This window comes from Caballeronia sp. LZ028, from assembly GCF_031451415.1.
In the GTDB taxonomy this organism is placed as follows: domain Bacteria; phylum Pseudomonadota; class Gammaproteobacteria; order Burkholderiales; family Burkholderiaceae; genus Caballeronia; species Caballeronia zhejiangensis.
On sequence record NZ_JARUXN010000001.1, the window covers coordinates 1,713,414 to 1,771,084 of the forward strand.

The 57,671-nt window shown below is 64.2% G+C and carries 51 protein-coding genes (1 of these 51 only partly in view); 35 read left to right on the forward strand and 16 right to left on the reverse strand.

Annotation, left to right across the window (positions count from 1 at the left end; genetic code table 11):
• Positions 1–191: 191 nt before the first annotated feature.
• Positions 192–533 (reverse strand): hypothetical protein, encoded by a 342-nt coding sequence (locus QCE58_RS08215; RefSeq protein ID WP_008349728.1) that lies wholly within the window; start codon positions 531–533, stop codon positions 192–194.
• 125 nt (positions 534–658) lie between these two features.
• Positions 659–1,330: an arylesterase gene (locus QCE58_RS08220; RefSeq protein WP_280519316.1), complete on the reverse strand. Its 672-nt coding sequence runs from the start codon at positions 1,328–1,330 to the stop codon at positions 659–661.
• Here QCE58_RS08220 and QCE58_RS08225 point away from each other — a divergent pair.
• Positions 1,329–2,030 carry an ABC transporter ATP-binding protein gene (locus QCE58_RS08225; protein WP_244808072.1) on the forward strand — a complete coding sequence of 234 codons (702 nt, stop codon included), beginning with the start codon at positions 1,329–1,331 and terminating at the stop codon, positions 2,028–2,030. The two genes, QCE58_RS08220 and QCE58_RS08225, sit on opposite strands and share 2 nt — an antisense overlap.
• Positions 2,031–2,080: 50 nt before the next feature.
• On the opposite strand, the gene pgi is transcribed toward QCE58_RS08225, so the two are convergent.
• From pgi to QCE58_RS08240, 3 genes are all read right to left on the reverse strand, one after another.
• Positions 2,081–3,715 carry a glucose-6-phosphate isomerase gene (pgi, locus tag QCE58_RS08230; protein ID WP_175982912.1) on the reverse strand — a complete coding sequence of 545 codons (1,635 nt, stop codon included), beginning with the start codon at positions 3,713–3,715 and terminating at the stop codon, positions 2,081–2,083.
• A gap of 203 nt (positions 3,716–3,918) precedes the next feature.
• Positions 3,919–5,481: an NAD(P)H-hydrate dehydratase gene (locus tag QCE58_RS08235; protein ID WP_250521105.1), complete on the reverse strand. Its 1,563-nt coding sequence runs from the start codon at positions 5,479–5,481 to the stop codon at positions 3,919–3,921.
• A 67-nt stretch (positions 5,482–5,548) separates the two neighbouring features.
• The gene (locus QCE58_RS08240) at positions 5,549–6,841 is read right to left on the reverse strand and encodes an FAD-dependent oxidoreductase (protein WP_250502023.1); all 1,293 of its coding nucleotides are present in this window, start codon (positions 6,839–6,841) and stop codon (positions 5,549–5,551) included.
• A gap of 456 nt (positions 6,842–7,297) precedes the next feature.
• On the opposite strand from QCE58_RS08240, the gene purL reads away from it, so the two are divergent.
• Positions 7,298–11,335 (forward strand): phosphoribosylformylglycinamidine synthase, encoded by a 4,038-nt coding sequence (gene purL / locus QCE58_RS08245; RefSeq protein WP_250521106.1) that lies wholly within the window; start codon positions 7,298–7,300, stop codon positions 11,333–11,335.
• Between the two features lie 224 nt (positions 11,336–11,559).
• Entirely contained in the window at positions 11,560–14,016 is a 2,457-nt protein-coding gene (locus QCE58_RS08250; protein ID WP_250521107.1) for a family 20 glycosylhydrolase, read from the forward strand.
• Between the two features lie 64 nt (positions 14,017–14,080).
• Here the strand turns inward: QCE58_RS08250 and QCE58_RS08255 are convergent, their stop codons facing one another.
• From QCE58_RS08255 to QCE58_RS08275, 5 genes are all read right to left on the reverse strand, one after another.
• Positions 14,081–14,863, reverse strand: coding sequence for a peptidylprolyl isomerase (locus QCE58_RS08255; protein ID WP_250434687.1), 783 nt, complete (start codon positions 14,861–14,863; stop codon positions 14,081–14,083).
• A gap of 81 nt (positions 14,864–14,944) precedes the next feature.
• Positions 14,945–15,259 carry a BolA family transcriptional regulator gene (locus tag QCE58_RS08260; RefSeq protein ID WP_008349710.1) on the reverse strand — a complete coding sequence of 105 codons (315 nt, stop codon included), beginning with the start codon at positions 15,257–15,259 and terminating at the stop codon, positions 14,945–14,947.
• Complete coding sequence (locus QCE58_RS08265; protein WP_008349709.1) at positions 15,256–15,792, reverse strand: septation protein A; 537 nt, start codon at positions 15,790–15,792, stop codon at positions 15,256–15,258. Before QCE58_RS08265 ends, QCE58_RS08260 begins: the two co-directional genes overlap by 4 nt.
• A gap of 104 nt (positions 15,793–15,896) precedes the next feature.
• A complete protein-coding gene (gene msrB / locus QCE58_RS08270; RefSeq protein ID WP_008349708.1) occupies positions 15,897–16,313 on the reverse strand; it encodes a peptide-methionine (R)-S-oxide reductase MsrB in 417 nt (138 codons plus the stop codon).
• A 49-nt stretch (positions 16,314–16,362) separates the two neighbouring features.
• Positions 16,363–18,036: a YdiU family protein gene (locus tag QCE58_RS08275; protein WP_372492619.1), complete on the reverse strand. Its 1,674-nt coding sequence runs from the start codon at positions 18,034–18,036 to the stop codon at positions 16,363–16,365.
• Between the two features lie 24 nt (positions 18,037–18,060).
• Here QCE58_RS08275 and QCE58_RS08280 point away from each other — a divergent pair, with 24 nt between their 5' ends.
• From QCE58_RS08280 to QCE58_RS08325, 10 genes are all read left to right on the forward strand, one after another.
• Positions 18,061–19,719, forward strand: coding sequence for a 3-(methylthio)propionyl-CoA ligase (locus QCE58_RS08280; protein ID WP_008349706.1), 1,659 nt, complete (start codon positions 18,061–18,063; stop codon positions 19,717–19,719).
• Positions 19,720–19,890: 171 nt separating this feature from the next.
• Entirely contained in the window at positions 19,891–21,975 is a 2,085-nt protein-coding gene (locus tag QCE58_RS08285) for a 3-hydroxyacyl-CoA dehydrogenase NAD-binding domain-containing protein (protein WP_008349705.1), read from the forward strand.
• Positions 21,968–22,618 (forward strand): bifunctional nicotinamidase/pyrazinamidase, encoded by a 651-nt coding sequence (pncA, locus tag QCE58_RS08290; protein WP_008349704.1) that lies wholly within the window; start codon positions 21,968–21,970, stop codon positions 22,616–22,618. Before QCE58_RS08285 ends, pncA begins: the two co-directional genes overlap by 8 nt.
• Positions 22,615–23,793: an acetyl-CoA C-acyltransferase gene (locus QCE58_RS08295; RefSeq protein ID WP_034473389.1), complete on the forward strand. Its 1,179-nt coding sequence runs from the start codon at positions 22,615–22,617 to the stop codon at positions 23,791–23,793. Before pncA ends, QCE58_RS08295 begins: the two co-directional genes overlap by 4 nt.
• 60 nt (positions 23,794–23,853) lie before the next feature.
• Positions 23,854–24,156, forward strand: coding sequence for a Dabb family protein (locus tag QCE58_RS08300; protein ID WP_061161325.1), 303 nt, complete (start codon positions 23,854–23,856; stop codon positions 24,154–24,156).
• Positions 24,157–24,161: 5 nt separating this feature from the next.
• On the forward strand, positions 24,162–24,644 hold the full coding sequence (locus QCE58_RS08305; RefSeq protein ID WP_008349701.1) for a PaaI family thioesterase: 483 nt from the start codon (positions 24,162–24,164) through the stop codon (positions 24,642–24,644).
• Between the two features lie 27 nt (positions 24,645–24,671).
• Positions 24,672–25,676, forward strand: a complete 1,005-nt coding sequence (locus tag QCE58_RS08310) for an NADP-dependent oxidoreductase (RefSeq protein ID WP_175982904.1) — start codon at positions 24,672–24,674, stop codon at positions 25,674–25,676.
• A complete protein-coding gene (locus QCE58_RS08315; RefSeq protein ID WP_250434691.1) occupies positions 25,676–26,536 on the forward strand; it encodes an SDR family oxidoreductase in 861 nt (286 codons plus the stop codon). Before QCE58_RS08310 ends, QCE58_RS08315 begins: the two co-directional genes overlap by 1 nt.
• A gap of 49 nt (positions 26,537–26,585) precedes the next feature.
• Positions 26,586–27,545: an alpha/beta hydrolase gene (locus QCE58_RS08320; RefSeq protein WP_250521108.1), complete on the forward strand. Its 960-nt coding sequence runs from the start codon at positions 26,586–26,588 to the stop codon at positions 27,543–27,545.
• 40 nt (positions 27,546–27,585) lie between these two features.
• Positions 27,586–27,822, forward strand: coding sequence for a hypothetical protein (locus QCE58_RS08325; protein ID WP_250439723.1), 237 nt, complete (start codon positions 27,586–27,588; stop codon positions 27,820–27,822).
• Here the strand turns inward: QCE58_RS08325 and QCE58_RS08330 are convergent, their stop codons facing one another.
• Both QCE58_RS08330 and QCE58_RS08335 read right to left on the reverse strand, forming a co-directional pair.
• A complete protein-coding gene (locus QCE58_RS08330; protein ID WP_244808081.1) occupies positions 27,823–28,641 on the reverse strand; it encodes an NRDE family protein in 819 nt (272 codons plus the stop codon).
• Between the two features lie 12 nt (positions 28,642–28,653).
• Positions 28,654–29,640 carry a folate-binding protein YgfZ gene (locus tag QCE58_RS08335; protein ID WP_008349691.1) on the reverse strand — a complete coding sequence of 329 codons (987 nt, stop codon included), beginning with the start codon at positions 29,638–29,640 and terminating at the stop codon, positions 28,654–28,656.
• 104 nt (positions 29,641–29,744) lie between these two features.
• On the opposite strand from QCE58_RS08335, the gene mltG reads away from it, so the two are divergent.
• The 9 genes from mltG to QCE58_RS08380 all read left to right on the forward strand — a co-directional run bounded on the left by mltG (position 29,745) and on the right by QCE58_RS08380 (position 38,762).
• Positions 29,745–30,755: an endolytic transglycosylase MltG gene (gene mltG / locus QCE58_RS08340; protein WP_008349688.1), complete on the forward strand. Its 1,011-nt coding sequence runs from the start codon at positions 29,745–29,747 to the stop codon at positions 30,753–30,755.
• Positions 30,756–31,376 (forward strand): dTMP kinase, encoded by a 621-nt coding sequence (gene tmk, locus QCE58_RS08345; protein ID WP_008349687.1) that lies wholly within the window; start codon positions 30,756–30,758, stop codon positions 31,374–31,376.
• Positions 31,377–31,394: 18 nt separating this feature from the next.
• Complete coding sequence (locus tag QCE58_RS08350) at positions 31,395–32,432, forward strand: DNA polymerase III subunit delta' (protein WP_250521109.1); 1,038 nt, start codon at positions 31,395–31,397, stop codon at positions 32,430–32,432.
• A 69-nt stretch (positions 32,433–32,501) separates the two neighbouring features.
• Positions 32,502–33,287, forward strand: coding sequence for a TatD family hydrolase (locus tag QCE58_RS08355; protein ID WP_008349683.1), 786 nt, complete (start codon positions 32,502–32,504; stop codon positions 33,285–33,287).
• A gap of 54 nt (positions 33,288–33,341) precedes the next feature.
• Entirely contained in the window at positions 33,342–34,088 is a 747-nt protein-coding gene (locus tag QCE58_RS08360; RefSeq protein WP_033535925.1) for an ankyrin repeat domain-containing protein, read from the forward strand.
• Between the two features lie 103 nt (positions 34,089–34,191).
• A complete protein-coding gene (locus QCE58_RS08365) occupies positions 34,192–34,548 on the forward strand; it encodes a Rap1a/Tai family immunity protein (protein ID WP_008349679.1) in 357 nt (118 codons plus the stop codon).
• A 188-nt stretch (positions 34,549–34,736) separates the two neighbouring features.
• Complete coding sequence (locus tag QCE58_RS08370) at positions 34,737–35,975, forward strand: mechanosensitive ion channel family protein (protein ID WP_250521110.1); 1,239 nt, start codon at positions 34,737–34,739, stop codon at positions 35,973–35,975.
• Between the two features lie 101 nt (positions 35,976–36,076).
• Entirely contained in the window at positions 36,077–37,462 is a 1,386-nt protein-coding gene (gene otsA / locus QCE58_RS08375; RefSeq protein WP_250521111.1) for an alpha,alpha-trehalose-phosphate synthase (UDP-forming), read from the forward strand.
• A gap of 229 nt (positions 37,463–37,691) precedes the next feature.
• Positions 37,692–38,762 (forward strand): glycosyltransferase family 4 protein, encoded by a 1,071-nt coding sequence (locus QCE58_RS08380; RefSeq protein ID WP_008349671.1) that lies wholly within the window; start codon positions 37,692–37,694, stop codon positions 38,760–38,762.
• A 111-nt stretch (positions 38,763–38,873) separates the two neighbouring features.
• Here the strand turns inward: QCE58_RS08380 and QCE58_RS08385 are convergent, their stop codons facing one another.
• The 3 genes from QCE58_RS08385 to QCE58_RS08395 all read right to left on the reverse strand — a co-directional run bounded on the left by QCE58_RS08385 (position 38,874) and on the right by QCE58_RS08395 (position 40,856).
• Positions 38,874–39,464, reverse strand: a complete 591-nt coding sequence (locus QCE58_RS08385; RefSeq protein ID WP_008349670.1) for a YSC84-related protein — start codon at positions 39,462–39,464, stop codon at positions 38,874–38,876.
• 399 nt (positions 39,465–39,863) lie between these two features.
• Positions 39,864–40,334, reverse strand: a complete 471-nt coding sequence (locus tag QCE58_RS08390; RefSeq protein ID WP_244808084.1) for a hypothetical protein — start codon at positions 40,332–40,334, stop codon at positions 39,864–39,866.
• Between the two features lie 225 nt (positions 40,335–40,559).
• Positions 40,560–40,856, reverse strand: coding sequence for a PsiF family protein (locus tag QCE58_RS08395; protein ID WP_008349666.1), 297 nt, complete (start codon positions 40,854–40,856; stop codon positions 40,560–40,562).
• A gap of 227 nt (positions 40,857–41,083) precedes the next feature.
• Here QCE58_RS08395 and QCE58_RS08400 point away from each other — a divergent pair, with 227 nt between their 5' ends.
• From QCE58_RS08400 to QCE58_RS08460, 13 genes are all read left to right on the forward strand, one after another.
• Positions 41,084–41,365, forward strand: coding sequence for a hypothetical protein (locus tag QCE58_RS08400; protein ID WP_008349664.1), 282 nt, complete (start codon positions 41,084–41,086; stop codon positions 41,363–41,365).
• 254 nt (positions 41,366–41,619) lie between these two features.
• Positions 41,620–42,582: a sugar ABC transporter substrate-binding protein gene (locus QCE58_RS08405; protein WP_250502032.1), complete on the forward strand. Its 963-nt coding sequence runs from the start codon at positions 41,620–41,622 to the stop codon at positions 42,580–42,582.
• Positions 42,583–42,740: 158 nt separating this feature from the next.
• Positions 42,741–44,330: a sugar ABC transporter ATP-binding protein gene (locus tag QCE58_RS08410; protein ID WP_250521112.1), complete on the forward strand. Its 1,590-nt coding sequence runs from the start codon at positions 42,741–42,743 to the stop codon at positions 44,328–44,330.
• Complete coding sequence (locus QCE58_RS08415) at positions 44,331–45,320, forward strand: ABC transporter permease (protein WP_008349658.1); 990 nt, start codon at positions 44,331–44,333, stop codon at positions 45,318–45,320.
• Positions 45,321–45,539: 219 nt separating this feature from the next.
• A complete protein-coding gene (locus QCE58_RS08420; protein WP_008349655.1) occupies positions 45,540–46,562 on the forward strand; it encodes a LacI family DNA-binding transcriptional regulator in 1,023 nt (340 codons plus the stop codon).
• 36 nt (positions 46,563–46,598) lie between these two features.
• Positions 46,599–47,531, forward strand: a complete 933-nt coding sequence (rbsK, locus tag QCE58_RS08425; RefSeq protein WP_250518191.1) for a ribokinase — start codon at positions 46,599–46,601, stop codon at positions 47,529–47,531.
• Between the two features lie 182 nt (positions 47,532–47,713).
• Positions 47,714–49,429, forward strand: a complete 1,716-nt coding sequence (locus QCE58_RS08430; protein WP_008349650.1) for a methyl-accepting chemotaxis protein — start codon at positions 47,714–47,716, stop codon at positions 49,427–49,429.
• A gap of 116 nt (positions 49,430–49,545) precedes the next feature.
• Positions 49,546–50,307 (forward strand): hydratase, encoded by a 762-nt coding sequence (locus tag QCE58_RS08435; protein ID WP_250521113.1) that lies wholly within the window; start codon positions 49,546–49,548, stop codon positions 50,305–50,307.
• Between the two features lie 386 nt (positions 50,308–50,693).
• Positions 50,694–52,616, forward strand: a complete 1,923-nt coding sequence (locus QCE58_RS08440) for a PrkA family serine protein kinase (protein WP_008349646.1) — start codon at positions 50,694–50,696, stop codon at positions 52,614–52,616.
• Positions 52,617–52,820: 204 nt separating this feature from the next.
• Entirely contained in the window at positions 52,821–54,086 is a 1,266-nt protein-coding gene (locus tag QCE58_RS08445; RefSeq protein WP_309779438.1) for a YeaH/YhbH family protein, read from the forward strand.
• Positions 54,083–55,747 (forward strand): SpoVR family protein, encoded by a 1,665-nt coding sequence (locus tag QCE58_RS08450; protein ID WP_008349642.1) that lies wholly within the window; start codon positions 54,083–54,085, stop codon positions 55,745–55,747. The genes QCE58_RS08445 and QCE58_RS08450 overlap by 4 nt, the downstream gene beginning before the upstream one ends.
• A 167-nt stretch (positions 55,748–55,914) precedes the next feature.
• A complete protein-coding gene (locus QCE58_RS08455; RefSeq protein ID WP_250521114.1) occupies positions 55,915–56,625 on the forward strand; it encodes a LysM domain-containing protein in 711 nt (236 codons plus the stop codon).
• 14 nt (positions 56,626–56,639) lie between these two features.
• Complete coding sequence (locus QCE58_RS08460) at positions 56,640–57,080, forward strand: lysozyme inhibitor LprI family protein (RefSeq protein ID WP_175982893.1); 441 nt, start codon at positions 56,640–56,642, stop codon at positions 57,078–57,080.
• 59 nt (positions 57,081–57,139) lie between these two features.
• Here the strand turns inward: QCE58_RS08460 and QCE58_RS08465 are convergent, their stop codons facing one another.
• Positions 57,140–57,671, reverse strand: the 3' end of a protein-coding gene (locus tag QCE58_RS08465) for a hypothetical protein (protein WP_250521115.1). Its footprint extends 698 nt past the window's final position; 532 of the gene's 1,230 nt are visible here — the last part of the coding sequence; its start codon lies off the right edge, out of view; it ends in the stop codon at positions 57,140–57,142.

A 57,671-nucleotide genomic window follows, 5' to 3' on the forward strand; every position in this document is an offset into this window, starting at 1 on the left:
AGCCTGCTTGAGCGCGGCCACGATCTGCTCCACCGAATATTGCTTGCGCTTCATCGCCAACCTCCCGTTCCTATTGGGAAAATTGCCTCCGAAACACTAGCACTCATTTGTGTCCAGGATTTCTAGAGCAGATCAAAGAAAGCGGGGCTTTTTTGCTTTGCTACGCCGCTACGAGACGGCAAGCACGATGCTTACAGGCAAGCCTGAATATCGCCGGTTGCCTGACTGCCGGCAGCGCCCGAGGCGCGGAAACCGACCCACGTACCGGAGCCCGAGCGCGCTGGCTGCACCACCGCGGCGGCGCCATTCGGCGGCTGCTGGCCGGGCACATAGACGTCGACGCCCTGATTGTTGGCGAGCGTGTTCTGCGACACGACCTGCTGCTGTGACTTTTCGGCCCACTTTTGCGCGATGCACTGCGCGACGACATTGGGCGCCTGCTTGCTCATGCCGACTTGTTGCACGTTGGCGGGCGGCTGTGCGGCACAAGCCGAGAGCGCGACGGCCAGGCCGAGGAGAGGGATAAGTTTCACGTGACCTCCTTGTAGAGTCGCTCACGAGACGAGCGGGTTATAAGAGTTACGCGAAAGTCTCAGATATCTGAATCGTGGCCGTGTTCCGCGTTGGTTCTGCAAGAGCTGTCGCGGCCAGCGTCGTCCTAATGCGACGCACTGGCGCCCAGCAAGGGTTTCAAGGTTGGCCAGACGTTTTCCAACAGCAAAGGCTGGGCCTGCACCGTCGGATGAATCTGGTCCGCCTGGAACATGGCGGGCTTGTCAGCGATGCCGGCAAGCAGGAACGGCACGAGCGGCACGTTCTTCTCCTTCGCGATGCGCTCATAGACGGCGTGGAACTTTTGCGTATAGTCCGGGCCGTAATTGGGCGGGACGTACATGCCGATGAGTAAAACCTTCGCATGCGCGGCCTGCGAGGCATCGACGATGCTGCGCAGATTCGTCTCCGTCGTCGCGAGCGGCACGCCGCGCAGCGCATCGTTCGCGCCGAGTTCGACGATCACGACCGCGGGCTTCAGGCGAGAAAGCACCGCGGTCAATCGTGCGCGCCCGCCGCTCGTGGTGTCCCCGCTGATGCTCGAATTGGCGACGCTATAATCGAAACGCTCCTTCGCAAGCTTGTCGCGCAAGAGGTTGACCCAGCCGGTGTCGCGCGGCAGGCCGTATTCGGCCGACAGGCTGTCGCCCAGCACGACGATCGCGGGCTTCGGTTGCGCTGCGGCTTGCGCATCGGCGGCATGCGCTGTCGCCGAACATGCCGCCATCAACAGGATCGCCGGCACGAGGCCGCGCAAGTTAATTTTCAGAGTGTCCATGCAAAACAATATCGAGCCGGTCATCGAAGTTCGGGGGTTAAGCAAGCGAGTGAAGGACGCAACGGGCGAGCTCACGATTCTCGATCAGATCGATCTGTCGATCGCGAAGGGCAGCAGCGTCGCGATCGTCGGTGCATCGGGCTCGGGCAAGTCGACATTGCTCGGCCTGCTCGCCGGATTGGACAGCGCGAGCGAGGGCTCGGTTCGTCTGCTCGGCAAGGAGCTGTCGACCCTGAACGAAGACGAACGGGCCGCGCTCAGAAGCGGCGCGGTCGGCTTCGTGTTTCAGTCGTTCCAGTTGATGCCGCATCTGACCGCGCTCGAAAACGTGATGCTGCCGCTCGAACTGCGCGCCGAGATGCCGCACGGCGAGATCGCGGCGCGCGCCCGCTCGCTTCTCGATCAGGTCGGTCTCGCGCAGCGCACGGGCCACTATCCGAAGCTGCTTTCCGGCGGCGAACAGCAGCGCGTCGCGCTCGCGCGTGCCTTCGTCACGCATCCGGCCGTGCTCTTCGCCGACGAACCCACGGGCAGCCTCGATGCCGCCACGGGCTACGCGATCATCGACCTGATGTTCGAGATGAACCGCCGCAACGGCGCGACGCTCGTGCTCGTCACGCACGACGCCGAACTCGCCGAGCGCTGCGACGCGACAGTGACGATCGAAGCGGGGCGGCTCGTCAACGGCATCGGCGTATAAAAAAACCCGCGACGCCGAAGCGCCGCGGGCCACCTTCTTCAACGCGCGCTTCAGCGCTTCAAAGCCTCGCGCGCACGCGCGATCAACGCGGATGTCGACGAATCGTGCTTGGCCGGATCGGCGCTCGCGGCGGTGATATCGGCCTCGACGACCTTGCCGAGAATCTTGCCGAGCTCCACGCCCCACTGATCGAACGAGTTGATGTCCCACACCGTGCCCTGCACCAGCACCTTGTGCTCGTAGAGCGCGATGAGCGCGCCGAGCGACTGGGGCGTGAGCGCGTCGAGCATGATGGTCGTCGTCGGACGGTTGCCGGGGAAGCTCAGATGCGTCGCCAGTTCCTCCTTGCCCGGACCCGCGACCTTCTTCGCTTCTTCGAGCGTGCGGCCGAGCATGAGCGCCTCGCTCTGCGCGAAGCAGTTGGCGAGCAGCTTCGCGTGATGATCGACGAGCGGATGCTCCGGCGTCAGCACGGCGATGAAGTCGATCGGAATGATCGTCGGCCCTTGATGCAGCATCTGGAAGAACGCGTGCTGGCCGTTCGTGCCAGGCTCGCCCCAGATCACGGCGGCGGTCGGGTAATCGACCATCTTGCCGTCGAGACGCGCCGACTTGCCGTTGCTCTCCATTTCGAGCTGCTGAAGATACGAAGGCAGATAGTGCAGCGCCTGCGAATACGGCGCGACGAGATCGCTCTGCGAACCGAAGAAATTGCGATACCAGATGCCGATCATGCCCATCAGCACCGGCAGGTTCTTGTCGAGCGGCGCGGTGCGGAAGTGCTCGTCCATCGCGGCCGCGCCTTGCAGCAGCGCGTCGAAATTCTGCGGACCCACCGACAGCATGATCGACAGCCCCACCGCCGACCACAGCGAGTAGCGTCCGCCTACCCAGTCCCACATCTCGAAGACGTTTTCCTTCGCGATGCCGAACTTGACCACTTCAGCCGGATTCGCCGACACGCCGACGAAATGCTTCGCGAGCTGATCTTCGGGGCAGCCGGACTTCAGGAACCAGTCGCGCATCGAATGCGCGTTCGTCATCGTTTCGAGCGTCGTGAAGGTCTTTGAGACGACGATCGCGAGCGTTTCTTCGGCGTCGACTTGCTGAAGGACGTTCCAGAGATCCGCGCCGTCGACATTCGATACGAAATGCGTGTCCAGATCCTTCGACGCCAGATGATGCAGCGCGTGGACGACCATCTTCGGCCCGAGATCCGATCCGCCGATGCCGATATTCACAACATGGCGAATGCGCTTGCCGGTATAGCCCGTCCACGAGCCGTCGCGAACCTTGTCGGCGAAGGCGGCCATCTTGGCCTTTTCCTTCTGCACCTGTTCGTGGAAGGGCGCATCCGGCGACTGCGCGCGCAGCGCGGTATGCAGCACGGCGCGATGTTCGGTGATGTTGACGATATCGCCACGGAACATCGCGTCGCGGCGTTCGGTGACTTTGGCCTGCTGCGCGACTTCGACGAGCAGCTTGAGCGTTTCGTCCTTCACGCGGTTCTTCGAAAAGTCGATGGCGAGGCCGCCGCCCGCGAAAGTGAGACGCTCGGCGCGCGTCGGCGCGGTGTCGTTCTGCGGCGCGAACCAGTCGCGCAGGCGCTCGCCGGAGATGGCATCGTAATGCGTCTGGAGCGCCGACCAGGCAGGAAGCGAGTTGAGCATCGAGTTTTGGGTCATGAGCGGTCCGTTAGTCTGAAGGTGACAGAGGAATACGTTCGTGCGATTGCGGCTCGCCTGCCTGTGTGTCGTGTCTGGTGAACGCGACTGAAGCAGATGTGAGCGGCCGCGGTTGCCCGAATCAAAAAAGAGTATAGCGACGATGCATGAACGGATGCTTGCAAAGCGTCACGGCGGCCTTGCAATGGGACGCGCGAAAACCGTCAGTTGCGCGCGTGCTCCGCGTAAAAGCGGCGGTTGATGAGACTTCGCACGACGGGCGCGAGTTCTCCGGCAGTCAATCCGGCCGGGCCGATGCCGCCGTCGCTGAGCGTCTGCGCGGCGAGGCCGTGCAGCCAGACGCCCGCGAGCGCCGCTTCGTATGCAGGGAGCTTCTGCGCGAGCAATGCTCCGATCAATCCGCCGAGCACGTCGCCGGTGCCGCCCGTGGCGAGTCCCGCGTTGCCGGTCGGATTGACGGCGACGCGGCCATCGGGCGACGCGATCACGGTGCCGGAGCCCTTGAGCACCGCAATGGCCGCATAGCGCGCGGCGAGCTGGCGCGCGGCCGCGATGCGATCGGCCTGAACGGCTTTCGCGTCGGTTTGCAATAGACGCGCGGCTTCCAGCGGATGCGGCGTGAGGATGCACGGATCGCCCTGCGCGCCGCGCGCCGCGACGGCGGAGGCGAGCGCGTCGTCTTTCGCGATGAGATTGAGCGCGTCGGCATCGAGCAATTTCGGGACATCGAGCTTCAGCGCGTCGGTCAGCACCGTCTTGGCGCGCTCGCTCGGGCCCATGCCGCAGCCGATGGCGAGCGCGTCCATCCTGTCGAGCGCGAGGTCATCGACGTGATGCAGCATCAGCTCGGGATGCGGCGGATCGTAAGGCGGAAAGCCTTCGCCCAGAAACGCGACGTGCACCTTGCCCGCGCCGCCGTAGAGCGCCATGCGCGCGGCGAGAACCGGCGCGCCGCACATGCCGGTATCGCCGCCGACCACCGCGAGCGAGCCGAACGTGCCTTTGTTGGTCGCGTTGTCGCGTGGCGGCATGCATGCGCCGAATAGTGCGGGCGCGTTGAGCACGATCGACGGCGCCGCGCTCGCATCGACTTCCAGCGTCGAAACGAAAAGGCGTCCCGTCAGATCGCGGCCCAGCGACGTGAAATGCCCCGGCTTCGCGCCGATGAAGGTGATCGTGTCCGTTGCGCGCACGGCTTCGCCGCCGTTCACGGGCGCGCCGGTGTCGCTGTTCAGGCCGCTCGGGACGTCGAGCGCGAGCACGCGCCCCGACGCGCGCGCGCGGCGCGTCATGCGCGCGGCGATTTCCGCGAACACGCCTTCGAGCGGCCGCGTGAGACCGATGCCGAACATGCCGTCGACGAGCCAGCCGAAGCCGTCGAACGAGGCGGGCGGCTTGTCGTCGATCGAGACGCCGGCCGCGCGCGCCGCGTCGAGCGCCCAGCGCGCGTCGTCGGGCTTCACTTCGACGGGCATGCACACGCGCACCGGAATGCCCGCGCGATGCAGGCGCTCGGCCATCACGAGCGCGTCGCCGCCGTTGTTGCCGGGGCCGGCCGCGAGCCACACCGGCAACGCACGCGAATCCGGATCGTGCTCCAGCGCATCGATGACGCATTGCGCGGCGGCCGCGCCCGCGCGCGCCATCAGCGTATGCGGCGGCAGCGCGGCGGCTGCGCGCGCTTCGAGCGTGCGCAGCTCGGCGAGCGTCAGAAGCGTGAGCGGATCGTCTTTGGGAGTGAAATAGGGCGAGCGGGCAGCGGTCATGGCGGCGGGCGGGAAAGCGCTTTGGAAACCCGGCGTCCGCAGCATTCGTGCCCGTCGCAGCGCGCTGTTAGAAGCGTTCGGGGCTCAGCGCGGCAAGGGTATCGGCGGGAACATCGGGCGTAACGCCGGAAATGAGATCCGCGATCACTTTAGCAGACCCGCACGCGAGGCCCCAGCCCGCCGGGCCGTGCGCGGCGTTCACGAAAAGCCGCGGATGGCGCGTCGCGCCGACGAGCGGCAGGCCGTCGGCGGTGACGAGGCGCAGCCCTTCCCACGCGCGCGCAGCGGAGACGCGCGCCGCGCCCGGAATCCAGTCGTGCGTGCCTTGGCCGAGCAGATCGAGCGCGCGGCGCGAGAGCGAGGCGTCGAGCGGCTTGTCGGCCTTGGACGCGCTCTGGAACACGCCCGCGCCGCCCACGCGCAGCCGCTGGTTGATGCGCGTCATCGTGATGCGCTTGATCGAATCGACGACCGTCAGATGCGGCGCGCGCTCCTCGTACGCGACGGGCGCGGTGAGCGTATGCACGCGCAGCGGAAAGAGCGACGACGCCGACTTGGAGCCGCCGATGAGCCCCGGCGTGCCCGTGCCCGCCGCGACGACGATGGCGTCCGCCGTGATGAGCTCGACATCGGCGCTGCGCTTTTTGCCTTCGTGGGGACCGGCGAGCTGGACGGCCGCGCGGCCATCGTCCAGACGCAGCGACGCCACCGCGCGATGCATGCGGAACTGCACGCCGCCGTCTTCGAGCACCTGCTTCAGTTGCTTGGTGAAGAGCGGGCAGTTCGCGGTGCGCTCGTCGGGCAGCAGCACGCCGCCCGCGAATTCCGGGAAATCCGGCACGGAAGGCTCGATGGCGACGCATTCTTCGGGCGTCAGCAGTTGATGCGCAACGCCGCAACTTCTGAGCAGATCGATGGCCGGCTGCGCGTCTTCGAGCTCGCGCGGCTGCCTGAAGACGTGCAGCACGCCGCGGCGCTGCTCGAAATCGAGTTCCAGCCGGCTTTCGATGTCCGCGAGCACGCGCCGCGACACATCGACGAGCGGCTGCAGATGTGCGTACTGCGCCGCGAACGCCTCGGGATCGCGCAGCGTCGCGAGCTGCTTCAGAAAATCGCGCGCGGCCGAGTCGAAGCCGGTCTTGACCACCATGCCGCTTTGCTTCGAGCGGCTCGACGCCATGAACGTCGGCCCGAACCAGACATCGAGCGGCGAGGGCAGCAGCGCGCCGCCCTGGCCGTAGGTGGCGCCTTGCGCGACGGTCGCGTGGCGCTCGACCACGCACACGCGATGACCGGCCGCATGTAATTGACAGGCGGTGGCGATGCCGGCGATTCCTCCGCCGATGACGATGACATCCATGACTTTTTGTGCCCGAAGGCGCGAGATTGCAGTGCGGCGTGACGCTCGGGCACGGACGCCCGGCTGCTGCGTTGACGGTGAAACGACAGGCTGGCGGCGTGATTCGGCACGCGCCGTACCCGGAGAAAGCGCGCCATGATAGCGCCAAAATCGTTTGCGGGGGACGGCGAGCCGGGCGCTCATGCGGCCCGCGGCACGCTCGATCCCCGATGGCCGGCCCGGCGCGGACAATTTCGGGATGCGCGACGATCCGTTTCGCGTCGCCGCTGCACCGTGGCGCGCCACGCGGACGGACCGCCCCGGCCGATTTCGAGACGCTTCCGGGTTATAATCGCGGTCTTCCTTTCGCCTCACGCCGTTTAGCGTGCTCGAGTCCGAATTTGCGAATATCCGGTTTGCAAAAAGCGATCGAGCGTCGCGCGAGCGGCACACAGACGTCATCGACGCACCGTCACAATGGCCCACTTCTCGTGTTTCCCCGGCGCTTCGGCCCTCTCCGATTTCCGTCAGACCCGCCTTCTCGAAACGCTCGCCCGCATCGACGCGAACATCGTCGGCGTGCGCGGCCAGTTCCTGCATTTCGTCAACGCGTCCGAGCCGCTCACCGACGATGACAACAGCCGCATCGCCGCGCTGATGCACTACGGCGCGCCGTTCGCGGACTCGAAAGAGCGCGGTCATGTCGAGACGTTCATGGTCGTGCCGCGCTTCGGCACGGTCTCGCCGTGGGCGAGCAAGGCGACCGACATCGCGCATCACTGCGGCCTCGAGAAAGTGCGTCGCATCGAGCGCGGCGTCGAATTCTCGGTCGTCATGAAAAGCGGCTTCCTCGGCGGCAAGAAGGCGCTGTCGGACGAAGCGCGCGCGGCCGTCGCGGATGCGCTGCACGACCGCATGACGGAAAGCGTCGCGGCATCGCGCGACCAGGCGCTGCATCTCTTCGACGAGCTGCCCGCGAAGCCTTTGCAGACCGTCGACATCATCGGCACGGGCCGCCGTGCGCTCGAGGCCGCGAACGCCGAGCTCGGCCTCGCGCTCGCGGAAGACGAGATCGACTATCTCGTGAACGCGTTCGAGAGCCTGAAGCGCAATCCGACCGACGTCGAACTGATGATGTTCGCGCAGGCCAACAGCGAGCATTGCCGCCACAAGATCTTCAATGGCGAATGGACCATCGACGGCGAAAAGCAGGACATGTCGCTGTTCCAGATGATCCGCAACACGGAAAAGCTGAATCACGCGGGCACGATCGTCGCGTATTCGGACAATTCGGCGATCATGGAGGGCGGCGTCGCGGAACGCTGGTTCCCGCGCGGCGCCGACGAGCAGTACCGGCGCAACGTGGAATTGACCCACACGCTGATGAAGGTCGAAACGCACAATCACCCGACCGCGATTTCCCCGTTCGCGGGCGCGGCGACGGGCTCGGGCGGCGAAATCCGCGATGAAGGCGCGACGGGCCGCGGCGCGCGTCCGAAGGCCGGTCTCGCGGGCTTCACCGTGTCGAACCTCGATCTGCCCGACGCGCGCGAAAAGTGGGAAAACGACCGCGACGCCGCCGTGCCGCTCACGCAACGCAATCCGTCCGACGAGCACGCGCCGTATGGCCGCCCGGACCGCATCGCGTCGCCGCTGCAGATCATGATCGACGGCCCGATCGGCGCTGCCGCGTTCAACAACGAATTCGGCCGCCCGAACCTCGGCGGCTATTTCCGCACCTACGAGCAGAACGTCGCGGGCCGCGTGCGCGGCTATCACAAGCCGATCATGATCGCGGGCGGCATCGGCAATATTTCGGATCAGCACACGCACAAGCTCGACCTGCCGGCCGGCACGCTCCTGATCCAGATCGGCGGGCCGGGCATGCGTATCGGCATGGGCGGTGGCGCGGCATCGTCGATGGCGACGGGCGCGAACACCGCCGAACTCGATTTCGACTCGGTCCAGCGCGGCAATCCGGAAATCCAGCGGCGCGCGCAGGAAGTCATCAATACGTGCTGGCAGTTGGGCGAGGGCAATCCGATCCTGTCGATCCACGACGTCGGCGCGGGCGGCATCTCGAACGCGTTCCCGGAACTCGTCGATGGCGCGGGCAAGGGCGCGCGCTTCGAGTTGCGCAAGGTTCAGCTCGAGGAAAGCGGTCTGTCGCCGCGCGAAATCTGGTCGAACGAGGCGCAAGAGCGTTACGTGCTGGCGATTTCGCCCGCCGATCTGCCCGCGTTCCAGGCGATTTGCGAGCGCGAACGCTGCCCGGTGGCGGTCGTCGGCGTGGCGACGGACGAACGTCAGCTGAAGCTGATCGACGACGCCAACGAAGGCCAGGAACCCGTCGACATGCCGATGGACGTGCTGCTCGGCAAGCCGCCCAAGATGCATCGCGATGTGAAGCGTGAGAATGCGCAATTCACGCCCGTCGACGTGACGGGTCTGTCGCTGTCCGAAGTCGCTGTCGACCTGCTCAAGCATCCGACGGTCGCGAGCAAGTCGTTCCTCATCACGATCGGCGACCGTTCGGTCGGCGGCACGACCGCGCGCGACCAGTTCGTCGGTCCGTGGCAGGTGCCCGTCGCCGATTGCGCGATCACGACGATGGATTACGCGGGCTTTCGCGGCGAAGCGATGACGATGGCCGAGCGCACGCCGCTCGCCGTCATCGACGCGCCCGCGTCCGGCCGCATGGCAGTGGGCGAGGCGGTGACGAACATCGCGTCCGCGCCGATCGAATCGCTCAACAAGCTGAAGCTCTCCGCGAACTGGATGGCCGCGTGCGGCAGCGCCGGCGAAGACGCCGCGCTCTACGACACCGTTAAGGCGATCGGCATGGAACTGTGCCCGGCGCTCGGCATCAGCATTCCCGTCGGCAAGGATTCGCTGTCCATGCGCACCAAGTGGCAGGACGCACGCGGCGGCGCGCGCGAAGTGGTGTCGCCGGTGTCGCTCATCATCTCGGCGTTCGCGCCGGTCGAGGACGTGCGCCGGCATCTCACGCCGCAACTCGTCGACGATACCGACACGGTGCTGATCTCGATCGATCTCGGGCGTGGCCGCAACCGCATGGGCGGCAGCATTCTCGCGCAGGTCACGCAGCAGGTCGGCGACGCAGTGCCCGATGTCGACGATCCCGAAGACCTCAAGCGCTTCTTCGCGGCGATCCAGGCTTTGAATGCCGATGGCAAGCTGCTTGCCTATCACGACCGCTCGGACGGCGGCCTGTGGGCGACGGTCTGCGAAATGGCGTTCGCGGGGCATGTGGGCGTGTCGCTGAACATCGACATGCTGACGCTCGACGCCGATCACGAATCCGATTACGGCGACGCCAAAGACTGGGCCAAGCAGACGAGCGGCCGCCGCGACGACCGCACGATCCGCGCGCTGTTCTCGGAAGAGCTCGGCGCGGTCGTGCAGGTGCGCGCATCGGATCGCGACGCGGTGCTCGGCGCGCTGCGCGAACACGGTTTGTCGGCGTGCTCGCATGTGATCGGCAAGCCGAACCGGAGCGGCGCGGTCGAAATCTATCGCGACGCGAAGAAGATTTTCGATGCGCCGCGCGTCGAGTTGCATCGCGCGTGGAGCGAAGTGAGCTGGCGCATCGCGCGTCTGCGCGACAACCCGGCCTGCGCCGACGCCGAATACGACGCGCTGCTCGACGCCGCCGATCCTGGCATCGCGCCGGTGCTGACCTTCGATCCGGCGGAAGACGTCGCTGCGCCGTTCATCGCGACGGGCAAGCGTCCGCGTGTCGCGATCCTGCGTGAACAGGGCGTGAACTCGCATCTGGAAACGGCATACGCGTTCGATCGCGCCGGCTTCGATGCACACGACGTCCACATGAGCGACCTGCTCGAAGGGCGCGCCACGCTCGCCGATTTCGCGGGCGCGGTCGCGTGCGGCGGCTTCTCGTACGGCGACGTGCTCGGCGCGGGCGAGGGCTGGGCGAAGACGATCCGCTTCAACGCGAAGCTCGCCGACATGTTCGCGGCGTTCTTCGCGCGTCCGGATACCTTCGCGCTCGGCATCTGCAACGGCTGCCAGATGATGTCGAGCCTCGCGTCGATCATCCCGGGCGCGGAAAGCTGGCCGAAGTTCACGCGCAACAAGTCGGAGCAGTTCGAGGCGCGTTTCTCGCTCGTCGAAGTGCAGAATTCGCCGTCGATCTTCTTCGCGGGCATGGAAGGCTCGCGCATTCCGGTGGCGGTCGCGCACGGCGAAGGTTTCGCTGACTTTTCGCAGCAAGGCGATCCGGCGCAGGCGCTCGTCGCGATGCGATACGTCGATCATCGCGGCAATGCGACGGAGCAGTATCCGTTCAATCCGAACGGATCGCCGCAGGGCATTACGTCCGTGACGACGCCCGATGGCCGCTTCACCGTGCTGATGCCGCACATGGAACGCGTGCATCGCAACGTGCAGATGAGCTGGACGCCCGACGACTGGACCACCGACGGCAGCCCGTGGCTGCGCGTGTTCCAGAACGCGCGACGCTTCCTCGGCTAATCGCGCATCGTCGCATGGCTGGACCGAACACCCCGAAGCTGACGCTTCGGGGTGTTTTTATTTTTGAGCCCGTTCCATAACACTGCCTTCCGGCAAATATCCCAAAATAATCAACGCGTAAGTTGCGGGTATAGTGCTTCGGCGCGTCGCGAGGCGCGTTCGACCACGGAGGAGAAATGAGGCAGTTGCCATCAAAATATTTAGGTATACGGAATTTATTGGCGATGACGGTCATCGCGTCGTCGTGTCTCGTCGCGGCGTGCGGCGACAGCTCGGATTCGGGTTCGGCCAATCTCTCGCCGACGGCGCGCGCGGCGGCGCTCGGCGAGAACCTGATGGTGCGCGTGGACATCGACGGCAACGATGCCGCGAAGTCCGGCACGAACTGCGCCGATCTCGGCGCCGACTGGGCCAGTTGCGCGCGCGGCAAGCTGATTCTCGAAAACACCGGCAGCCGCAGTCTCCCGGCAGGCGGCTGGACGCTGTACGTGCACAGCATCCGGCGCATTTTGATGGTGGAACATCCGGCGTTCGCGTGGAAGCACGTCACCGGCGATCTTTACGCGCTGACGCCGCGCGCGGGCGCTTTCACGCTCGGCGCGGGCGAGCGCATCGAAGTGCCGTTCGTCGGGGAGTACTGGTATCAGCGCTACAGCGATCTGTTGCCGCGCGCGTATGTCGTGGCGGACGGCAATGCGGCGCCTGCCATCCTCAAGCACAACGATACCGACGATGAAACCCGCTACGTCGATCGCATTCCGCCGATCGCGGACGACGCAGCGGCATTCGCCGCAACGCCCGCGCAAGTGCAACGCGCACGCGCCGAAGCCGCGTTGCCATCGGCGCAGCAGACCGCCGCGCGCGCGGTGCCGGCGGTGCTGCGTTCGACGGCGGGTGAGGGCGCGGCGCAGGTCGGCGGAATCGATTTGTCGGCGTCCGGTTTGACATCGTCGCAAGTGGCGGCGCTCACGTCGCGCGCGGCGACGCTCGGTCTGACCGGCGCGGCCGTGCGCGTGAGCGGGCAGATCGCCGGAGGCGCATTGCCGGCCGATATCGCGCGCGCGGGCGGTTATCGGCTGACGATCGCGCAAGACGGCGTGAAGATCGACGCCTTCGATGCGGGCGGGCTGTTCTACGGCGTGCAGACCTTGCTCTCGCTTACGCCCGCGGGCGGCGGCAGCGTGCCGGCGATGACCATCGAAGACGCGCCGCGATACACGCATCGCGGCATGCACGTCGACGTCGCGCGCAACTTCCGTCAGCCCGCCACGTTGCGCCGTCTGATCGACCAGATGAGCGCATACAAGCTCAACCGGCTACACCTGCATCTCACCGACGATGAAGGCTGGCGCATCGAAATCCCCGGTCTGCCGGAGCTGACCGAAATCGGCGCGAAGCGTTGCCACGATCTCACGGAAACGCAGTGCTTGTTGCCGCAGCTCGGCTCCGGTCCCGACAATCGCTCGGGCGGCGGCTATCTGAGCCGCGCAGAATATGTCGCGCTGCTTCGTTATGCTGCGGATCGCTTCGTCGAAATCATTCCGGAAATCGACATGCCAGGCCACGCGCGCGCCGCGGTCGTGTCGATGGAAGCGCGTTACCAGCGTCTTGCGGCGCTCGGCAACAAGGCGGCCGCGAACGCGTACCGTCTGCTCGATCCGGCCGATACATCGAACACGACGACCGTCCAGTTCTACGACCGCCGCAGCTTCCTGAATCCGTGCTCGGACGGTGCGCAGCGTTTCGCATCGAAGGTGATCGGCGAAGTCGCGTCGATGCATCGCGAAGCGGGCGCGCCGCTTTCCGTGTGGCACTTCGGCGGCGACGAGGCTAAGAACATCCTTCTCGGCGGCGGTTTCCAGCCGCTCGACGGCACCGATCCCGGCAAGGGCCGCGTGAACCTCGCGTTGCAGGACAAGCCGTGGGGACGCTCGCCGCAGTGCGCGGCGATGATCGCGTCGGGCAAGGTTGCATCCGTCGACGAACTGCCGTCGATCTTCGCGCGCCAGGTCAGCCAGATCGTGCGCGCGAACGGCATCGGCACGATGGCCGCGTGGCAGGACGGCATCAAGCACGCGAACGGTCCGCAGGATTTCGCGACGTCGAACGTGATGGTGACGATGTGGGACACCATCTTCTGGGGCGCGTCCGACACCGTGCAGACGCTCGGCAGTCAGGGCTACAAGACGGTGCTCGCGCTGCCGGATTATCTGTACTTCGACTTCCCCTATGCCTTCGATCAGCGCGAGCGCGGGTATTACTGGGGCTCGCACGCGACGGACAGCTTCAAGACGTTCTCGCTCGCGCCTGACAATCTGCCGCAGAACGCGGAGATCATGCCCGATCGCGACGGCAAACCGTTCGAAGTGACGAGCGCTGGACCGGCGCCGCGTATCGAAGGCATTCAGGGACAAGCCTGGGCGGAAGTGATGCGTACGGATCAGCAGTTCGAGTACATGGCGTATCCGCGCTTGCTTGCGCTTGCGGAACGCGCGTGGCATCGGGCCGCGTGGGAACGTCCTTACGTGCAGGGCGAGCGCTACAAGCTCGGCGACACCGACAAGGTCGACAAGGCCGCGCTCGCAGCGGACTGGGCGGGCTTCATGAGCGTGGTGCAGAACCGCGAAATGCCGAAGCTGACGCGCTCGGGCGCGGTGGTCAGGACGAAGCTGGGCGGTTGACGGCCCATGAAACGGCAAAGCCGCCCGAAGGGCGGCTTTGTTACCAACGAACAAGCAAGCGCGCTTACTTCACCACCGCCTTGTTCCGCAAGCCTTCCTCGAACGCCTGCAGCTTTTCCTGCTGCATTTGCTGCGCGATCTGCGCCTTCACCTGATCGAACGGCGGCGGGGCGACATCACGCGCATCGTCCAGACGGATGATGTGCCAGCCGAACTGCGTCTTCACCGGCTCGGACGTCATTTCGCCCTTCTTCAGCTTCTCCGCGGCCGCGCCGAATTCAGGCACGTAAGCCGAAGGCGAGGACCAGTCCAGATCGCCGCCGTTCTTGCCCGATCCCGGGTCCTTCGAATATTGCTTCGCGAGATCTTCGAAGCTCGCACCGGCCTTGATCTTCGCAATCAGATCCTTCGCCTGCGCTTCGTCCTCGACGAGAATGTGATGCAGATGCAGTTCCTTGCCGCCGCCGTTTTGCTTGACGAGCTCCTCATAGCGCGCCTTGATCTCGGCGTCGGTCGGCGTGTTCTTCTTCACGAAATCTTCGATCAGCGCGCGCAACACCACGGTCTGCTGTGCGACGGCGACCTGCGCCTTCACGTCGGGACGCGTCGCGATGCCTTCGCGCGCGGCTTCCTGCATCAGGATTTCGCGGTTGATGAGTTCCTCGCGCACCGCCTGCTGAAGCTGCGGCGAATCCTGCTGACCTTGCGCCACGAGTTGCTTCACGAGCGCATTGGCGCGCGACGTGGGAATCGGCGTGCCGTTGACGACGGCGATGTTTTGCGCAAACGCAGGAGCAGCCGCGAATGCAGCCAGCAACACCCAGACGCGGGTTTTTTTCAAAGTCATCGGAGGTTCCTAACTGAACAAACAGACGCCTTCAAAGGCGAGATTTAAGAGGCAAGGCTTAGGGTCGAACCGCGCGCGGGTTTATTCGAATTGTTCTGCGAACTCTTGCGGCGTGTAGGCCCGGATCGCGAGCGCGTGCACGCCGCGCCGCATCTCCTCGGCCAGCGCATCATACACCAGTCGATGTCGCGCCACGCGTGCCTTGCCCGCGAAGCATTCCGCGACGATCGTCACCGTGTAATGGCTGCCGGCGGCCGCGCCCGCATGGCCCGCGTGCGCGGCGCTGTCGTCGTCGATATGCACCGACTGCGGCTGCAGCGTGGCATTCAAACGCGCTTCGAGATGCGCGATCTTGTCCGCCGCCGATGCACTCGTGAAATCGAACGATGCGCTCATTGCCCGTCCTCCTTCATGTATTTCGCAAGCCAGAAACTTTGCGCGACGATGAACAGGACGAGACAGCCCGTCGCGCCGAAGAGCTTGAAGTTCACCCACTGATCCGTCGTGAAGTTATACGCGACGAAAAGATTGACGATGCCGAGCAGCGCGAAAAACACCGCCCACGCGACATTCAACTGGCCCCATACGCGATGCGGCAACACGATCTGCTTGCCCATCATCGCTTCGATGAGATTCTTTCTGAAGCCGATCTGCGCGACGATCAGCGCGAACGCGAAGAGCCAGTAGAGCGCCGTCGGCTTCCATTTGATGAAGGTATCGTTGTGCAGCACGAGCGTCGCGCCGCCGAACACGACGACCACGCCGAGACTGACCCACAGCATCGGATCGACCTTGCGATGCCGAAACGCGACCCAGGCGATCTGCACGAGCGTCGCCGCGATCGCGACCGCCGTCGCGGTATAGATGCCCCAGACCTTGAATGCGACGAAAAAGAGAATGATCGGAAACAGATCGAACAGAAATTTCATTGGCGTGCGGACGTGATGGGCATCGGATGGATGCGAGGCGCGCGAGAAAAAAGCGCCCGCGAGAAGCGGCGGGCGCCGGTACGACGAAATGGACGGGCTCGCGCTTACTTGGGTTCGAATTGTAGCGCAGCCGAGTTGATGCAATACCGCAGGCCGGTCGGCGCGGGGCCGTCCTCGAAGACGTGGCCGAGATGCGCGCCGCAGTTCTTGCACACGACTTCGATGCGAAGCATGCCATGTGAGCGGTCGGTCTTCTCCTGGATCACTTCGCCGTTGATCGGCTTGAAGTAGCTCGGCCACCCGCAGCCGGCGTCGAACTTCGTGTCCGATTCGAACAGCGGCGTGCCGCAGCACACGCAGTCATAGACGCCGCGCTCCTTGTGATCCCAGTATTTGCCCGTGAAGGGGCGCTCGGTCGCGGCGTGGCGCGTGACCTGGTACTGCATGTCGTCGAGTTCGCGGCGATACTCGGCGTCGTCCTTTTGCAGCGGATAGCTCGTCGGGGTGGCGTCGTGGCTCATCTGTCGTTCCTTTGATCTGGCCGGGAAGGCCTGGTATATGAGGGCGATCCTACGAAGAACAACTGACTTCGAGATCGCTCGCCCAGTCGGGCGGCAGGCCCGCGTAGGCTTCGTATTCGGGCTGTTCGTCGTATGGATGGCGCAGCACGTCCAGAAGACGCGCCACTTCCGAAAAATCCTTTTCCGCCGCGCGCCGGATGGCGTTTTCCGCCAGATGATTGCGCAGCACGTACTTCGGATTCACGCGATTCATCGCCGCGGCGCGCTCGGCGTCGTCGCGCGGCTCGTGGGCGAGGCGCTCGCGATACTGCGCGGCCCACGCATCGAATGCGGCGCGATCGAGGAACAGATCGCGCACGGGCGCGTCGCGGCTCGCGTCGGATTTCGAGAGCTTCGACAGGTTCCGGAACGTCAGCGTGAAGTCCGCGCGATTCGCATGCATGATTTCGAAGAGACCGTTGGCGAGCTTGTCGTCGCCTTCGCGCTCGATATCGAGGCCGAGCTTCGCGCGCATCTTCGCGACGAGCGCGGGCCCGAAGCGATCCTTGTAGCGTTCCATCACCTTTTGCGCCTCTTCGACCACGCGCTCGGCGCGGCCTTCCTCGGGCAGATTCGCGCCGAAGAGCGGCACGAGCGCCTGCGCGAGACAGAAGAGATTCCAGTACGCGACCTGCGGCTGGCGCCCATACGAATAGCGTCCTTGCGTATCCGAATGATTGCAGACGTGATGCGCGTTGAAGGCATCCATGAAGCCGAACGGACCGTAATCGATCGTGAGGCCGAGGATCGACATGTTGTCGGTATTCATCACGCCGTGGCAGAAGCCGACGCCTTGCCACTCCGCCATCAGATCGGCGGTGGAGCGCACGGCTTCGTCGAGCAGCGCGAGATACGGATCGTCGGCATCCCTGCAATGCGGATAGAACCGGTCGATGACGTGATCGGCGAGCGTCTTCAGCTCGTCGATGCGATCGTTCGAATAGAAATGCTCGAAGTGGCCGAAGCGCACAAAGCTCGGCGACACGCGCGTGACGATCGCCGCCGTTTCGACGATCTCGCGCCGCACCGGCAAGTCCGAGCCGATGACGGTGAGCGCGCGCGTCGTCGGGATGCCGAGATGATGCATTGCTTCCGAGCACAGAAACTCGCGGATCGACGACCGCAGCACCGCACGGCCATCGCCCATGCGCGAATAGGGCGTGCGGCCCGCGCCCTTCAGTTGCACTTCGAGACGCGCGCCGTCGTGCTCCGCTTCGCCTAGCGTGAGCGCGCGGCCATCGCCCAGTTGTCCCGCCCACACGCCGAACTGATGCCCCGAATAGACGGCGGCATAGGGCAGGGCATCGGCGGGCCAGTCGCGCGTCGGATTGCCGGCGAAGAAGGCGGCGAACGCGTCTTTCTCAGGGCCGGTGGCGACTTGCGGATCGAATCCGAGCGTTTCGGCCATCTCGCGCGACATCCCGACGAGATACGGATCGGGAACGGGCGCGGCAGGAAGACGGGTGAGAAAAGCGGTGCCGAGCGCGGCGAAGGAGCCCGGCTCGCCGACCCGGATCGCGCTGGCGATTTCGTTCACGGAACGCGCGTCGGCGGGCGTCTCGTCGCGCGCCGCGCGCACGGCATTGCTTGGGGAAAACGACATGTTGAGCGCCTCTGAGTTAAACGATATTGTAATTCCGCGCCCGCGGGCCTGCAGAGCGCGGCCCGGCCATCCGATCAGCATTCGCCAGATTCGAGGACTTCGCCTATGACGTCGCCGCTCTACGGGCAGATGATGGACATACCGCTGCTCGCGTCGTCCCTGCTGTCTCATGCCTCACGCCACTTCGGCGACAACGAGATCGTGTCGCGGCGCATCGAAGGCGATATCCACCGCTACACCTACCGCGATTGCGAGAAGCGCGCGAAACAACTGGCGCAGGCGCTGACCGCGCTCGGCGTCGAGCAGGGCGAGCGCATCGGCACGCTCGCGTGGAACGGCTACAGACATCTCGAATGCTATTACGGCATCAGCGGCATGGGCGCCGTGTGTCACACGATCAACCCGCGTCTCTTTCCGGATCAGATCGCGTTCATCATCGATCATGCGGACGATTCGTATGTCTGCTTCGACATGACTTTCGGTCCGCTCGTCGAACTGATCGCGCCGCAGTGCCCGAACGTGAAGGGCTGGATCGCGCTCGGCGATGCCGCGTGCATCGCCGAACATCTGTCGAACATGAGCGTGCCGGTGATGAGCTACGAAAGCCTCATCGGCGAGCACGACGGCGACTACGCATGGCCGATGCTCGATGAGCGTCAGGCATCGTTTCTCTGCTACACGTCGGGCACGACGGGCAATCCGAAAGGCGCGCTGTATTCGCATCGCTCGACGGTGCTGCACGCGTACGGCGCGGCGTTGCCGGACGCGATGGGCGCATCGTCGAGCGATGCGATCCTTCCCGTCGTGCCGATGTTCCACGTCAACGCATGGGGCATTCCGCACGCGGGGCCGCTCGTCGGCGCGAAGCTCGTCTTTCCCGGCAAGGATCTGGACGGCAAGTCGCTCTACGAATTGATGGAAGCCGAAGGCGTCACGTATTCCGCCGGCGTGCCGACGGTGTGGATGAGCCTGCTCACCTACATAAAGCAGCAGAACGTGCGTTTCTCGACGTTGAAGCGCACGGTAATCGGCGGCTCGGCGTGTCCGCCCGCGATGCTGCGCATCTTCGAGGAAGAGTACGGCGTGCAAGTGATCCACGCGTGGGGCATGACGGAGATGTCGCCGCTCGGCACCTTGTCGCGCCTCAGTTTCAGGCAGAAGCAGCGTCCGCTCGACGAGCAGCGCCGCTCGCTGGAAAAGCAGGGCCACGCGCTCTTTGGCGTGGACATGAAAGTCGTCGGCGACGACGGCACCGAACTGCCGTGGGACGGCAAATCGTTCGGCGATCTCCATGTGCGCGGGCCGTGGGTCATCGATCGGTATTTTCGCCGGGACGATTCTCCGCTCGTCGACGGCTGGTTCCCGACCGGCGATGTCGCGACCATCGATGAAGACGGGTTCATGCAGATCACCGATCGCAGCAAGGACGTGATCAAGTCCGGCGGCGAATGGATCAGTTCCATCGATCTGGAGAACATCGCGGTGTCGCATCCGCAGGTGGCGGAAGCGGCGTGCATCGCGTGCTCGCATCCGAAGTGGACCGAGCGGCCGCTGATCGTCGCGGTGCTGAAGCCGGGCGCGACCGTCACGCGCGAGGAACTGCTCGCGCATTTCGAGGGCAAGGTCGCGAAGTGGTGGATTCCGGACGATGTCGTGTTCGCCGAGGAACTGCCGCACACCGCGACGGGCAAGCTGCAGAAAGTGCGCCTGCGCGAGCAGTTTCGCGATTACGTGTTGCCCAACGCCGCGGAGAATCCGGTCTAGCTTTTTCTTGCGTCATCGAAAGCCCCGGTTCGCGGTCCGCGCGCCGGGGCTTCGTGCATTTCTGGCGATCGATTGGCGCGAAACGCGTCGTTTGAACGATCGTGCTTTTTTGTGTATTCTGCCCCGATCGCCCACAATCGATCTCATATCCGGTCGACAGGAGACACGTTCATGGCAGTGGACTACACGATCCGCGACGGCGTCGCCGTCATTACGCTCGACAATCCGCCGGTCAACGGTCTCGGGCATTCGACCCGGCTCGGCATCGTCGAAGGTGTCGAGCGCGCGAACGACGATGCCGACGTGCGCGCCATCGTCATCATCGGCGCGGGCAAGGCGTTCTCGGGCGGCGCGGACATCACCGAATTCAACACGCCGAAAGCCACGCAGGAACCGACGCTCATGACCGTCATCGCGACGCTCGAAGCGAGCGCGAAGCCCGTCGTCGCGGCGATTCACGCCGTCGCGATGGGCGGCGGTCTGGAACTCGCGCTCGGCGCGCATTACCGCGTCGCCGTGCCCGGTGCTCAGATCGCGCTGCCGGAAGTGAAGCTCGGGCTTTTGCCGGGCGCGGGCGGCACGCAGCGTCTGCCGCGCGTGGTCGGGCTGGAAACGGCGCTGAACATGATCGTGTCGGGCGCGCCGGTGCCTTCAGAAAAGCTCGCGCAAACCGCGCTTTTCGATGAACTCGCCGACGGCGATCTGCTGGAAAGCGCGTTGTCGTTCGCGCGCCGGGCCGCCGATCGCGGCGGTCCGCATCCGAAAGTCCGCGATCGCCAGATCGAGCATCCGAACGCCGAGGGTTTCATCCAGTTCGCGCGCAACAGTGTCGCGGGAGTCGCGAAGCATTTCCCGGCGCCGCACAAGTGCATCGATGCAATCGAAAAAGGCGTGAAGGAAGGTTTCGAGCGCGGTCTCGCCTTCGAGCGCGAATGCTTTCTCGCGCTCGTGCAGACGCCCGAAAGCCGCGCGTTGCGGCATGCGTTCTTCGGCGAACGCGCGGCTGCCAAGATCGCCGATGTCCCGTCGAACACGCCCGTGAGGAAGATCGAGCGCATCGGCGTGATCGGCGCGGGCACGATGGGCGGCGGCATCGCGATGAACTTTCTCAACGCCGGTCTGCCCGTCGTGCTGCTCGAAACGAAGCAGGACGCGCTCGATCGCGGCATCGCGACGATCCGGCGCAACTACGAGGCGCAGGTCAAGAAGGGCAAGCTCACGCAGGAAAAGGTCGAAGAGCGCATGGCGCTCATCGCGCCGACGCTTGCCTTTGGCGATCTGGCCCAGGCCGATCTGATCGTCGAAGCCGTGTTCGAAGACTTGAGCGTGAAGGAACAGGTCTTCCGTCAGCTCGACGAAATCGCAAAGTCTGGCGCGATCCTCGCATCGAATACATCGACGTTGAATCTCGACACCATCGCCTCGTTCACGAAGCGTCCCGGCGACGTGATCGGCATGCACTTCTTCAGCCCCGCGAACGTGATGAAGCTGCTCGAAGTCGTGCGCGGCGCGAAGACCGAAAAGGACGTGCTCGCAACGGTCATGCAGCTCGCGAAGAAAATCAGGAAGACGGCGGTGGTGTCGGGCGTATGCGACGGCTTCATCGGCAACCGGATGATCGAGCAGTACATCCGCCAAGCGCTCTTCATGCTGGAGGAAGGCGCGCTGCCGGCGCAGATCGATCGCGCGATCGAAAACTTCGGCTTCGCGATGGGGCCGTTTCGCATGAGCGATCTCGCGGGCAACGACATCGGCTGGGCGATCAGAAAGCGGCGTTATCGGGAGCAGCCGGAGCTGCATTATTCGCGCGTCGCGGATCGTCTGTGCGAGATGGGCCGCTTCGGCCAGAAGACCGGCGCGGGCTGGTACGACTATCAGCCGGGCAAGCGCGACGCGCTGCCGTCGAACGTGGTCGATGACATGATCGTCGCGTATTCGAAGGAACGCGGCGTCGAGCGGCGCAAGATCCGCGATGAAGAGATCGTCGAGCGTCTCGTGCTTTCGCTCGTGAACGAAGGCGCGAAGATTCTCGAGGAAGGCATCGCGGGCAAGGCGTCGGACATCGACATGGTTTATCTGACGGGCTACGGCTTTCCGCTCTGGCGCGGCGGCCCGATGCTGTATGCGGACACCATCGGCCTCTACAACGTGGAACGCGCGATGCGCAAATACGCGAAGCAGGCCAACGGCTACGCGTGGCAACCCGCCGCGCGCGTCACCGAACTCGCGCAATCGAATGGACGCTTCAATGGCTGATATCAAACCTGTCGAAGACGTGTTCCTCGCCGTGGACGTGCAGTACGACTTCATGCCGGGCGGCGCGCTTGCCGTCGCACACGGCGATGAAGTCGTGCCGGTCATCAATCGGCTTGCGCGCGCGTTCTCGCATGTCGTGCTGACGCAGGACTGGCATCCGCGCTCGCATGTGTCGTTCGCGGCGAATCACGAGGGCCGCGCGCCATTCGAGACGATGACCTTGCCTTACGGCGAACAGGTGCTGTGGCCGGTGCATTGCGTGCAGGACACGCGAGGCGCGGCGCTGCATCGCGATCTGCATGTGCCGCACGCGCGGCTCGTGATTCGCAAGGGGCATCACGAACACGTCGACAGCTATTCGGCGTTTCTCGAAGCGGACCGTTCGACACCGACCGGTCTCGAAGGCTATCTGCGCAACGTCGGCGCAAGACGCGTGTGGCTAGCCGGACTGGCGACGGACTATTGCGTCGCGTGGTCCGCGCTCGATGCGCGTGCGGCGGGCTTCGACGTCATCGTGATCGAGGACGCGTGCCGCGCGATCGATCTGAACGGCTCGCTCGACCGAGCATGGAACGACATGCGCGATGCGGGCGTGCAACGCGTGAGCTCGGACGAAATTCTCAAAGCGGGGGCAACGACATGACCGATGCAGTCATCGTATCGACGGCGCGCACCGCGCTCGCCAAATCGTGGCGCGGCGCGCTCAACATGACGCACGGCGCGACGCTCGGCGGCCATGTGACGAAGGCGGTCGTCGAACGCGCGGGCATCGATCCGGCGCGCGTCGAGGACGTCATCATGGGCTGCGCGAATCCGGAAGGCGCGACGGGCGCGAACATCGCGCGGCAGATCGCGTTGCGCGCGGGCTTGCCGGTTTCCGTCCCCGGCATGACGGTGAACCGCTTCTGCTCGTCGGGCTTGCAGACGATCGCGCTTGCCGCGCAGCGCGTGATGACGGGCGAGGGCGATGTGTTCGTCGCGGGGGGCGTCGAATCGATCTCGTGCGTGCAGAACGAGCTGAACCGTCACATGCTGACCGAAGGCTGGCTCAGGCAACACAAGCCCGAAATCTACTGGTCGATGTTGCAGACCGCCGAGAACGTCGCGAAGCGCTACGAGATAGCGAAAGAGCGGCAGGACGAATACGGCGTGCGCTCGCAGCAGCGCGCGGCGGCGGCGCGGGCGGCGGGCAAGTTCGACGATGAAATCGTGCCGATCACCGTGCTTGCCGGCATCGCCGATCAAGCGACGGGGCGCATGTTCACGCAAGAAGTGACGCTCGCCGCCGACGAAGGCATCCGCGCCGATACGACGCTCGAAGGCGTGTCGAAGATTCGCACCGCGCTGCCTGGCGGCGTCATCACGGCGGGCAACGCGAGCCAGTTCTCGGATGGCGCGTCGGCGTGCGTCGTGATGAGCGCGACGCTCGCCGAGAAGGAAGGTCTCGCGCCGCTCGGCATTTTTCGCGGCTTCGCGGTCGCGGGCTGCGAGCCGGACGAAATGGGCATCGGTCCGGTGTTCGCCGTGCCGAAGCTTTTGAAGCGCGCGGGCCTGTCCGTCGACGATATCGGCTTGTGGGAGCTGAACGAAGCGTTCGCCGTGCAAGTGCTCTATTGCCGCGACCGGCTCGGCATTCCCGACGAGCGCCTGAACGTGAACGGCGGCGCGATCGCGGTCGGGCATCCGTACGGCGTGTCGGGCGCGCGCCTGACGGGTCACGCGCTCATCGAAGGCAAGCGGCGTGGCGCGAAGTTCGTCGTGGTCACGATGTGCATCGGCGGCGGACAGGGCGCGGCGGGCCTTTTCGAAATCGTGTGAGCATTTGCGGCCCGGCGATTTTTGCTACGCTTCGAGATTCGTTCGATAACAGGAGTCGCCGTGCTACGTCACATCGTCATGTGGAAGCTGAAGGAAAACGCCGAGGGCGCGAGCCGCGCCGAAAACGCGCAGAAGCTGAAGGCGAAGCTCGAAACCTGCCGCAGCATCGTGAAAGGGCAAGGGCATTTCGAAGTCGGCACCGCGCAGCCGGGTTTCGATTGCACCTATGACGTCGTGCTCGTGTCCGACTTCGACGACAAGGCGGCGCTCGAAGCGTATCAGGTGCATCCGAAACATCAGGCGCTGAAGGACTTCGTCGCGGCGATCCGCGAAGCGCGTCAATGCGTCGACTACGAAGTGTGAGCGCGATGTCCTCTTCCGATCAACCTGCAAGCAACGGCGTCGCGCTCGAGAGCCCGTTCATCGATACGCTCGGCGTCGAGCTCGTCAAGGCGCAGGACGGCGAAAGCGAAGTGCGGCTGCCGCTTCGCGACGAACACCTGAACACCTGGGGCATCGCGCACGGCGGCGTCACGATGACGATGCTCGACGCATCGCTGGCGCTCGCCGCACGCAGCGTCGCGGGCGATGGCATCGGCGTCGTCACCGTCGAGATGAAGGTCAATTTCATGCAGCCGGGGCGCGGCGAATTGCGCGGTTACGGCCGCGTGTTGCATCGCTCGACGACGATGGCTTATTGCGAAGGCGAGATTCGCGACAGCGAAGGCCACTTCGTCGCGAAGGCGCTCGGCACGTTCAAGTACATGAAGCGGCTCGCGGTCGGGCGCGACATCGTCCGGCAGAAGATGCGGTCCGATCCGAAGGCGACGCCCGGTCCGAGCGACGCCTGAACACCATTCGAGCGAAGGAGGTTCAGCATGGCAGACGCACAGATCAACCGACAAATTCTGCTCGTGTCGCGTCCGCAAGGCGAGGCGTCGGTGTCGAATTTCAGGCTCGTCGAGACGCCGCTTGCGCCGCTGAAGGACGGCGAAGTGCGCGTGCGCAATCACTATCTGTCGCTCGATCCGTACATGCGCGGCCGCATGGACGACGCGAAGTCGTACGCCGCGCCGCAACCGCTCGATGAAGTGATGATCGGCGGCACCGTGGGCGTCGTGAGCGAATCGCGCAATCCGGCGTTCAAGGCGGGCGATAGCGTCGTCGGCATGTTCGGCTGGCAGGAATACGGCACATCCGACGGCACCGGCCTGAACAAGGTCGATGCGTCGCGCGTGCCGCTTTCCGCGTATCTCGGCGCGGTCGGCATGCCGGGCGTCACGGCGTGGTACGGACTGAACCGCATCATCGAGCCGAAGGCGGGCGAGACGGTCGTCGTGTCGGCGGCGAGCGGCGCGGTGGGCAGCGTCGTCGGGCAACTGGCGAAGGCGGCGGGCTGCCGCGTGGTCGGCATCGCGGGCGGCGCGGACAAGTGCCGCTATGTCGTCGAGACGCTCGGCTTCGATGCGTGCGTCGATTACAAGGCCGGCAAGCTGCACGAAGATCTGAAAGCCGCGACGCCCGATGGCATCGACGGCTACTTCGAGAACGTCGGCGGCGACGTGCTCAATGCCGTGCTCGCGCGCATGAACGCGTTCGGGCGCATCGCCGTATGCGGGATGATCTCCGGTTACGACGGCAAGCCGACGCAATTGGACGCGCCGCGGCTGATCCTCACGCAGCGGTTGAAGCTGCAGGGCTTCATCGTCTCCGAACATCTCGATGTCTGGCCGCAGGCGCTGAAGGAACTCGGCGAGCGTGTCGCGACGAAGAAGCTGCATTTTCGCGAGAGCATCGCCGAAGGGCTCGAGAATGCGCCTGAGGCATTTCTCGGCCTCCTGCGCGGCAAGAACTTCGGCAAGCAACTGGTGAAACTCGTGTGATGGATCGCTTCGAAGGCAAGGTCGCCGTCATCACGGGCGCGGGCAGCGGATTCGGGCGCGAGTTCGCGAAGAAGGGCGCGGCGCTCGGCATGAAGCTCGTGCTCGCCGATCTCGACACCGCCGGGCTCGCCGCGACCGTCGATGCGCTACGCGCGGCGGGCGGCGACGCGATCGGCATCACGACGGACGTATCCGACGCCGCTCAGGTGCACGCGCTCGCGCAGGCATCGCTCGCCACTTACGGCGGCGTGCACATGCTCTTCAACAACGCGGGCGTCGGCGCGGGCGGCTTCGTGTGGGAGAACAGCGCGAACGACTGGCAATGGGTCTTCGGCGTGAACGTGATGGGCGTCGCGAACGGCCTGCGCGCATTCGTGCCGATCATGCTCGAACAGAACGAGCCGGCGCATATCGTCAATACGGCGTCGGTGGCGGGCCTGCTCGCCGCGCCCGCGATGGGCGTCTACAACGCATCGAAGCACGCGGTCGTCGCGCTGACCGAGACGCTGCATCACGATTTGCGGCTGGCGGGCGCGTCGATGATCGGCGTGTCGCTGCTGTGTCCGGCGTTCGTGCCGACTGGCATCGCGGATGCCGAGCGCTCGCGCCCCGACGCGCTCGCCAACGACGCGCCGTACACCGCCTCGCAAAAGCTCGCGGCGCGGCAACTCACGCGGGCGGTAGAGGGCGGGAAGCTGTCGGCGCGCGACATCGCCGATTTGACGTTCGATGCGGTGCGCGAAGGGCGCTTCTATGTCATCACGCATCCGGCCATCATGCCGTCGGTGCAACTGCGGCTCGACGATATCGCGCAACTGCGCAACCCGACCGATCCGATGTCCCTCAAACGTCCGCGTTGATGTGCACGGTTCGTGGCATGATCGTGTCCCTTTGACGCTCCTTCCGCCGATGCCGCTCAATCCAAAGATCGCGCAAATTCTGGAGATGGTCGCGCGCGCGAATCGACCGCCGTATCACACGCTCACGCCGAAAGAGGCGCGCGCAGCCTACGCGATGAGCGCGCAGATTCTCGATATCGCGCCATTGCCGGTGCACGCCATCGAGGATCTGCGGATTCCCGTGCGCGATGGCGCAACGATCGGCGTGCGCGTCTATCATCCGATCGAGCCGAGCTGGGCGCAGCCTTCTCCGGGGCTTCTTTATTTTCACGGCGGCGGCTTCACCGTCGGCAGCTTGGCGACGCACGACGCGCTGTGCCGCAAGCTCGCGCACGATGCGCAATGCGCGGTCGTATCGGTGGATTACCGGCTTGCGCCGGAGCACAAGTTTCCCGTCGCCGTGACCGATGCCTTCGATGCGCTGCAATGGCTGGCGCGCGAGGCTCCGACGCTCGGCATCGATCCGGCGCGGCTCGCGGTTGGCGGCGACAGCGCGGGCGGCACGCTCGCGATCGTGTGCGCGGTGCTCGCGCGCGATGCGGGCATCGACCTGAAACTGCAATTGCTGATCTATCCGGGCACGAGCGCGTGGCAGAAGAGCGATTCCCATGCGCGCCTCGCGGACGGGTATCTGCTTTCAGGCGAAACGATTCAGTGGTTTTTCGCGCAGTATCTGCGTGATGATCGCGATCGCGACGATTGGCGTTTCGCGCCGCTCGATGCGGCGCGCGGTACGCCGGATTTCGCGGGCGTCGCGCCGGCGTGGATCGCGGCGGCGGACTACGACCCGCTACACGACGAAGACACTGCGTTCGCGGCGAAACTCGAAGACGCGCGTGTGCCGGTCACGCTCAAGCGCTACGAAGGCATGATTCACGAATTCTTCAAGATGGGCGGTTTCGTACCGGAAGTAGCGGCGGCGCACGCGGATGCGGTGAGGGCGTTGCGGGAGGCGTTCGGGACGCTGTAGAAGCTGGCTCACCCATGATTAGAATCCGAATTATCGGCCCATGACCAGGAAAACGCCTCGCTCCTTCATCTATCTCGGCGCGCTGTTCATCTTGCTTCTCGTCGCTACATTGAATGTGTACAACCTCAATGAAGCATACGGCGACGGTCCGCCGTACTACGCGCGCACGACGAACATGGACAAGTGGACCGATCCTCTTCCCGCGCTCGTTGCGGTCGATGCCATTGCCGTCGTGCAGATCGCTGCGATCCTGTATCTCACACGAAGGAAACGCTGATCAACCGATCTCAAACGAAAAAGCCCGCTCAAACGCCCCCGGCCTCACGACGCGATGCGAGCCGTCATCGTCGCTGCGTTCCTTGATTTCCAGCGCTAACCCGAGCGCCGCCGGATTCACGCGCAAGGCCGTCGTGCTGCGCGTGCCGTAATCGGCCGTTTCGATGAACGCCGCCGACAGCACGCGCTCCCGCTCGATCGAAATCCCCGTCGATGGCAGATGTTCGTCGTTCGCGATGCGCGGGTCGCGCAACGTCTCGATGAGCACATCGAGCGACGGGCGTTCATCGGCGTGAATCAGATCGCACAGCGCCTCCCGCTGCGCGACGAGCTTCGGCCACGGCGTATTCAACAGGCTGTTCGACAAACCGTGCACGCCTGCATCGAGCAAAGCGGGCGGCGCGTCGGCACGATTGCCGTACCAGCCGAGTTCGCGCCGCAAGAAGTCGCCGCAAAGCAGATTGAACCCGTTATACCGATGCCCTTCGCGCGCCACGCCCTGCAGATAGTCGAGCGGCGCCATGCGCTCGCCCGCGAGAAAAGCGCTCACGAGCGTGCCGCGCGTCGGCGCATTCGGCTGCATGTCGCCCGGCGCGCGATAGTTGGTCAGCGCCGCGAAGCGCCCGTCGCGCGATACGCCGAGCCACGTCCCGCCGCCCGTCAGATCGCGGCCGGCGAGCACGTCTGGCGCGTCTTGCCACCAGTGCATCGGTTCGGCGTCGCGGCGAAAGAATTCATCGCGATTGGCGGAAAGCGTCAGCAATGCGCGGCCGTTTTCCTGCGACGCCGCGGGTTGCCAGTCGAAGACGATCAGACACATGCGCGCTCGACCTCAGGCGTCGGCCGGAAACGCGTAGGGCAGCGGCACGAAAGTGAGCGCGGGACCATCGGCGGAACCGACATGCACCGAGCCATTGTCAAGCGCCGCGAGCTTGATCTCGACGAGACAATCGACGCCGCCATGCTCCGCGGGCGCGACGTTGACGACGAGTCCGCACGGCTGGCCGGGATCGTCCGAATGAAAGAGCTCCGCGCCGGGCGTCGCGCTCTCGACGTGCGCGAGCGCCGTGCGCCGCTTGATCGTGCCGCGATACTGGCTGCGCGCGACGATCTCCTGCCCGGGATAGCAGCCCTTCTTGAAGTTCACCGCGCCGAGCACGTCGAAGTTGACCATTTGCGGGACGAACTGCTCGACCGTCGCGTGCGTGATGCGCGGCTCGCCCGCGTGGATGTCGAGCCAGTCCCACATCTGCTCGGGCACGCGCTTGAGTTTTTCATCGAGTTTCGCGAGTTGCGCCTCGACATCGGCTTTCGGGCCGACCCACAGGAAGCGCGGCCGATGCGCCGCGTCCGGCACGCGGATCAGCGAACCGTGCGGGCCTTCGACCTTGACGTGCACGCCGTCGGGCAGCGCATCGAAAATGCCGGAGAGCGCCGCGCGCACGTCGCCCGCGAAGCCGACGGCGGCCACTTCGGGCGTCGCGTCGGTGAGTTTCGCCTTCGCGCGCAGCACGAACATCGACAGGCGTTTCTGCACGGCCGCCTGCACGTCGTGTGCGATCAGGAGACGCACGGCGTCGGCGGTGCGCCACATCAGGAACGAGCCGAGGAGCCGGCCCTTGGCCGAGCAGTAGCCCGCGAGACGCGCGGTCGACGCGTCGAGATGCTGGACGTCGTTCGTAAGCTGACTGTGCAGGAACGAGGCGGCGTCCTCGCCCTTGACGTCGATCACGCCGAACTGGGTGAGCGGCATGTATGCGCCGGCGGTCTTGACGGAATCGAAGTCTGAAGCGGCGAGAGCGATGGTCTGGGAATTCATGAGTCGGCGGGCTGTCAATCCTATCGTTTGGGCGCGGGCCCGGGAATGCGGCTCTGGCGCAGGCGGCAAGTTATTATATTGGTCTTATCTCAAGCGTGTTTCGCATGTCCTTTCTGAAGAAATGCGTCGTGGCAGCGGTGCTCGCCGCCGTGCTCGCGGCAGCCGTCGCGGGCGGCGTGTATTGGTGGGCCAACCGGCCCATGGAATTGCCAACGCCCGAACTCGACGTCACCATCAAGCCCCACAGCAGCCTGCGCAGCGTAAGCGCCCAGTTGAACCGCGGGGGCGTGCCCGTCGAGCCCGAGCTTTTCGTGCTGATGACGCGCGTGCTCGGCCTGTCCGCGCAACTGAAATCGGGCAATTACGCATTCAAGACCGGCATCACGCCTTATGAGGTGCTGGAGAAGATCGCGCGCGGCGACGTCAACGAATATGTCGCGACCGTCATCGAAGGCTGGACGCTGCAGAAAATGCGCGGCGAGCTCGACAGCAATCCCGCGCTCAAGCACGACACCGTCGGCATGACCGACACCGACCTGCTGCGCGCGATCGGCGCGGCCGAAGTCGACAAGGCGTCCGCCGAGGGCCTGTTCTTCCCCGACACCTATCTGTTCGACAAAGGCACGAGCGATCTCGCCGTCTACAAACGCGCGTATCGGCTGATGCAGGCGCGCCTCACGGAAGCGTGGAACACGCGCGCACCGAATCTGCCTTACAAGACGCCTTATGAAGCGCTCGTGATGGCGTCCATCGTCGAGAAGGAGACGGGGCGCGCTGCGGACCGGCCGCTCGTCGCGGCGGTGTTCGCGAACCGGCTGCGCATCGGCATGCCGCTACAGACGGACCCGAGCGTGATCTACGGCTTAGGCCCGGCCTACGGCGGCAAGCTGAAGAAAAAGGACCTGCAGACGGACACTCCGTACAATACCTACACGCGCATGGGCCTGCCGCCGACGCCGATCGCGCTGCCCGGCGTGGCCGCACTGAACGCCACGCTCAATCCCGCCTCGAGCAACGCGCTGTATTTCGTGTCGCGCGGCGACGGCAGCAGCATCTTTTCCGACAATCTCGGCGACCACAACAAGGCCGTCGACAAATACATCCGGGGTCAATGAATGGCGCGCGGCAAGTTCATCACGTTCGAAGGCATCGACGGCGCGGGCAAGACCACGCATCTGGACTGGTTCCGCGAACGGCTCGAAGCCAAAGTGGAACCGGGCGGGCATCGTGTCGTCATGACGCGCGAGCCGGGCGGCACGCCGCTCGGTGAAACCCTGCGCGGCATCCTGCTGAATCAGCCGATGGACCTCGAAACCGAAGCGCTGCTCATGTTCGCCGCGCGCCGCGAGCATCTGGCGCAGGTGATCGAACCGGCGCTGTCGCGCGGCGACTGGGTGCTGTCGGACCGTTTCACCGACGCCACGTTCGCGTATCAGGGCGGCGGCCGCGGTCTGCCGCGCGACAAGCTCGAAGCGCTCGAACGCTGGGTGCAGGGCGGTTTCCAGCCCGATCTGACCGTGCTTTTCGACGTGCCGACCGACACCGCGAGCGAGCGCCGCTCGGCCGCGCGCGCCCCCGACAAGTTCGAAAGCGAATCCGAGGCATTTTTCGAGCGCACGCGCAGCGAGTATCTGCGCCGCGCGGATGAATCGCCGCAGCGCTTTTTCATCGTCGATTCGACGCGCTCCATCGACGAGATTCGCAAAAAGCTCGAAGAAGTTATCGCAAGCGTCTGAATTCAAGAGAATCTATCGATGATCTATCCCTGGCAAACCGACGACTGGCAGCGTCTGCAGCAATTGCGCGCGCACTGGCCGCACGCGCTCCTGCTGCACGGAGAAGCGGGCATCGGCAAGCTGCAGTTCGCCCAGCATCTCGCGCAGGGTTTGCTGTGTGAGACGCCCGCCGCGAATGGCGAGCCGTGCGGGACTTGTCCGGCGTGTCACTGGTTCTCGCAAGGCAATCATCCCGATTACCGCGCGGTGCTGCCCGAAGCGCTCGCGGGCCTTGCCGCAACCGGCGACGCAGCCGACGCTCCCGCCGACAAAGCCGATGGCGAAGAAGGCAAGAAGACCCGCACGCCGAGCAAGGAAATCAAGATCGAGCAGGTGCGCGGGCTGCTGGATTTCTGTGGCGTGGGCTCGCATCGGGGCGGCTTGCGCGTCGTCGTGCTGTATCCGGCCGAGGCGCTCAACGTCGCAGCGGCGAACGCGCTCTTGAAGACGCTCGAAGAACCGCCGTCGGGCGTCGTGTTCCTGCTGGTGTCGGCGCGCGTCGACCGGCTGTTGCCGACGATCATCAGCCGCTGCCGCCAATGGCCGATGAGTGTGCCGCCGGCGAACGAAGCGAGTGCGTGGCTCGCGTCGCAAGGCGTCGACGATCCGGCGGCGCTCCTCGCGCAGGCCGGCGGCGCGCCGCTCGCTGCGCTCGCGCTGGCGAACGACGAGAACCGCGCCTTGCGCGACTTCGCGCTCGCGCAACTTGCCGCCGGACCGAATTGCGATGCCTTCGCGTGCGGCGAAAACCTGCAGAAGCTGCCGGTGCCGCTCGTGCTCGGCTGGTTGCAGCGCTGGCTTTACGATCTGCTCGCGCAACGCACGGCTAGCCGTCCGCGCTATTTCCCCGGCGCGGCGAAGGCGCTCGCACGTTGCGCGCAAAGCGCCGATCCGGCCGCGCTCGCGCGCTACATGAAGACGGTCACGCGGCAGCGCGCGGTGGAAAATCATCCGCTGAACGCGCGCCTCGTGTTCGAGGAACTGTTCATGGGCTATCGCGGGATCTATACGGCCTGAGCGGCCTGAGCGGCCTGAGCGGCAGAGACCGTCGAGCCGCGCCGCAAGGAATGCACCAAGGAGCACCCGATGTTTGTCGATTCACACTGTCATATCAACTTCGAAGGGCTCGCGGACCGATTGCCCGACGTCCTCGACAAGATGCGCGCGCATTCTGTGACACATGCGCTGTGCGTGTCGGTGGATCTCGAGACGCTGCCTTCGGTGCTCGCGATCGCCGAGCAGCACGAAAACGTCTATGCGTCGGTCGGAGTGCATCCCGACCACGAGGATATGCGCGAGCCGAGCGTCGCGGAACTCGTCGAGCTGGCGAAGCATCCGAAAGTTTGCGCGATCGGCGAAACCGGGCTCGACTACTATCGGCTGGAAGGGCGCAGCATCGCCGACATGGAATGGCAGCGCGAACGCTTTCGCACGCATATCCGCGCCGCGCACGCGACGGGCAAGCCGCTCATCATCCACACGCGGTCGTCGTCGGACGACACCTTGCGCATCATGCAGGAAGAGCGCGCGGACGTGCCGGGCGGCGTCATGCATTGCTTCACCGAACCGTGGGAGATCGCCGAACGGGCGCTCGCGCAGAATTTTCATATCTCGCTGTCGGGCATCGTCACGTTCAAGAAGGCAACCGATGTGCAGGACGTCGCGCGGCGCGTGCCGATCGAGCGCCTGCTCATCGAAACCGATTCGCCGTACCTCGCGCCGGTGCCGTATCGCGGCAAGCCGAATGAACCTGCGTACGTGAGTTATGTCGGACGTTTCATCGCGCAGTTGCGCGAGCAGCCGGAAGAGGCCGTCGCGCAGGCGACCACCGACAACTTCTTCCGGCTCTTCAAGATCGCGCGGCCAGTCTGAGGGCGGCCGGCCCGCGCGCAAAAAAACTGTTCCAAGGCAATTCGAAGGTCACTTATGAACACTTCCCCGATGGTTTCCACTCTGAACACGACGCGCGGTGCGCGCAAGGGCACGGCCGTGCGTGGACTCGTCGCCGGCGCGCTGCTGGCGGCCTGCGCGATCGCTCAGCCGGTCTGGGCCGCGTCCGTGGACTCGCTCATCAAGGCGGTCAAGTTCGACGACGTATCGGCGGTCAAGAAGCAGCTCGCGCAGGGCGCGGACCCGAACACCGTCGACAACACGGGCACGCCGATCCTCGTGATCGCCGCGCGCGAGAAGTCCGACAAGGTCGGCCAGTTGCTCGCCGACAACCCAAAGACCGATCTCGAGAAGCTCGATCCCGCCGGCGAAAACGCGATGATGCTTGCCGCGCTCAATGGCGACGCGACCTTCGTGAATCTGCTGATCGCCAAGGACGCCGAAGTGAACAAGAAAGGCTGGACGCCGCTGCACTACGCTGCGACCAACGGCCATGACGACATCGTGAAGATTCTGGTCGACCATTCGGCCTATATCGACGCCGGCTCGCCCAACGGCACGACGCCGCTCATGATGGCGGCGCGCGGCGGTCATCTTTCGACGGTCAAGCTGCTGCTCGACTCGGGCGCCGATCTGCGCGTGAAGAATCAACTCGGCCTGACCGCGGTGGATTTCGCGCAGAAGTACAACGAGAAAGATGTCGCCGAAGGTCTGAAGGCGCGTCTGGACTCGATGCAACAAGGCGGCGGCGCTGCGCAAAGCGGCTCAAACGGTGCAAAATAACGGCGCGACATCAAGTCACGGGGCGAGCGCGGTCAGGCGCGGCCGCGCATCGCTCCGAACCCGTTGCTCCGACCAAGCCGCCGCTCAACATAAAAGGAAGACCATGCTGCGGGAATTCGTCCTCGCCTGTGCTCTCGCGACGCCCGTCTGTGCGTTCGCGTTTACCGGGAACGATCTGAACAAGCTCTGCACCAAAACGGATCCCAACTCACGGACCGCCTGCGCGGCCTATATCGAAGGCGCGGCGGACGGCATCTACAACACGATCGAGGCGATCGGCGGAACCTCCGGGCCGCAGGTCGGCCAGTACTTCTGCCTGCCGGCGGACGTGAAGCCGCAGCAGCTTACGGACGCGGTGCGCAAGTACATCGCCAACAATCCCGACAAGGCCGATTTCAACGCGACCACGATGGTTTCGCTCGGACTCGGCAAGGCGTTTCCCTGCAAGGCGGAACGCTGAGCATCTGGTGACGCCGGAGCACTGGCGTCACGCTTGCTGAACCAAGAGGCGACGGCCGCGCCCGGACGGCCATCGCCGCTGCTGTCTGCAACCTGGCGCAATATCGCGCAGCACCACGCATCCGTGCGATGCGACCGCCGTATCCTCCTCGCCGCTTTCACTTTCTCGAGGCTGATCCCGCGACGCTCATGCTCTCACTCGACCATTTCCTGAATCTTGCGGAACGTCCGCTCGGCACCTGGCCCGGCGCGCTCGTCGTGGCCGTCATCGCGGTGGCGTTTGCGATTGCCGCGCATCGCATCGGCGCGCGCATTCTCGTGCGCATCGCGCGTCCTTATCCGCTGATGAGCGTCGTGCTGCGCTATATCGACACGCCCGCGCTCATCCTGCTCATCATCCTCGGGCTCGGTTTCATGATCTTCGAGGCGCCCGATACGCTGCCGTTCATCGGCGTGCTGCGCGATGTCGAGACCGTCGCGCTGATCGTCGCGCTCACGTTTCTCGCGGCGCGCTCGGCGGGCGCGGTGGGCGAGGCGATCGTGCAGGCGCATCCGCTCGACACCGACGACAATCTCAACGCCCGCCGCATCCACACGCAGGCGCGCGTGCTCGCGCGCTCGGTGATGGTGGTGATCGTAATCATCGGTTTCGGCGCGGCGCTGATGGCGTTTCCGAGCGTGCGGCAGATCGGCGCGAGCCTGCTGGCGTCGGCGGGCGTCGCCGGGCTCGTCGCCGGTATCGCCGCGCGGCCGGTGCTCGGCAATCTGATTGCGGGCTTGCAGATCGCGCTGTCGCAGCCGATTCGCCTCGACGATGTCGTCGTGATTCAGGGCGAATGGGGACGCGTCGAGGAAATCACGGGCACGTACGTGTCGATCCGCATCTGGGATCAGCGGCGGCTTATCGTGCCGTTGCAGTGGTTCATCGAAAATCCGTTCACGAACTGGACGCGCAACAGTTCGCAGATCATCGGCACGGTGTTTCTGTATGTCGATTACCGGATGCCGCTCGCGCCGCTGCGCGAGGAGCTGGAGCGCATCCTCGAGCACGCGCCGGAATGGGATGGCCGTGTGCAGGTGCTGCAGGTCACCGACGCCACCGACCGCGCGATGCAACTGCGCGTGCTCGTCAGTTCGTTCGACTCGGCGCTGAATTGGGATTTGCGCTGCCGCGTGCGCGAAGGGCTCGTGAACTTCGTGCAGGCGACTTATCCGCACTATCTGCCGCGCGCGCGGGCGGATCTGTCGACCGACAAGGAAAGTCACGTCGATTTCGCGCCGCCGCTCGAAAGGGCGGGCACGGCACACGCGGCAAGCACGGCGAATACGGCCGCCGATCCGGTCGCGAGCCGCGGCGAGCCGACCGGGCCGGACCCGAGGGCGCACGCGGCGGCGTCCACCGCGCCGGCGCCGGCAGAAAAGACCTGACGGAAACCCGCGCGGCGTTTCCGGGTCGAAAATTTCGGGTTGATGCTGAGAAAGTCACGTTAAGTCACGTTAATCACGTTCGAAGAGGAAAAGGAAAGTCTATGAGCCGTCTCGTCGTCGTATCCAACCGGGTCGCCACGCCGACCGAAACCAAGGGCTCCGCGGGCGGGCTCGCCGTCGGCGTCTTCGGCGCGCTGAAGGACAGCGGCGGCGTCTGGTTCGGCTGGAGCGGCGACGTCGTGAGCGAAACCGTCGCGAATCAGGGACCGAAACTCGAACAGGACGGCGCGGTGACCTTTGCGACCGTCGGCCTGCCGAAAAAGGACTACGACCAGTACTACCGCGGTTTCTCGAACGCGATGCTGTGGCCGGTTTTCCACTATCGCAACGATCTCGCCGTCTACGACCGGGACGAGTACGCGGGCTACCGGCGCGTGAACGCGTGGCTCGCGCACAAGCTCATCAAGCTGCTCGAACCCGGCGACATCATCTGGGTCCACGACTATCACATGATCCCGTTCGCCGAGGCGCTGCGCTCGGCGGGCATCACGAATCGCATCGGCTTCTTTTTGCACATTCCGTTTCCGTCGCCGCAGATCCTGTTGAATATTCCGCCGCACGAGGAACTGGTGAAGTCGCTGTGCTGCTATGACGTCGTCGGGTTTCAGACGGAAAACGATCGCGTCGCGTTTCACGACTACATCGTCCGGCACGCGCACGGCACCGCGACCCCCGACGGCCACGTCGAGGCGTTCGGACGCAAGCTGCGGACGAACGTTTATCGCATCGGCGTGTTTCCCGATGAAATCGCCGAGCAGGCCGAACGCGGCGAGGCGCGTCAGGACGTGATGGACCTGAAGCAGAGCCTCGAAGGCCGTAAGCTCATCATGAGCGTGGATCGGCTCGATTACTCGAAAGGACTGGTCGAGCGCTTCCGCGCGTTCGAGCATTTTCTGGAAAAGTCGCCCGAGTGGCGCGGCAATGTCACGCTCGTGCAGATCGCGCCGCCGACGCGCTCGGACGTCGAAACCTATCAGCAGATTCGCCAGAACCTGGAGTACGAAGCGGGGCGCATCAACGGACGTTACTCCGGGCTCGATTACACGCCGATCCGCTATCTCAATCAGCGATACGACCGCTGGAAGCTGATGTCGCTGTTTCGCGAATCGCAGATCGGGCTCGTCACGCCGCTGCGCGACGGCATGAATCTCGTCGCGAAGGAATACGTCGCGGCGCAGAATCCCGACGATCCCGGCGTGCTCGTGCTTTCCCAGTTCGCCGGCGCGGCCGATGAAATGACCGGCGCGGTGATGGTCAATCCGCATGATATCGTCGGCACGAGCGAAGCGATCGGCCGCGCGCTGGCGATGCCGCTCGCCGAGCGCAAGCAGCGCTACGAGACCAACATGGCGGCGCTGCGCAAGCACGATCTGGGCGTGTGGCGCGACAACTTCCTCGCCGATCTGCGCGGCGATGCCGAACGGTAACCGTCGCCGGAAACGAATGTTTCCGTGCTGTAACAGAGCGATGAAAGTGCAAGAGACGTCCGGAACGGGCGCATTCGCACTCGATAATGGGCTTCATCGCAGCGGATGGCGGAACGATTCGTAAGGGCAAACCTCGTTGTCCAACCTTACGATCCGCTGTCATACTCGATGCGCGCCGCGGCTGGCAAGCGATCAGCCGCACGTCGATATCCGCATGGAGACGAGAACGATGAGAATTGCCCAGATTGCTCCGCTGACCGAATCGGTGCCGCCGAAGCTCTATGGCGGGACCGAGCGTGTGGTGTCGTACCTGACCGAGGCGCTCGTCGAGCTCGGTCACGAGGTGACGCTCTTCGCCACCGGCGATTCGCAGACCAGCGCCAACCTGGAACCCGTGTGGCCGCGCGCGTTGCGGCTCGACCCGGCGATCCGCGACCGCATCGCGCCGCACATGCTGCTGATGGAACTCGTGCGCCGCCGCGCCGAAGAGTTCGATGTCCTGCACTTTCACATGGACTATTACTCGTTCTCGCTGTTCAAGCGCCAGGACACGCCGTTCGTGACGACAATGCACGGCCGGCTCGATCTGCCCGAGCAGCAGCCCGTATTCGATACGTTCAACACCGCGCCCGTAATCTCCATTTCCGACGCGCAGCGGCATCCGCTGCCGCAGGCGAAATGGGTCAGCACCGTTTATCACGGCTTGCCGGAGAAGCTCTACGTGCCGCAGCCGGTGGAGCAGAAGTATCTGGCGTTCCTCGGACGCATTTCGCCGGAAAAGCGCGTCGATACGGCCATTCGCATCGCGGGCCGATGCGGCTTGCCGATCAAGATTGCCGCCAAGGTCGATTTCGCCGACCACGAGTATTTCGAGCGCGAGATTGCGCCGCTGCTGGAGCTGCCGTATGTCGAGTACGTCGGCGAGATCAACGACAGTCAGAAAGCCGAATTCCTGTCGGGCGCGCACGCGCTCGTGTTTCCGATCGACTGGCCCGAGCCGTTCGGCCTCGTGATGATCGAGGCGATGGCGTGCGGCACGCCGGTCATCGCGTTCAATCGCGGCTCGGTGCCGGAAGTGGTGGACGAGGGCGTGTCTGGCTTCATCGTCGAGGATGAAATCGGTGCGGTGGCCGCGGTGAATCGTCTGCATACGCTGTCGCGCGAGCGCGTGCGCAATCGCTTCGAGGAGCGCTTCACGTCGCATCGCATGGCTCGGCAATATCTGGAGGCGTATCAGTCGGTCGTGCGCGCGCAGAAGCGTGCGCGCTTCAAAGTGATCGATCGCGCGACGACGACCTGACGCGCGACCCGACACGACGCGGGAAAAAACAAAAAACCGCCGTGTGGCGCGACCAGGAAGGTCGCACCACACGGCGGTTTTGCATTCGCCGCGAGGTCAAGCGCGACGCGCTCAGTACTTGATGCGCGACACCTTCGTGCCTTGCAGCGACACGTCGGCCATCAGGCCGGCGTTGGTCAGCACGATGGCCTCGACCGGTTTCGTGGCGGTGGTCGTGTCGATCACGCCGTTCGCGCCCATCTTCACCAACGCCACCGATGCGTCCGCGCCCGCCGACCAGCCGTCGGAGTTGCGGAATTTGTCGAGCGCATCCTGCGTCATGAACAGGAAGATCAGCGCCTTCGACTGCGCGCCTGCCTGCAGGCCGAACGAGCCGGACGTCGTGCTGTAATACCCGACGCTGCTGCCGCCCACACGCAGCGCACCCTTGCCGTATTGCGCGCCGACGATGAAGCCGGCCTGAAGCACCGACGGGAACACCAGCACGCCGCGCGCTTTCGCGACCAGCTCGCGCGAGCCGCCGACGGTGGCATAGAGACGCTGGATCGTGCTGTCGACATCTGCGTCGATGGCGCGGCGGTCATCGGCGGCGCCCGCGGCCGCTTCGCTGCCGGCGTTCCGGTTTGCCGTGCAGCCGGCAAGCGCGAGGCCACCCATTGCCAGCACGGCCGTCGACTTGAGCATGAAGTTTCGTCTTTGCATCATTGTTCTCCATCGTGGAATTTAGGAAACCCCATAAGAGCGGGAGGGTGAGGCACGCCAAGTTATAGCACAGCAAGGTGAAACCGCGAGCCTCGGCCCATGCGCCGAAAGCCTTGTCAGGCTTGGGTCTTCAGGCTCCGCAACATTCGGGCGAACAAGCCGGACCTAGCTTACTCCGAATCCGTCCCCATAAGCGTCAGGCGCGTCGTTAAATTACACAAATCTTTCGAAGCACACATCGTCTGATACAAGGTTAGACGAAGCTTTGACCAAACCGAAATGGAAACGGCGTTTTCGCCCGAAGTGCGGCCCAAGGCGAGCAGAATTTTCGTGACGCTGCCTTTAGGTCGTACGAGAAAACCGCTGAAGGAAGTAGCAACGACCGTACCCGAGGCTCGGTCACGGATGGGTCGTCGTTTTTACTTCGGCGGAGGGCGGCGCGGGCGTGTGTTGCGGACGGCGCAGCGCGCGCCGGATGCCGCCGATCAGCACGCCGAGCACGAGCAGGAACGCTGCGGGCACGATCCAGTAGCCGACGAACGCATGCCAGAGATAATCGGCGAGCGTCGCCTTGCGATGCGCGTATTCGTTGAGCGCTTCCTGATGCTTCACCTCGGTGGCGGCGATGGCATCTTCGGGACAACCGGCTGCGCGCGCTTCTTCGGACGTGCCGTGGCAGCGCGCCGCGGCGCCGGCCGCGCGTTGGGCATCGGTCAACTCCCAGCTGGCAAGCGACTTCTGGAGATCGACGTTGTTGTACGCCATCTCCTCGCGCACTTCGTTCACCGCGACGATCAGCACCGGCACGAACCAGAACGTGATCGCCACGAGCCACCGCCTGAACCAGCGGTTCTTGTGTCTCCATGCCATCCGATGCCTCCATGCGCGGCTTTTCGCCTCGCTCGAAACGGCGGCGGCCGATGGCGTCTTTCTTGTATTTCGTAAGGGGCCGCCTTCGCGCCATCTTATGAGAAAAAGACGACGGTGCGAATCACTAGCTTGGGTGCAGTGCAATATCGGCCGGTAGGGAGCGTAAATACGCAAGGGGCGCCGCGCGCGAACGGCGCGGCGTGCAGAACGCGAACGCAGGCGAGATCAGCCCTTGTTGCTGAGGCAGCTTTTCATGAAACTCTTGCGGTCGTCGCCTTTCTTGTCGCCTGCTTGGCTGTTGCACGCCGTCATCTTCTGCTGCTGCGTCATCGGCGCGGATGCGGCAGCCGGCGCGGCGGACAGACAGCTCTTCATGAAGGCCTTGCGGTCGTCGCCTTTCTTGTCGCCCGCCTGCTTGTTGCAATCGGTCATCTTGCTTTGCTGACTGTTGGCGGCGAAGGCGACGTTCGCGCCGAGCGTCAGGCTCAGCACGGCGATGAGGGCGGTGGCTCGAATGGTCATGTGACGCTCCCTGATTTGAGTGACGGTTGTTGTTCGACGGCGCGTGTCTGTATCGGCATGTCGCCCGCGCATTATGGCAAACACAATATGAACGGTGTGCGGGATAGGGTGAAATCGGGAGTCGCGGGAACGAGGCTTGCAAACGCCTTTCGTCGCCGGCGATCCGCACGACCGATGCAGCCGACGTATGATCGTGCGATGCATGTCAATGCGAAAGGAGATCGTCCATGTCCACGCCGCTGTCGGATCATTACAAAGGCTTCGAGATCAAGGTTCAGGCATTGAGGCGCGCGAAGGATCGCGACGAGCCGGACGACAGCCCGCGACACTTCGACATAGTCGTGACGATCGCGAAGAGCGCGCACGGCGAAAGCGGCCGCTCGGTGATGTTCGGCGTGCCCGATCAGGAACCGTTCGACAGTCCGATCGACGCGACGCGCGCGGGCATCGACTACGCGCGCGACATCATCGACAACAAGGTCGAAGGGCAGTCGGTCGAAGATCTCTGAGTCTTGTCCGCAGGCAACTAAAAACGCCGTCGAGCAGCCGTTCGACGGCGTTGTCGTATGTGCTGCACTACACGTTAGCCCGATTGACCTCCGGCGCCTGTCCAACGAGAATCGACGGCGAGCAAACGTTCAAACGTGCGCGAAAGGGCGTCGAAGGCATTGGCGCGCGAGCGTCCGGCGCGTTTCGATTGGCGTTGCTCGCGTTCGCTGCATCTCGCAAGACCAACAAACCAGAATAAGCATTGGAGATCCGCATGAACCGAATCATCCGCCGACGCGTCCTCACGGCTGCCGTCGCGCTCGCCGCCTGCACCGCATTGCCGTTCGCGTCGTCATCGGCGTTCGCGCAGCCGGCGGGCAAGCCCAAGGTGGCGCTCGTCATGAAATCGCTCGCCAACGAGTTCTTCCTGACGATGGAAACCGGCGCGAAAGACTATCAGGCGCACAACGCCAGCCAGTTCGACCTGATCACCAACGGCATCAAGGACGAGACCGACACGGCGGCGCAAATCCGCATCGTCGAGCAGATGATCGTCTCGAAGGTCGATGCGCTCGTGATCGCGCCGGCTGATTCGAAGGCGCTCGTGCCGGTCATCAAGAAGGCGGCGGACGCGGGGATCATCGTCGTGAACATCGACAACCGGCTCGATCCGGACGTGCTCAAGTCGAAGGATCTGAACGTGCCGTTCGTCGGACCGGACAACAAGAAGGGCGCGCGTAAGGTCGGCGACTATCTCGCGCCGAAACTGAAGAAGGGCGATGAAGTCGCGATCATCGAAGGCGTGACGACCACGACGAATTCGCAGGCGCGCAGCGCGGGCTTCAAGGAAGCGATGGACGCCGCCGGCATGAAGGTGGTCGCGCTGCAGTCGGGCGAATGGGAAATCGACAAGGGCAACGCGGTCGCGTCGCAGATCCTGAACGCCAATCCGAACGTGAAGGCGCTCCTGTGCGACAACGACAACATGGCGATCGGCGCCGTGTCGGCGATTCGCGCGGCGGGCAAGGCGGGCAAGGTGCAGGTCGTCGGCTTCGACAACATCGGCGCGATCAAGCCGATGCTCAAGGACGGCCGCGTGCTCGCCACGGCCGACCAGTACGCGGCGAAGCAGGCGGTGTTCGGCATCGACGTGGCGTTGAAGGCGATTGCCGGCCACAAGAAGCAGTCGGAGCTTTCGCAGGTCGTGGAAACGCCGGTCGATCTCGTGACGAAGTGAGCCGGCGCGAAGCCTCAAGTTCGCGGCGGGCGTGCCGATAACACACTGACGAGCGCGAAAGGCAGACGGCGCGGGCACGCTCCGCGGCCTTTCGCGCGGGCTTCGCCCAGCCGTGCTGGATCATTCCGAGGATGCACAACCGAGCCTTGAAGCGCCCCATGACCGGACCGAACGATGCGAACGTGCTGACGGTGACGGGCATCGGCAAGACCTATGTCGAGCCGGTGCTGACGGACGTATCGCTCGATCTCGTCGCGGGCGAGGTGCTCGCGCTGACCGGCGAGAACGGCGCGGGCAAGAGCACGCTGTCGAAGATCATCGGCGGGCTGACCGATCCGTCGACCGGCGCGATGACGCTCGCGGGCCAGCCCTACGCGCCGAAGAGCCGCTCGGAGGCCGAATCGCTCGGCGTGCGCATGGTGATGCAGGAGCTGAACCTGCTGCCGACGTTATCGGTGGCGGAGAATCTCTTTCTGAACCGCTTGCCGCGCAAGGGCTTCGGCTGGATCGACCGCAAGCGCCTCGCAGAAGACGCGCGTCACGCGATGGCGCAAGTCGGGCTCGACGCAATCGATCCGGATACGCTCGTCGGCGGTCTCGGCATCGGGCATCAGCAGATGGTGGAAATCGCGCGCAATCTGATCGGCGATTGCCGCGTGCTGATTCTCGACGAGCCGACCGCGATGCTCACCGCGCGCGAAGTCGATCTGCTGTTCGAGCAGGTCGAAAGGCTGAAGGCGCGCGGCGTCGCGCTCGTGTACATCTCGCACCGGCTGGAGGAACTGCGGCGCATCGCCGAGCGCGCGGCCGTGCTGCGCGACGGACGCCTCGTGCATATCGGTCCGATGGACGCGCTCACGAGCGACCGGCTCGTCACGCTGATGGTCGGACGCGAGATCGGCGAGCGCATCGATCTGGGCGAACGGCGGATCGGCGATGTCGCGCTGAAAGTGGAAGGCATGACGCGGCTGCCGGCCGTGCGCGACGTGTCGTTCGAGGTGCGCGCGGGCGAGATTTTCGGCGTGAGCGGCCTGATCGGCGCGGGCCGCACCGAGCTGATGCGGCTCATCTACGGCGCGGATCGCGCGGACGCGGGCACGGTGTCCGTCGCGCGCAAAGGGCAGGCGCTGCGGCGCGTGACGGTGCAATCGCCGTCGGATGCGGTCGAAGAAGGCATCGCGCTCATCACGGAGGATCGCAAGGGCGAGGGCCTGCTGCTCAGCCTGCCGATCGCCGCGAACGTTTCACTGGGCAACGTCGGCGCGGTGGCGCGGCACGGCGTGGTCGACGCGCGCCGGGAAGCGGCGCTCGCGCAACGGCAGATCGACGCGATGTGGATTCGCACGTCGGGGCCGGCGCAGGCCGTGTCGGAACTGTCGGGCGGCAACCAGCAGAAGGTCGTGATCGGCCGGTGGCTCGCGCGCGACTGCTCGGTGCTGCTGTTCGACGAGCCGACGCGCGGCATCGACGTCGGCGCGAAGTTCGACATCTACGGGCTGATGGGCGCGCTCGCTCGCGAAGGACGCGCGCTCGTCGTCGTGTCGAGCGACCTGCGCGAGCTGATGCTGATCTGCGACCGTATCGGCGTGATGTCGGCGGGGCGCATGACGGGCGTGTTCGAGCGCGCGAACTGGACGCAGGACGCGCTGCTCGCGGCGGCGTTCTCGGGTTACGCGAAGCGCGAGGCGATCCTGCACGAGCCCATCGCCCCGGACGCGAAAGCGCCCGAAGACAACGTGGAGCATTGAATGAGCGAAGCGAATCTGCCCGCCGATGCGCCGAAGAGCACGAAAGGCGTCGGCACGCGTCTGGGCATTTCGAATTATCTGGGTCTCGCGGGCGCGCTCGCCGCGATGATCGCGCTGTTTTCGGTGCTGAGCACGCACTTTCTGACGTACGACACGTTCAGCACGATCGCGAACCAGATTCCGGATCTCGTCGTGATGTCGGTCGGCATGACGTTCGTGCTCATCATCGCGAGCATCGATCTGTCGGTCGGCTCGGTGCTGGCGCTGGGCGCGTCGGTGGTGAGCGTGGCCGCGCTGAAGTGGCACTGGCCGGCGTTTCCGGCGGCGCTGATCGGGCTCGCGGCCGCCGCGCTGACGGGCGCCGTGACCGGCCTCGTGACGGTGGCGTGGCGGATTCCGTCGTTCATCGTCTCGCTCGGCGTGCTGGAAGGCGCGCGCGGGCTTGCGTATCAGATGACGAATTCGCGCACGGCGTACATCGGCGATGCGTTCGATTTTCTGTCGAATCCGATCGCGTTCGGCATCTCGCCCGCGTTCCTGATCGCGGTCGCGGTGATGATAATTGCCCATCTGGTCTTGACCCGGACGGTTTTCGGCCGATATCTCGTAGGGATCGGCACGAACGAGGAAGCCGTGCGTCTCGCGGGCGTGAATCCGCGGCCGTACAAGGTGATCGTTTTCGCGCTGATGGGCGCCTTGTCCGGACTCGCGGCGCTCTTTCAGATCTCGCGGCTCGAAGCCGCCGATCCGAACGCCGGCGCGGGGTTGGAACTGCAGGTGATCGCGGCGGTCGTGATCGGCGGAACGAGCCTGATGGGCGGGCGCGGCTCGGTCATCAGCACGTTTTTCGGCGTGTTGATCATCTCCGTGCTGGCGGCGGGACTGGCGCAGATCGGCGCGAACGAGCCGACCAAGCGCATCATTACCGGCGCGGTGATCGTGGTGGCGGTGGTGCTGGATACATACCGCAGCAGGAGAAAGCGGGTTTGATCGAAGGGCGGCGCAGGCGGGCGCTCCGGAACGGGGTGGAGCAACGGCCGGCGACGAGAGAAGGCAGCGGGCGGCAGCGGCGAACGGGGATTCATCGCCGCCGCACACAATGAAGCAGGCAGGGCGCGGGGAAAGCAGAGCGGCGCATGAAAAGTGGTCGCGCCGGACGCCTTACGACCAATAAGAGCAGTTGGACCAAAGCATAGCGAAGGACGATGTATGGCGACGATCAAAGACGTGGCAGCCATTGCCGGGGTGTCGTTTACGACGGTATCCCACGTAGTGAACAATTCGCGGCCGGTTTCGGCCGACGTGCGGGCGAAAGTCGAGCGGGCGATCCGTGAGCTCGACTACGTGCCGTCGGCGGTCGCGCGCTCGCTGAAGGCGCGCTCGACGGCGACCATCGGCCTGCTCGTGCCGAACGCGACGAATCCGTATTTCGCGGAGCTCGCGCGCGGCGTCGAGGACGGCTGCGCGAAGAACGGCTATTGCGTGTTCTTCTGCAACTCCGACGACGATCCCGCGAAGCAGCGCAACTATCTGCGCGTGCTGCAGGAAAAGCGCATCGACGGGCTCGTGATTGCATCGGCGGGCGAGGACTCGGTGCTCGCGCAATGCCTCGCGGGCGCGCGCGAGCCGCTCGTGATCGTCGACCGCAATATCGAGGGGCTGCAATCGGACCTCGTGCAGATCGACCACGAAAAGGGCGCGTATCTCGCGACGCGGCATCTGCTGCAGCTCGGGCATTCGAAGATCGGCTGCATCACAGGCCCCGTCGCGACCGCCGTTTCCGCGATGCGCCTGCACGGCTTCATCCGCGCGATGGCCGAGCGCGGCATGGAAATCGCGCCGAACGCGATCCAGCAGAGCGACTTTTCCGCGACGGGCGGTTACGCGGCGGCCTCGCTCCTGCTCGACAACATGAAGCCGACGGCGATCTTCGCGTGCAACGACATGATGGGCATCGGCGCGCTGCGTGCGGCGGCGGAGCGTCACATCAACGTGCCGACGGACTGCTCGATCATCGGTTTCGACGATGTCGAGCTGTCGCGCTACACCTATCCGGCCTTGTCGACGGTGGGGCAATCGGTGCGCGCGCTCGGCGAAATGGCCGCGCAGACGCTGATCGAGCGCATCACCGGCAAGCTGACGGGCACGACGCGCCGCCGCGTGGTGCCGCCGCGCCTCGTGCGCCGCGAATCGACCGCGGTAGTGCCCGAGTCGCGCGGCGCGAAGGCGTAACGACCGCGGTGCAGTAAAGGAACCAAAGGAAACGAGATGGGCGACAGTGCCAAAACCGGCCGCGTGACCGTGGTCGGCAGCCTCAACATGGATCTCGTCGCGCGCGCGCCGCGCCTGCCGCGACCGGGGGAAACGCTCGCCGGACACGCGTTCGCGCAGATGCCGGGCGGCAAGGGCAGCAATCAGGCAGTCGCCGCGGCGCGCCTGGGCGCGCATGTCGCGATGATCGGCTGCGTCGGCGCCGATACGAACGGCGCCACGCTCAAAGGCAGCCTCGAAGCGGAAGGCATCGACTGCACGGCGCTCGCGACCAGCGCCAGCGCGCCGACGGGCGTCGCGCTCATCGTCGTCGACGATGCGAGCCAGAACGCGATCGTCATCGTCGCGGGCAGCAACGCCGAAGTCACGCCCGCGCGCATCGAAGCGCAGGAGGCGCTCATCGCGCGCGCCGACGTCATCGTGTGCCAGCTCGAAACGCCGCCGGACGCCGTGCGCGCCGCGCTCGCCGCCGGCCGTCGCCTGAAGCGCACGACGATCCTGAATCCCGCGCCCGCGGCGCGCAAATTGCCGCCGGACTGGTTCCCGCTGATCGACTATCTGATTCCGAACGAACTCGAAGCCGCGACGCTCTCCGGGGTCGCCATCGAAACGCCCGACGACGCGCGCCGCGCCGCGCAGGCGCTCAAGGCGAAAGGCGCGCGCAACGTCATCGTGACGCTCGGCGCGCAAGGCGTGCTGGCTTTGCTCGACGGCGCGGACGACGAAGGCGTTCATCTGCCGTCGCCGCGCGTCGAAGCGGTCGATACGACCGCCGCCGGCGACACGTTCATCGGCGGCTTCGCGGCGGAACTCGCACGCGGCGCGGCGGCAATGCACGCAATCGCGTTCGGCCAGCGCGCGGCGGCAATCGCGGTGACGCGCGAGGGCGCGCAACCATCGATTCCGCACCGCAGCGAAATTTCAGCATAACTTTTCAATATTCATTGAAAACACGGCGCGTCTGACGCGCCGTTTTCTTTTCATACGAAACAAATTCCTCAAGTGCCGACACTTTCGCGCCGTTTACATCGATAGCGGTCGCGCGATGTCCCGCGCGCACGCTGCCATGCAACGACGACTCCGCTCGCGAGCGACATCAGGGAAAAAATTCAATGAAAACAGCTTTGACGATCAAGGCGCGCCTCGGCATCTCGATGGCGTTTCTGGGGGCACTGCTCATCGCGATCGGCGCGTTGGGGCTCACCGGCATGAGCCATTCGAATCGCGCGTTTCAAGACACCTATTCGGTGCAGATGCCCGCGGCGATCGCCGTCGGCAACGCGGAAATGTATGCGGCGCGCGAGCGTCTCGTGTTCGATCGCGCGGCGCTGCTCGCCGGCACGCCGGAGGTGGCGGCCACGGTCGAGCGCGCGCGCATGATGCGCGAACGCGCGGACGGCTACTGGAAGCAATACCTGGCGCTGCCGCAAGCGCCGGAAGAAAAGCGCCTCGCCGACGCCGCTCAGGACCGGCGCCTCGCGCTGCAGGGCATCGTCGACAAGGGCGTCGCGGCGGTCTTGGCGAACGATCACGACGCCATCATCGCGAACGCCAAGGCGATGCAGGCGACGTACAACGAGCTCGCCAACGCCAACGACGCGCTGCGCAAGCATCTGACCGAAGCATCCGCGAGAAGCTATGAGGAGACGCAGGACCGCTTCGGATGGTTCCGCGCGCTGAGCTTCGGCGCGATCGCGCTCGGCATCGCCGCGGCCGCGTTCGCGTGGCTGTCGCTCAGGCGCGCCATCGCGCGGCCGCTCGAAGCGGCGCTGGGTCATTTCGAATCGATCGCCGCGGGCGATCTGCGCCGCGAGGTCGCCATCACGTCGCGCGACGAAATGGGCCAGTTGCTCGAAGGTCTCGCCAAGATGCGCGCGAGCCTGCTGACGACCGTCCGCACGGTGCGCTCGGGCAGCGAATCGATCGCGTCGGCGACGCAGCAGATCGCCGCGGGCAATACCGATCTGTCGTCGCGCACGGAAGAACAGGCATCGGCGCTGCAGGAAACCGCGTCGAGCATGGAAGAGCTGACCGGCACCGTCCGCCAGAACGCCGACAACGCGCGGCAGGCGAGCGCACTCGCGGCGAACGCGTCGGAAATCGCCGGCAAGGGCAGCGCGGTCGTCACGCAGGTCGTCGACACGATGCGCGAGATCAACGGCAGTTCGTCGAAGATCGCGGACATCATCACGATCATCGAGGGCATTGCGTTCCAGACCAACATTCTGGCGCTCAACGCGGCCGTCGAAGCGGCGCGCGCGGGCGAAGAAGGGCGCGGCTTCGCGGTCGTCGCGGGCGAAGTGCGCAGTCTGGCGCAACGCTCGTCGGCGGCGGCGAAGGAAATCAAGGAACTCATCGACACGTCCGTGGCGCGCGTGCAGACGGGCACGACGCTCGTCGACGAAGCCGGCCGCACGATGAGCGAGATCATCGGCGCGGTGCAGCGCGTGACCGACATCATGGGCGAGATCGCGGCGGCGTCGGAGGAACAGTCGAGCGGCATCGAGCAGGTGTCGCGCGCCGTCACGCAGATGGACGAAGTCACGCAGCAGAACGCGGCGCTCGTCGAGGAAGCGGCGGCCGCCGCGCAGTCGCTCGAAGATCAGGCCGGGCGGCTGCGGCAGGCGGTGGCGGTGTTCCAGGTCGCGGACGGCGCGGCGCTTGCTGCTGTTCCGGCAGCATCCACGATGGCGGCGAAAATTGCACCGCGCGCAACGATGCCTGCGCGCGTTGCCTTGAAGTCGGCGAAGCGCGCACCCGCCGCGCCGTCGCCCGCGCCGAAAGCGTCCGCTACGACGGAGGCAAGCGGCGACTGGGAGACGTTCTGAGCGTGACAGACGGCGCTTAAGGCCCGAATGCGCGCGAGTGCACACGCGCGCGACCAACGTCGATCCGGTAACCCGTACACTGGTGGGTGCCTCACCGCTCACACGAGGATATCGACATGACCGGATCGACACTCGCCGCGAAGCTCGCGGACGCCCGCCGCCGGCATCAGCTGATCGACACGCTGGCGCCGGCCGACATACCTGCGGATGCGCCCACCGCCTACGCGATCCAGCACGAGATGCTGAGAGAGGCGGATGCGCGCATCGGCGCCTGGAAGATCGGCGCGCGCGCCCCCGACGCGCTCGCCACGGGCGCGCCCATCGACGCCGCGCTCGTCCATGTTTCGCCCGCGCGCCTACCTTTTCAATCGTTTTTCCGCGTGCTCGTGGAACTCGAAGTCGCGTTTTGCTTTTCCTATGCGCTGCCCGCGCGACCCGACCCTTACACACGCGAGGAAGTATTCGACGCGATCGGCGGCATCGCGGTCGCGCTCGAAGTCGTCGACAGCCGTTTCGCTCAATGGCCCAATCTCGATCCGCTGGCCCAGCTCGCGGATTCGCAGAACAACGGCGCGCTCGTCGTATCGGGCATGGAACCTTACGACGTCGTCGCGCCGGGCTTCGACTTTCTGATGCCGCGACTGGAATTCACCCTCGACGGCGTGTCGATCGCACCGGCCGCGCTCGGCAATCCCGCGGGCGATCCGCGCGAATTGCTGCCGTGGCTCGTCAACCATTGTTCTCGCATGGGTTTGACGGTCGAGCCGTTCTGGACCATTACAACAGGTTCCTATACGGGCGCGTATCGCGTCGATGGACCGGGCATGCTGCATGGTGCGATCGATCGCATCGGCGAACTGGAATTGGTGCTCGCATGATGTTCGGATGCGCCGCACCGGGAACGATTATTGATGATGTCGCACGCGCATCGTCTTTATCGGATGCGTGCATCTCTTGAGCGCTTGTCCACGTAACCAAGGATGTGAGGCGCACGTCGCATTGGCGGACGGAAGCAGTAGATAAGTAGCGAAGAGCGCGGGGAAGCGAACAGGCAGGGACCATGTCGCGCAAGAGGATAGCGACATTGGGATGAACATTGTAGGTGAACGAAAATAGCGCACCAAGCTAGGAATTCTTCGAAGCAAATGAACAACGCAAGTGCGTGAAAAAAAATTCGAAAGGGTTTAGGATGATTTCAAGCGATGTCGTTTCGATTACGCGCGTTGCGCACGGCATAGCTTTCTGACTTCGGCGAGGAGGTAGCATGGATATCTACAGCAGTTTCGCGACGCGCTTCGAAAAAACTCGCGAGGAGGAATTCTCGCTCGAAGAGTATCTCGCGCTCTGCAAAGAAGATCCTGCCACATATGCAACAGCGGGCGAACGCATGTTGACGGCCATCGGGGAACCGGAGATGGTCGACACTCGGCTCGACCCGCGTTTATCGCGTGTGTTTGCAAACAAGGTCATCAAGGTGTATCCGGCATTCCGCGAGTTCTACGGAATGGAGGAAGTGATCGAGAACGTCGTGTCCTACTTCCGGCACGCGGCGCAGGGTCTCGAAGAGAAGAAGCAGATCCTTTATCTGCTGGGTCCGGTGGGCGGCGGCAAGTCGTCGATCGCCGAACGACTCAAGCAGCTCATGGAGCGGGTGCCGTTCTATTCGCTGAAGGGCTCGCCCGTCAACGAATCGCCACTCGGCCTTTTCGATTACGACGAAGACGGTCCGGTGCTCGAAGAGCAATACGGCATTCCGCGCCGCTATCTCAAGAGCATTCTCTCGCCGTGGGCGGTGAAGCGCCTGCACGAGTACAACGGCGACATCCGCAAATTCCGCGTCGTGCGCCGCTATCCGTCGATTCTTCGTCAGATCGGCATTGCCAAGACCGAGCCTGGTGACGAGAACAATCAGGACATCTCGTCGCTCGTCGGCAAGGTGGACATCCGCAAGCTCGAAACGTATTCGCAGGACGACGCCGATGCCTACAGCTATTCCGGCGGCCTGTGCCTCGCCAATCAGGGCTTGCTGGAATTCGTCGAGATGTTCAAGGCGCCGATCAAGGTGCTGCACCCGCTGCTGACCGCGACCCAGGAAGGCAACTTCAAGGGCACGGAAGGCTTCGGCGCGATTCCGTTCGACGGCGTCATCCTCGCGCACTCGAACGAGTCGGAGTGGAAGGCGTTCCGCAACAACAAGAACAACGAAGCACTGCTCGATCGTATCTTCGTCGTGAAGGTGCCGTACTGCCTGCGCTACGGCGAAGAGATCAAGATCTACGAGAAGCTGCTGCGCAATTCGTCCCTCGCCGAGGCGGTCTGCGCACCGGGCACGCTCAAGATGATGGCGCAGATGGCCGTGCTCACGCGTCTGCACGAACCGGAGAACTCGAGCCTCTTCTCGAAGATGCAGGTCTACGACGGTGAGAACCTGAAGGACACGGACCCGAAAGCGAAGTCGTATCAGGAGTATCGCGATTACGCGGGTGTCGATGAAGGCATGACGGGCGTGTCCACGCGTTTCGCGTTCAAGATCCTGTCGCGTGTCTTCAACTTCGATTCGAGCGAGGTCGCGGCGAATCCGGTGCATCTCATGTACGTGCTCGAACAGCAGATCGAGCGCGAGCAGTTCCCGCCGGAAACGGAGCAGAAGTATCTGTCGTTCATCAAGGACGTGCTCGCGTCGCGCTATGCCGAGTTCATCGGCAAGGAGATTCAGACCGCTTATCTGGAGTCGTATTCGGAGTATGGACAAAACATCTTCGACCGCTATGTGACGTATGCGGACTTCTGGATTCAGGATCAGGAGTTCCGCGATCACGACACCGGCGAGAGCTTCGACCGCGCGGCATTGAACGCCGAGCTGGAGAAGATCGAGAAGCCCGCGGGCATCAGCAACCCGAAGGACTTCCGCAACGAGATCGTGAACTTCGTGTTGCGCGCTCGTGCGGCCAATGGCGGCAAGAACCCCGCGTGGATCAGCTATGAGAAGCTGCGTGTGGTGATCGAGAAGAAGATGTTCTCCAACACCGAAGAACTTCTGCCGGTGATTTCGTTCAACGCGAAAGGATCGGCCGAAGAGCAACGCAAGCACGAAGACTTCGTCAATCGCATGGTCGCCAAGGGTTATACGCCGAAGCAGGTCCGGCTCCTGTGCGACTGGTATCTGCGCGTGCGCAAGTCGTCGTGATGTAAGCAAGGCAAGACGGGAGCCGGCGCTCGAAGCGCCTGGCTCCGGTCCCGCGCAAAGCGATAGTCAGGAAGTCCCGGCGGCCCGGGCGCGTGGATTGCAACCGGACCGCACAGTGGACAGTTTGCGAGACGAAAGACGCTGCGATTAGTCGAAGCTCCGCGCAGCGTCTCACAACCTCGCCAATAACGCGGGAGACTGGATGTGCTGCACCAAATCATCGACCGCAGGTTAGCCGGCAAGAACAAGAGCATCGCCAATCGCGAGCGCTTCCTGCGACGCGTCAAGAGTTACATTCGCCGCGCCGTTTCCGACGCGGTGCGCGATCGCAGCATCAAAGACATTCAAAGCACTCAGAGCATCACCATTCCCAAGAAGGACATCTCCGAGCCCTCGGTCCGTCACGGACCGGGCGGCACGCGCGAGTACGTTCATCCGGGCAATGCGGATTACATTCGCGGTGACAAGATTCCGCGCCCGCCGGGCGGCGCGGGCGGCGGCGGCAAGAGCGCGAGCAACGAAGGCGAAGGGCAGGACGACTTCGTTTTCGAGCTGTCGCGCGAAGAGTTCATGCAGTACTTCTTCGACGATCTCGAACTGCCGCGCCTCGTCAAGACGCAACTGCTCGCCGTGCCGACGTGGAAGAACGTGCGCGCGGGCTGGGCGGCGGAAGGCACGCCCAACAATATCGACGTGGTGAGATCGCTGCGCTCCGCGCTCGGACGGCGCATCGCGCTCGGCTGGCCGCTTGCATCGCAACTGCGTGAGATGGAGCGCCAGCTCGAACAGCTGAAGGAAGAGAACGGCGATCCCGAAGACATCGCCCGGCTCGAAGCGGATATTGTCATCATGCAGGGCCGGATCACGCGCATTCCGTTCATCGATCCGTTCGACCTGCGCTACATCAATCGCGTGAAGCAGCCGACGCCGTCGAGCAAGGCCGTGATGTTCTGCCTGATGGACGTCTCCGGTTCGATGGACGAGCAACGCAAGGATTTGTCCAAGCGCTTCTTCATCCTTTTGTATCTGTTCCTGCAGCGGAACTACGAGAAGATCGAAGTCGTGTTCATCCGGCACCATACGCGCGCGGAAGAAGTGGACGAAGACACGTTCTTCCATTCGACGGAAAGCGGCGGCACGGTTGTGTCGAGCGCGCTCGAACTCATGAAGAAGATCATGGACGAGCGTTATTCGCCGACTGAATGGAACATTTACGGCGCGCAGGCATCGGACGGCGACAACTGGACGGACGACTCGCCCAAGTGCCGCAAGCTGCTCGCGGAAGACATCCTGCCGAAGGTCCGGTATTTTGCCTATATTCAAGTTGCGCCGGAGGAGCAGAATCTCTGGTTGGAGTATGCTCAGCTTGCGATGGGCGCGCCTGAACTCGCCATGAAGAAAGTCGATTCGGCGGCGGACATCTATCCGGTGTTCCGCGAGCTGTTCGAGAAGCAGCAGGCGGCCGCATGACGACGCGGCATTTGCACAACGAGACGCGTGGGTATCAGCTGGAAGGCACGGACGATCGTGTGGATTCCCAGCTCGAATCAGAGGCCAGGCAACGCAAGGCGTCCGCGAAAGCAGACGGCGCGCACGAGGAAGGCAGAATGAATGTATCGGAGAAGCGGCGACCGCTGCCGTGCCCGTCGGACTGGAGCGTCGAACTGATCGAGGAGTACGACGCCGAGATATCGCGCGTCGCGAACCGTTATGGTCTCGACACCTATCCGATCCAACTGGAAATCATCAGCTCCGAGCAGATGATGGATGCGTATGCGTCCGTCGGCATGCCGGTGAATTATCGCCACTGGTCGTTCGGCAAGCACTTTCTTGCGACCGAGAAAGGCTATCGGCGCGGGCAGATGGGCCTCGCGTATGAGATCGTTATCAACTCGAATCCCTGCATCGCGTATCTCATGGAAGAGAACACCATGACGATGCAGGCACTCGTGATTGCGCACGCCGCGTACGGGCACAACTCCTTTTTCAAGGGCAATTATCTTTTCCGCCTGTGGACGGACGCGCACGCGATCATCGATTACCTCGTCTATGCGAAGAATTACATCGCGGAGTGCGAGGAGCGTTACGGGCTGGATCGCGTCGAGGAACTGCTCGATTCGTGCCACGCGCTGATGAATTACGGCGTCGATCGCTATAAGCGGCCGCAGAAACTGTCGCTGGCGAAGGAAGCGGCGATGCGCCGCGAGCGCGAAGCGTATCTGCAATCGCAGGTCAACGAACTGTGGCGCACGCTGCCCAAGGGCAAGGAGCCGTCGCCCGAGGAAACCGAAAGCCGGTATCCGCCGGAGCCGCAGGAGAATCTGCTGTATTTCGCGGAGAAGAATGCGCCGTTGCTTGAGCCGTGGGAGCGGGAAGTGATCCGCATCGTGCGCAAGATCGGGCAATATTTTTATCCGCAGCGGCAGACGCAAGTCATGAACGAAGGCTGGGCCACGTTCTGGCATTACACATTGCTGAACACGCTCTATAACGAAGGCCGTCTCGAAGACAGCTTCATGATGGAGTTTCTGCATTCGCATTCGAATGTGGTGTATCAGCCGCCGGTGACGAAGCCGTATTACAGCGGCATCAATCCGTACGCGCTCGGCTTTTCGATGATGAGCGACATTCGCCGCATCTGCGAAAACCCGACGGACGAGGATCGCGAATGGTTCCCGGAACTCGCGGGAAGCGACTGGCTGGAATCGCTGCATTATGCGATGCGCAATTTCAAGGACGAGAGCTTTATCGCGCAGTATTTGTCGCCGCATCTGATCCGGGAAATGCGTCTGTTCTCGATTCTCGATGACGATATGCGCGATGCGCTGGAAGTGTCGGCCATTCATGACGACAGCGGATATCGTTACGTGCGTCAGGCGCTGTCGCGGCAATACGATATTCATCATCGGGAGCCGAACATTCAGGTTTATTCGGTGAACACGCGTGGGGATCGCAGCCTGACGCTGCGGCATTTCATGACGGATAACCGCCATCTCGCGAACGATAGCGACGAAGTGCTCAAGCACATGGCGCGCTTGTGGCAATTCGACGTTTATCTGGAAAGCGTCGATGAAAACGGAACGGTGAGGAAGCGGTTCGAATGCCGGTATACGGCGCCGAGTACGCGCTGACATCACCTCCGACAGTTATCTGAACAACGCGCGCCGTCTTGAAAGGACGGCGCGTTTTTTTTGCTCAGACGTCGCTTCGCATGGATCGCAGTCAGCCACGAATTAAGAGGATTCGTCTAAACAATCTGCGCTACATGACTGAGAATTGTCCGCAGGAGGATCGAACCATGGCGGACAATTCAGCACCCAGTTCTGATAAATGGCGCGACGGAATAAGTGCAGCGGTTGGGGATGATAGATGGAACAGTTGGGACAATGAAGTTCAGCTGGCGGTCAGCGAATTCAATCATCACCTGATCGGAAACGCGGGATATCGACCGCTCGATTGGCGGATCATCAAGGCAATGACATGGGTCGAATCCGGCGCCAACAGTTCCGAATGGAAAAAGAAGCCGATGCAAATAGGTGTAGCAGGAGATCCGGGGCTGTCAGCGCTGCTCTCTGCCAAGGAAGGTGGAGACTTGATTCTGCCGCCAGCATGGAAGTCCCGCCTGACGGTCGCGTCGGTCAGAGCAGACCCCCTTCATAACATTCGGGCGGGAGTGGGTTATCTGCTCATGCGTTCGGCAAGATTCGAGTACCGAAGTGTGCTGGACGGCGATTCCAGAACGTTCGATGTAACCGTCAAGGGTGGCGATAGCCTCGAAAAGATCGCAAAGGCGCAGGGGAGTACGGTCGATGTGCTCAAAAGCCTGAATCCGGCAGCGAATATCCTGCGCTCGGGTCAAATCTTAAAGTGCCGAAAGGCATCGATCGGACAAGTCATCACTGGCTGGCGACCGATAAACTCAGCCATGATTGCGAATCGCTATAACGGCGGTGGGGACAGCGAGTACGCAAAAAAATTCGACTACGTCTGGACCATTATTGCGCGATGAAGAATGAGAAGGCCATGAGTACGTTAAGGCGCGTCGGCGTGAGTCTAATAGCCTGCTTTCCATTTTTCGGTCATGCAAATTCAGTGTTGAGCGAAAAGGAACTACGCGCACAATGCAGTTCACTCCACTTTTCGCAGGTGCACGTGCGCGCGTGCCTGGAGGAAAAAGCAAATCAGAGCGAACGCGATTTGAAACAGGCCGAACAGAATGCTATCAGCGCGCTCGCGCAGTGGGATGAAGACGACAGATTCAGCCGCGCGGCCCGAGCGGGTCTCTCAACGTCGAATAAGTCGTTCACTCAGTATCGTGAGGCTCAATGCAAATTCTCAGCGTCACTCAATGGTGGGGCCGCAGGGAATTCTCACGAGATCAGGCGACTCGCGTGCATCGCAGAACTCAACAGCAGACGCGCAGAACAACTGCGCAGCGCAGCGTCGGAACTACCTTCGAAGTAACCGGGGTACGTGGCATGGCAGCGCGCCAATGCTGCGAGACGACCACTACGCGCCGCAATTCAGATCGCCTTCAACTTGATAACCAGCGTGCGTTTCCCTCGTTCGACAGTCACCTCGCCGGTCGCGGCCGCGTTCAACAGTTCGAGCAGACGGACGAACTTAAGCGTCGCAACCGACGTCCGCTCAACCATGACGACCCGATCGCCAATCTCGATGCCGCTTGCGGCCAATCTGCCGTCCGGTGCGAGTGCGGCGACCCTGTAGCGATCGCCAGCGCGCTGCAGGCCAGCGCCGATGATCGAGGGCGTGCTGTCTTTGGGCGTATCGGGAAGATCGAAGCAGAACCGGTAGTGACGGAAATCCATTTCGAAGCGGTCCATCTTTTCCAGCAAGCCCTGGCCGATACGAGGCGTTGGTGAGCCTGCCAGCACCGTGAGTTTCGGTAGCGCCTTCTGACCGATGGCGAATCCGGCGATCAAACCCTGCTGATTCGGCGTGAATCGATCGGTCGCATCGTAGGAAAAGGTCGTATTGATGCGCTCGAACCATTGCGCTTCCGCGATCGCATCGAACGTTTCCTGTGGCAGCGCG

Excerpts from the sequence above, each read along its gene's own strand:
- QCE58_RS08435 (WP_250521113.1), top strand. The coding sequence starts at position 49,546 with ATGACCGGATCGACACTCGCCGCGAAGCTCGCGGACGCCCGCCGCCGG.
- QCE58_RS08335 (WP_008349691.1), bottom strand. The coding sequence starts at position 29,640 with ATGAATTCCCAGACCATCGCTCTCGCCGCTTCAGACTTCGATTCCGTC.
- tmk (WP_008349687.1), top strand. The coding sequence starts at position 30,756 with ATGGCGCGCGGCAAGTTCATCACGTTCGAAGGCATCGACGGCGCGGGC.
- QCE58_RS08330 (WP_244808081.1), bottom strand. The coding sequence starts at position 28,641 with ATGTGTCTGATCGTCTTCGACTGGCAACCCGCGGCGTCGCAGGAAAAC.
- QCE58_RS08295 (WP_034473389.1), top strand. The coding sequence starts at position 22,615 with ATGACCGATGCAGTCATCGTATCGACGGCGCGCACCGCGCTCGCCAAA.
- QCE58_RS08390 (WP_244808084.1), bottom strand. The coding sequence starts at position 40,334 with ATGGCATGGAGACACAAGAACCGCTGGTTCAGGCGGTGGCTCGTGGCG.
- QCE58_RS08455 (WP_250521114.1), top strand. The coding sequence starts at position 55,915 with ATGGCGGACAATTCAGCACCCAGTTCTGATAAATGGCGCGACGGAATA.
- QCE58_RS08395 (WP_008349666.1), bottom strand. The coding sequence starts at position 40,856 with ATGACCATTCGAGCCACCGCCCTCATCGCCGTGCTGAGCCTGACGCTC.
- QCE58_RS08225 (WP_244808072.1), top strand. The coding sequence starts at position 1,329 with ATGCAAAACAATATCGAGCCGGTCATCGAAGTTCGGGGGTTAAGCAAG.
- QCE58_RS08355 (WP_008349683.1), top strand. The coding sequence starts at position 32,502 with ATGTTTGTCGATTCACACTGTCATATCAACTTCGAAGGGCTCGCGGAC.
- QCE58_RS08280 (WP_008349706.1), top strand. The coding sequence starts at position 18,061 with ATGACGTCGCCGCTCTACGGGCAGATGATGGACATACCGCTGCTCGCG.
- QCE58_RS08385 (WP_008349670.1), bottom strand. The coding sequence starts at position 39,464 with ATGCAAAGACGAAACTTCATGCTCAAGTCGACGGCCGTGCTGGCAATG.
- otsA (WP_250521111.1), top strand. The coding sequence starts at position 36,077 with ATGAGCCGTCTCGTCGTCGTATCCAACCGGGTCGCCACGCCGACCGAA.
- QCE58_RS08350 (WP_250521109.1), top strand. The coding sequence starts at position 31,395 with ATGATCTATCCCTGGCAAACCGACGACTGGCAGCGTCTGCAGCAATTG.
- pncA (WP_008349704.1), top strand. The coding sequence starts at position 21,968 with ATGGCTGATATCAAACCTGTCGAAGACGTGTTCCTCGCCGTGGACGTG.
- QCE58_RS08405 (WP_250502032.1), top strand. The coding sequence starts at position 41,620 with ATGAACCGAATCATCCGCCGACGCGTCCTCACGGCTGCCGTCGCGCTC.
- QCE58_RS08315 (WP_250434691.1), top strand. The coding sequence starts at position 25,676 with ATGGATCGCTTCGAAGGCAAGGTCGCCGTCATCACGGGCGCGGGCAGC.
- QCE58_RS08370 (WP_250521110.1), top strand. The coding sequence starts at position 34,737 with ATGCTCTCACTCGACCATTTCCTGAATCTTGCGGAACGTCCGCTCGGC.
- QCE58_RS08440 (WP_008349646.1), top strand. The coding sequence starts at position 50,694 with ATGGATATCTACAGCAGTTTCGCGACGCGCTTCGAAAAAACTCGCGAG.
- QCE58_RS08240 (WP_250502023.1), bottom strand. The coding sequence starts at position 6,841 with ATGGATGTCATCGTCATCGGCGGAGGAATCGCCGGCATCGCCACCGCC.
- QCE58_RS08310 (WP_175982904.1), top strand. The coding sequence starts at position 24,672 with ATGGCAGACGCACAGATCAACCGACAAATTCTGCTCGTGTCGCGTCCG.
- QCE58_RS08380 (WP_008349671.1), top strand. The coding sequence starts at position 37,692 with ATGAGAATTGCCCAGATTGCTCCGCTGACCGAATCGGTGCCGCCGAAG.
- purL (WP_250521106.1), top strand. The coding sequence starts at position 7,298 with ATGGCCCACTTCTCGTGTTTCCCCGGCGCTTCGGCCCTCTCCGATTTC.
- QCE58_RS08430 (WP_008349650.1), top strand. The coding sequence starts at position 47,714 with ATGAAAACAGCTTTGACGATCAAGGCGCGCCTCGGCATCTCGATGGCG.
- QCE58_RS08255 (WP_250434687.1), bottom strand. The coding sequence starts at position 14,863 with ATGACTTTGAAAAAAACCCGCGTCTGGGTGTTGCTGGCTGCATTCGCG.
- QCE58_RS08420 (WP_008349655.1), top strand. The coding sequence starts at position 45,540 with ATGGCGACGATCAAAGACGTGGCAGCCATTGCCGGGGTGTCGTTTACG.
- QCE58_RS08305 (WP_008349701.1), top strand. The coding sequence starts at position 24,162 with ATGTCCTCTTCCGATCAACCTGCAAGCAACGGCGTCGCGCTCGAGAGC.
- QCE58_RS08265 (WP_008349709.1), bottom strand. The coding sequence starts at position 15,792 with ATGAAATTTCTGTTCGATCTGTTTCCGATCATTCTCTTTTTCGTCGCA.
- QCE58_RS08285 (WP_008349705.1), top strand. The coding sequence starts at position 19,891 with ATGGCAGTGGACTACACGATCCGCGACGGCGTCGCCGTCATTACGCTC.
- QCE58_RS08235 (WP_250521105.1), bottom strand. The coding sequence starts at position 5,481 with ATGACCGCTGCCCGCTCGCCCTATTTCACTCCCAAAGACGATCCGCTC.
- pgi (WP_175982912.1), bottom strand. The coding sequence starts at position 3,715 with ATGACCCAAAACTCGATGCTCAACTCGCTTCCTGCCTGGTCGGCGCTC.
- QCE58_RS08320 (WP_250521108.1), top strand. The coding sequence starts at position 26,586 with ATGCCGCTCAATCCAAAGATCGCGCAAATTCTGGAGATGGTCGCGCGC.
- QCE58_RS08360 (WP_033535925.1), top strand. The coding sequence starts at position 33,342 with ATGAACACTTCCCCGATGGTTTCCACTCTGAACACGACGCGCGGTGCG.
- QCE58_RS08250 (WP_250521107.1), top strand. The coding sequence starts at position 11,560 with ATGACGGTCATCGCGTCGTCGTGTCTCGTCGCGGCGTGCGGCGACAGC.
- rbsK (WP_250518191.1), top strand. The coding sequence starts at position 46,599 with ATGGGCGACAGTGCCAAAACCGGCCGCGTGACCGTGGTCGGCAGCCTC.
- QCE58_RS08415 (WP_008349658.1), top strand. The coding sequence starts at position 44,331 with ATGAGCGAAGCGAATCTGCCCGCCGATGCGCCGAAGAGCACGAAAGGC.
- mltG (WP_008349688.1), top strand. The coding sequence starts at position 29,745 with ATGTCCTTTCTGAAGAAATGCGTCGTGGCAGCGGTGCTCGCCGCCGTG.
- QCE58_RS08325 (WP_250439723.1), top strand. The coding sequence starts at position 27,586 with ATGACCAGGAAAACGCCTCGCTCCTTCATCTATCTCGGCGCGCTGTTC.
- QCE58_RS08400 (WP_008349664.1), top strand. The coding sequence starts at position 41,084 with ATGTCCACGCCGCTGTCGGATCATTACAAAGGCTTCGAGATCAAGGTT.
- QCE58_RS08460 (WP_175982893.1), top strand. The coding sequence starts at position 56,640 with ATGAGTACGTTAAGGCGCGTCGGCGTGAGTCTAATAGCCTGCTTTCCA.
- QCE58_RS08365 (WP_008349679.1), top strand. The coding sequence starts at position 34,192 with ATGCTGCGGGAATTCGTCCTCGCCTGTGCTCTCGCGACGCCCGTCTGT.
- QCE58_RS08220 (WP_280519316.1), bottom strand. The coding sequence starts at position 1,330 with ATGGACACTCTGAAAATTAACTTGCGCGGCCTCGTGCCGGCGATCCTG.
- msrB (WP_008349708.1), bottom strand. The coding sequence starts at position 16,313 with ATGAGCCACGACGCCACCCCGACGAGCTATCCGCTGCAAAAGGACGAC.
- QCE58_RS08410 (WP_250521112.1), top strand. The coding sequence starts at position 42,741 with ATGACCGGACCGAACGATGCGAACGTGCTGACGGTGACGGGCATCGGC.
- QCE58_RS08275 (WP_372492619.1), bottom strand. The coding sequence starts at position 18,036 with ATGCTGATCGGATGGCCGGGCCGCGCTCTGCAGGCCCGCGGGCGCGGA.
- QCE58_RS08260 (WP_008349710.1), bottom strand. The coding sequence starts at position 15,259 with ATGAGCGCATCGTTCGATTTCACGAGTGCATCGGCGGCGGACAAGATC.
- QCE58_RS08450 (WP_008349642.1), top strand. The coding sequence starts at position 54,083 with ATGACGACGCGGCATTTGCACAACGAGACGCGTGGGTATCAGCTGGAA.